Below are 55,784 nucleotides of genomic sequence, written 5' to 3'. Positions count from 1 at the left end.
GAGCGGGAGCTGGGCGACGGTGACGGCAACCATGTGCCCAGTCTCGCCTGCCCGGCCCACGCGCGAAAGGGGCGGCCGGGCAACCGGCCCGGCCGCCCGCCGTCGTGCGTTACTTCCCGGCCGGCACGGCCAGGCCCGGCGTGTGCTCCTCGCTGCCGAACCAGGCGCCGCGGCCGGCCTCGATCGCGGCGGCGACGGAGAAGGCGGTCTGATCGTCGTAGGGGCGCGCGGCGACCTGGACGCCGATCGGCACGCCGACGCCGGAGCGAGCGGCCGGCACCGAGATGACCGGGCAGCGGTTGGCGATGTTGAAGATGACCGTGGGGAACGACTCGATGTGGCTCGAGTAGTCCTCGCCGGCGATGCTGATGCCGTGCTCGTAGTACTCGTCGGCGAGCAGGCCGACCGTGCCGGAGATGGGGGCGACGAGCGAGTCGTAGCGCTCGAAGAGCGTGCCGAGGACGCCCTGCACCTCGGCCTCGCCGAGCAGGCCGCCGAGCTGCCCGAGGTCGGCGACGGCCTCCTGCGCGAGGCGGAGGGCCTGGCGCGTGTACGGCTCGAGGAGATGGAAGTTATCCTCGCCGATCTCGTCCGCGACAAACGGCATCATGATGGAGCCGAGGTGCGTCCAGGCGATCTGCATGATCTGGCGGTGCGTGAAGGGAAGGGCGACCTCCTCGACCGTGGCGCCGGCGGCCTCGAGCCAGGCGCGGGTGCCGCGGACGGCGGCGATGACCTCGTCCTCGAAGCCGTAGTCGCCGATCGCAGTGACGAGGCCGACGGTGCGGCCGCTCAGGCCCGCGTCGGCGCGAACCGGCGCCGGGGCGGGGAGGCTGATCGGGTCGGAGAGCTCCTGGCCGGCCATGACGTTCTGGAGCAGCGCGAGGTCGGCGACGCTGCGGGCCATGGGGCCGTCGGTGCAGTAGGAATCGGCGTTGAACGGGGGAAGCGCCGCGTTGCGGCCGAAGGGCGGCTTGTAGCCCACGACGCCGTTGAAGCAGGCGGGGATGCGCGTGGAGCCGCCGATGTCGGAGCCGGTGGCCAGGGGTGCGTAGCCGGCGGCGAGGGCCGCGCCCGAACCGCCCGAGGAGCCGCCCACGCCGTAGTCCGGGTTCCACAGGTTGCACGTGATGCCCCAGAGCTGGCCGCGCGTGTAGGCGGCGATGCAGAACTCCGGGGTGGTGGTGCGGCGGAACGGGATGCCGCCGGCCTCGATGATGCGCGTGATGAGGGGGTGGGTCTCCTCGGCGATGACGTCCTTGAAGAGCGGGGTGCCCTCGGTGGCGGAGTGGCCCTCGATGGGCTGCTCCTCCTTGAGAACCACGGGCAGGCCCTCGAGCGGGCGCTGCGTGCCCTCGGCCCAGCGGCGTTCCGACTCCGCGAGGGCGGCGTCCACGTCCAGTACCTCCGGGGTGAGGGCGTTGACGGTGCCCTCCGCCTCGGCGATGCGGGCGCGCAGTGCCTCGACGACGGCGGTGGGCGTGGTGCTGCCGTCGGCGTAGGCGGCGAGCAGGTCGGTGGCGGTGGCGTAGTGCAGGGGCGCGGGCACGGAGGGCTCCTTGTGTGACGCGGGACACGGTCTGGTGTTGAGGCTAGCCTCGCGTCAGCACTGTTGTCAACAGTGTTGACTTGCTGGACTGCAGATCTGCGGGGCGGCCGCCCACTCTTGCGCTCGCTCGCACGGCCCGTGCGTCGGCCCGGTCCCACACTGGCCTCGCCTCCGGCGCTGACGCTGGCGGGAGCCTGGCCCGCGGCACTCAGTGCAGGACCGCGCGTGAGTCCGCCCGGAGACCGGCCGCTCCGAGCAGCGCGATGAGGCGCTCGGGGTGAACGATCTCCGCCCAGCCCCACCGTCGCAGCTGGATGCCTTGGGCGAGGAGGCGGTTCTCGCGGCGCTTCTCGTCACGGAGGACGTCCAGGGGTCCGCGCCCGTTGGTCATGGCCGGGTTCGTGTATTTCACCTCGCCGTCCACTTCCCCCACTAGGCGTAGGTGGTCCCACCAGGCATCGACCTGCGCAACGAACCCGAGCTCGTCCTCGAAGCGGTGTTGGAGCTCGGGCTCCGGGAAACCGGCACCGAGGATCACCGCGCGCGAACCGGACTCGGCGGGGGACTGGGCGCCGGCCCGCCCTGCCTCGAGCCGCAGGAGGGCGCGGTTGCGGCGCGGGCCGGGCCTGCTCGTGCGGATCTCGGCCGCCACCGCGGCCTGGGCCCACTCCCCGGACCGGGCGGCACCGTCTGAGACGGTCAGGGCGTGCGTGAGCGGCGCCCGCAGGAGGATCTGCGCGCCAGCGTGAGCGGCGGGAACGGAGCTGGCCCAGGAAGTCGTGAGCTGCGAGATGCCTTCGTGGCGGTGCCGGACATGCGGCACAAAGCCGGGGAGCGAGACGGCAGCCCCGTTGACGAGGTGCTGGGTCTCCGACTGCAGCCCGTGGCGGCCGCCGTGCGCGAGCGTCGTGATGCGTCGCGGCACGCCAAAGGTCGCGATCCCGTGGACCGCTAGCGCGCTCTCACAGCAGAACACGGGGTTCGAGTGGTGGCGCAGCGCTTCGAGCTGGAGCTCATACCTGGCACGGGCGCTCGCCTCGAGCCATGCCGACAACTCGGTGTACTGGCCGGGGTAGAGGCGAACGAGGCTGGTCCGGGCCAGCCTCCGAAGCACGGTGTTCCCCGTGTTGGCGGAGTTGACCAACAGCAAAGGCCCAGGAGGGTGGTGCGCAGCGGTCGCCGGATGCATGGTCATGGGCCCAGTCCACCGCCGCAGCTCTCCGTTCGCGTCCGCGACGGCGCCCCCTGGGGACGGCCGGATGGTCAGCCGCCAGTGTGAGGGGAACGGCCGCGGCAGGCGCACAGCCGGAACCGGTCCGATTTTGTGTTGATTCGGCCCGAAATCGCCCCTTTTCAACAGAGAATCGGACCAGAACCACGTGCTAGCACGGAAGCGGACCAGAATCGCCCCACGAGCACCGCAGATCACCGACCGCACGCGAAAGGGCCCCACCGCCACGCCCCCGCAAGGGGAACGCAGCGACGGGGCCCTCCCGTCATGGACAGCAGCCCAGGTTCAGCGCGAAGCGCCGATCACACCTGGTTGCCGAGCTTGAAGCCCTTCGAGGCCTGGCCGCGGTAGGTTCCGTCCTCGTCACCCGCGCGGGTGAAGGAGAAGCCGTCGGCGCCGATGGTCACGTCCAGCTCGGAGTCGTCCGTGCGCTCGATGACCTCCTGGACGTTGCCGTCCAGGTCCAGGACGAGGGAGGCCTCGGTGTACCAGGACGGAACCACCGGGTTGCCCCACCAGTCGCGGCGCTGGTTGTCGTGCACGTCCCAGGTGATGACCGGGTTGTCCGGGTCGCCCGTGTAGTAGTCCTGGGTGTAGATCTCGATGCGGTGGCCGTCCGGATCCAGGATGTAGAGGTAGAAGGCGTTGGAGACGCCGTGGCGGCCCGGGCCGCGCTCGATGCGGTCCGAGATGCGCAGCGCGCCCATCTTGTCGCAGATCTGGATGATGTTGTGCTTCTCGTGCGTGGAGAAGGCAACGTGGTGCAGGCGGGGGCCGTTGCCGCCGGTCAGGGCGGTGTCGTGCACGGTGCCCTTGCGGTGCATCCAGGCGGCGTAGGTGGTGCCCTCTTCGTCCTTGATGTCCTCGGTGACGCGGAAGCCGAGCTCCTCGAGGTACTTGCGGCCGCGGGGGACGTCCGGGGTCACCTGGTTGAAGTGATCCAGGCGGACCAGCTCGCCGACCGAGTACAGGTCGTAGCGCATGTGCAGGCGCTCAACGTGCTCGGTCTCGAAGAAGAACTCGTAGGGGAAGCCCAGCGGATCCTCGACGCGCACGGCGTCGCCGATGCCCTTGACGAAGCCCTCGGAGCGGCGCTCGGTGCGGCAGCCCATCTCCTTGTAGTACGCCTCGGCGATGTCGACGTCCTCGGGGGTGCGCACGCGGAAGGCCATGGCCTTCAGGGCGGCGACGGGGCCCTTGGTGAGGACGAGGTTGTGGTGGATGAACTCCTCGAAGGAGCGCAGGTAGATCTGGTTCTCGTCCTCTTCGGTGACGTGCAGGCCGAGCACGTCAACGTAGAAGTTGCGCGAGGCCTCCAGGTCGGTGACGACCAGCTCGGCGTAGGCGCAGCGCAGGATGTCCGGGGGCGCGATGGACGGGGTGGGGATCGGGTTCGCGATCTCAGTCATGGTTCTCTCCTTTGAGACAAGAAGGCTCGACGGCGGGCAGGCCGGCTCGGGTGCCTCGGCGGCGGGAGCGGCGCGGGGCGCCGCCGCCGGGGTAGGCGGGGCGAGCGGTGAAGGTGACCGCCCGCCGTCGGGCATTCAAGGGGTAAGTGGGTCAGGCCTGCTTGCCGAAGACGGGATTGTGGACCTCGCCGAGGTTGATGTGGACGGCCTGCTGATCGGTGTAGAAGTCGATCGAGCGGTAGCCACCCTCGTGGCCCAGGCCCGAGGCCTTGACGCCACCGAAGGGGGTGCGCAGGTCGCGGACGTTGTTGGAGTTCAGCCAGACCATGCCGGCCTCGACGTTCTGCGCGAAGTTGTGGGCGCGTTTGAGGTCGTTGGTCCAGATGTAGGCGGCCAGGCCGTACTTGGTGTTGTTGGCCAGCTCCAGCGCCTCCTCGTCCGTGTCGAACGGGGTGATCGCGACGACGGGGCCGAAGATCTCCTCCTGGAAGATGCGGGCATCCGGGGCCACATCGGCGAAGGCCGTGGGGCGAACGAAGTTGCCCTCCGGGAACTCGGCCGGGCGGTCGCCGCCGGCGATGAGGCGGGCCTCGGTCTTGCCGATCTCCACGTAGGACATGACCTTCGCGAAGTGCTCGGGGTGGACGATGGCGCCGACCTCGGTGGTGGGATCGTTCGGCAGGCCAACCTTCACCCGGTCGGTCTGGGCGGCGTAGCGCTCAACGAACTCGTTGTAGATGCCGCGCTGGACCAGGATGCGGGAGCCGGCCGTGCAGCGCTCACCGTTCAGGGAGAAGACGCCGAAGATGGTGGCGTCGATCGCGGCGTCCAGGTCGGCGTCGTCGAAGACGACGGCCGGGGACTTGCCGCCCAGCTCCATGGACAGGCCCTTCAGGTAGGGCGCGGCGTTGCCGAAGATGATCTTGCCCGTGCCGGACTCGCCGGTGAAGGAGATCAGCGGGACGTCGGGGTGCTTGACCAGCGAGTCGCCGGCGAAGCCCTCCTCGCCGTAGCCGTGCACCATGTTGAAGACGCCGGCGGGCAGGCCGGCCTCCTCGAAGATGCCGGGCCACAGGGAGGCGGAGAGCGGGGTGAACTCGGCCGGCTTGAGGACCACGGTGTTGCCGGTGGCGATGGCCGGGGCCAGCTTCCAGGACTCGAGCATGAACGGCGTGTTCCAGGGGGTGATCAGACCGGCGACGCCCTTGGGCTTGCGGTTGACGTAGTTGACCTGGCGGCCGGGGACCTTGAAGGTGTCGTCGTGCTGGGCGACGATCAGGTCGGCGAAGAAGCGGAAGTTCTCGGCGGCGCGGCGGGCCTGACCCAGGGCCTGCTTGATCGGCAGGCCGGTGTCGAAGCACTCCATCTCGGCGAGCTGGTTCTCGCGGGACTCGACGATGTCGGCGATCTTGTGCAGCACGCGGGAGCGCTCGCGGGGGAGCATGGTGGGCCACGGGCCGTTGTCGAAGGCGTCCTTGGCGGCGGCGACGGCGGCGTCGATGTCCGCGACCTTGCCGGAGGAGGCCTTGATGTAGGCGGTGTTGGAGACGGGCTCCAGGACGTCGAAGGTGTCGCCGTCGATGGAATCGACGAACTGGCCACCGATGTAGTGCTGCAGCTTCTCGGGGAGACCCGCGGGGACGGAGATCTGGCTCATGTTCTCTGCCTTCTTCTTCACTGATGTGTGCTTCACGCGGTGCTGACCACAGTGGCCAGCACCGTTGCTGGTGGGAGGGTGTTCCGTGCTCCGGCTGGAGCTGTTCAGATGGCCGAGGGCGGGGCGCCCACGGCGTTCAGGTAGGCGTTCAGCGTGGTCATCCGGTGGGCGCGGGCCTGGGCCTCGATCTCCGGTGCCGGCCGGTGGGCGGCGATGGAGTTGAGGAGGGCCTCGTGCTCCTCGACCGACGCGGCGGCCCTGCCGGGCACCGTGGTGAAGGTCGAGACGCGGATGGCGTTCATGCGGGTCCAGCCCCGGTGCACCAGGTCGAGCAGGTGCGTGTTGGGGCAGCACTCGTAGAGCGCGGCGTGGAACTCGGTGTTGAGGCGCGTGAACGCCTTGGGGTCGAACGCCCCGAGGAGCTCACGCATGCGCTGGTTGATGTCTCGGGCCTTGGCCAGGGCCCGCTCGTCAATGACAGCGGCGGCGAGGGCGGTGGCGGTGCCTTCCAGCACGGCCAGCGTCTGCATGGTGTTCAGGTACAGCGTGGAATCCACGGCGGCCACCGTGGCGCCCACGTTGCGCTCGAAGTGCACCAGGCCCTCGGCCTCGAGGCGACGGATCGCCTCGCGCACCGGGACCACCGAGCAGTCGAGTTCGTCGGCCAGCGTGCCGAGGACCAGGCGGTACCCCGGGGTGTACGTGCCGTCCAGGATGCGCTCCCGGATGGCGTCGTACGCGCGCTGCGACTTGCTCGTCGTGATGGTCATGTCATAAATCGTATACGAAATGCGAGTGATGCGCCACACACGTTTTTCAGCCCACGGCGATGCCTGCGCACAGCGGCGATGGCGCGAGAAACGCTCGCGCCATCCGCACATCGGGCATGCATCGGGGGAGGGGGCGGGAGCCGGTGCCCGACGGCGCGTGGCCGGGTGAGCGCTCGCGTCGGGTTGCGTGGGCGGTGCACGGCGGCGCGTGGGCGCCGGCGCGTGCTCGCCGCCTCCGCGCCAGGGCGACTCATCCCGGCCCGGGGATGCCGCCGTCGGGGCGGGGGCCTATGCTGAGCCGTGCTTGAGTTCCTGGCCACCGTGCTGCCCGTCTTGATCTTCCTGTTGGCCATCGCCCTCGTGGCGGAGATCTGCGACCGGGTGGGCGTGTTCGACGTGGCGGGACACGCGCTCCTGCGGCTCTCCGGCGGCCGCGTGCTGCCGCTCTGGATCGGCCTCGTGCTCCTGTGCCTCGTGACCACGAGCGTCCTGAGCCTCGACACCACGGCGGTCCTCGTCGCCCCCGTCGCGATTGCCATGGCCAAGCGCGCCCGCCTGGACCCCGTGCCGTTTGCCGTGACCGCCGTGTGGCTCGCCAACACGGGCTCCCTGCTTCTCCCGGTCTCCAACCTCACGAACCTGCTTTCCTCGGCCGTGCACGGCTCGCCCCTGCAGGGCCAGTTCACCGCATCCACGTGGCTGCCCGCCCTGACCGCGAGCGTCGTGACCGTGGTGGCCGTCGCCGTCTTCTGGCCCCGCGTGCTCAAGGGGCGCTTCCGCATGCCGGCCGCCCCCAAGCCGCGGGACCCCTTCATGCTCTGGCTCGCCGGCGGCGTGTGCGTCGCGCTCGCGGTGCTGTTCGGGCTGGGCGTGGAACCGGCCTGGCCTACCGTGGCCGCCGCTGCCGTGCTGACCGTGGCCTACGCCAAGCGCGGCCGCTCCTGGCGCAAGCTGCGCGTCCCGTGGGTCATGGCGCTCGTGGTGCTCGCGCTGTTCGTGGTGGTGCGCGTGCTCGGCCCGCTCGGCCTGGACGCGTGGCTCGCCTCGCTGCTCGGCGACGGGCACGGCTTCGGCGAGCAGCTGCGCGTCGCGTTCGTCGGGGCCCTCGGCTCCAACCTGGTCAACAACCTGCCGGCCTTCCTGGCCCTCCAGCCCGGCGTGGACGACGGCACGGGCCGCGCGGTTTCCCTGCTCATCGGCGCGAACGCCGGCTCCATCGTCACGCCGTGGGGCTCGCTCGCGACGCTCCTGTGGCTCTGGCGGTGCAAGGCCTCGGGCGTGAAGATCGCGCTCGGCCCGCACATCCTGCGCAGCGGCGTCCTCGCCGCGGCCGTGCTTCCCGCCTCCGTCGGCGCGCTGCAGCTGCTGCCGCTGAGCTAGCGCAGGCCAACGCGCCGGCAGGTCCGCTGCCGCAGCACCTGCCGACGGCGTACCCCGCCCGGGCCCGCCCAGCGCCGTCGCGTGGCTACGCCCCCGCGGCCCGGAAGGCAGCCGCCACCCCGGCGGCGTCCACGCCCCAGCGCGCCTCGGGATCGCGCCCGCTGAGCACCTGAACCGAAAACTCCCGCCCCAGCAGGTACTCGCTCAGGCAGAAGTTCAGCCCCGAGTCCACGAGCGGATCCAGGCCCCGCTCCGCGCACAAGGCGAGGAACCCCGGGGAAAGCGACCACACGCCGTCGCGCAGGAAGGCCACGCCTGAGGCGACGGCGGCGGACTCCGGGCCCAGCGCGAGGAACACCGACTCGTCCGGCAGGCCCAGCACCAGGGAGCGCAGCCCCTCCGGCACGCCGGAGTACATCCGCAGCTGTGCCTCCGACTCGTCCTCGACGTAGAGAGTCAGCTCGCTCTCGTGGTCAAGGACCAGCACAAGGACCGTCCCGTCGCCCGGGAGCACCCACGCGGCGTTGTCCCCGGCGCCGTTCTCCCAACCCACCACCCGGGCCCCGCCCAGGGCTGCCTCGGGCGTGCGGCTCAGCTCGGCGAGCACGCGGGCGCGACGCTCCAGCTCGGCCACGGGCGTGGCGGTGAGGGCGTCCAGAACGGTGCTCATGCGCCCACGCTAGCGCCACCCCTTGTGAACGCGCTCACACCCGGCGACGATGGGGGAGCGCCCGGCGATGCCGCGCGCCCTGGAGACAGGATCAGCAGGACTCGACCAGCAGCAGGCAAGCCGAGGAGCAGCGTGAGCACCCAGCCGACCACCCCGCGCACCCCCGAGCCGGGTGCCCCGCCCGCCGCGGCGGCGACCGAGGCGAGCGTTCCGCCGCCCGTCCCCGCCGTGCCGGGGGCCGTGCCGCCGCTCGACTTTGGCCTCAAGCGCCCCGCCGTGGATGAGGCCCTCGCCGCGCGCGTGGCGCAGGTGCAGTTCGGCCTCGACGCCACGGCCACCGAGCTCGGATCCAACCAGGACCGCAACTTCCTCCTGGCCGTGGGTGGCGCCAACGCCGGCGTGCTCAAGATCGACAACGCCGTCTTCGAGGAGGAGGAGCTGGACGCGCAGTGCCGCGCCGCCGAGGCCCTCGCCGCCGCCGGCATCCCGGCCGCGCGTTTCCTGCCCGGCGCCGACGGTGAGCGCCTGCAACGCATCGAGGACGCCGACGGCGTGCCGCATTTCGCGCGCCTCATGGAGTACCTGCCGGGCGGCTCCCTCGTGGATGCCGGCTACCTCTCGAAGGCCGCCTTGGCTTCCGTGGGGGACCTCGCCGGGCGCGTGGACGTGGCCCTCGCGCCGCTCGCCGGCCCGGGCCTGCGCCGCGAGCTGCAGTGGGACCTGCGCCGCGGCATCGACGTGGTGCGCCGCCTGGCCGGCGCGGTCCCGGACGACGGCCGCCGCCAGGCGGTCCTCGACGCCGCCGAGGGAGCGTGGAAGGCCATCGAGGCGCAGGCGCCCGGCCTGCCCACCCAGCCCATCCACGGCGATCTGACCGACGACAACGTCATCGGAGCGCCGGGCCCGGACGGGCGCCCGCTCGCCCACGCCGTGATCGACCTGGGCGACCTGGCGATCGGATGGCGCGTCGCCGAGATCGCCGTGAGCGTCTCCTCGCTCCTGCACCACCGCCCGGATGATCCGCTCGCGTGCCTCGAGGCCGTCAGCGCCTACCTCGAGCATCTCCGGCTGGACGAGCCGGAGCTGCGCGCCCTGTGGCCGCTCGTGGTGTTGCGCGCCGCCGTGCTCATCGCGAGCGGCTGGGAGCAGACCCGGCTGGAGGGCGACAACGTCTATGCCGCCGAGCGCATGGACGGCGAATGGGAGATCTTTGCCGCCGCCACCTCGGTCCCGCTGGCCGTGGGAACGGCCGCCGTGCTCGGGCGCGCGGGCGTGGCGCCCAGCGCGCCCGCCGCGGGCGGCGCGCTCTACGCGCACGCGCCGCGCTTCACGGTCCTGGACCTCGGCATTGAGTCGGAGGAACTGCCCGACGGCGCGTGGTTGCGTCCCGGGGCGGCCCAGGGCCTGATCGAGGCCAGGCTGGGCCCCGGCTCGGCCGACGCTGTGTACGTCCACGCGCTCGCCCCGCGCCTGGATCTCACGCCCGTGGACTCAGCGACGGGCGGAGCGAGCGTCCCGCTCGGTGCCACCGTGGTGCATTCGACGCCGCGCGAGCTGCTCGCCCCCGGCCCCGGCATCGTGGCGGCGCCCGCCCGCCCGGCCACCCCGGAGGACCCCACCGCGGAGGGGAAACGCGCGCCCGAGCCCCAAGAGCTCCTGCTCCACCTCGATAGCGGGGACCGCCTGCTCCTGCGCGGTGTGGTCCGCCCCGTCCGCCCCGGCGCGGTGAGCGCCGGCACCGTCCTGGGGCACGCGCCGTCGGGCAGCGCGGTCACCGTGTTCCGGCTGGGCCCGGCCGCGCCGGAGGACCCGGCCCGGATCCCGGATGCCGTGCGGCCGGCGGAGGCCGGTGCCTGGCGCCGGCTCATCCTGGACCCCGCGCCGTGGTGCGGCGTGGAGCCGCTCCCGGAGGGCAGGAGCCCCAGCGAGGAGTACGCGGCACGCCTGGCCGTGCAGTCCTCCGCGCAGGAGAAGTACTACGAGGAACCCATGCAGATGGAGCGCGGCTGGCGCCACCACCTCGTGGACACCGACGGCCGTTCCTATGTGGACCTCGTCAACAACGTCGCCGGCCTGGGGCATTCGCACCCCGGCGTGCGAGACGCCGCCTCGCGTCAGCTCGGCCTGCTCAACACCAACTCGCGCTTCCTCTACCGGGAGCTGGGGGAGTATGCCCAGCGCCTCGCGGACCTCGCGCCGGAGGGCCTGGATACGGTCCTGTTCGTGAACTCGGGCTCGGAGGCCGTTGACCTGGCACTCAAGCTGGCCCGCGCGGCGTCCGGCCGCCCCGAGGTCGCGGCCCTGCGCGAGGCGTATCACGGCTGGACCGCCGGCGCAGATGCCGTCACCACGAGCGCCTACGACTCCCCGCATGCGCTCGAGTCGCTTCCCGGCTGGGTCAAGGTGCTCGACGTTCCGCACCCGTTGCGCGGGGCCTACACGGGCGACGACGCGGGGGCCAGGTACGCGGCGGACGCCGCCGCGGCGCTGGCCGGGTGGGCCGACACCGGGACGCCGGTGGGCGCTTTCATCTGCGAGTCCGTCCTCGGCAACGCCGGCGGCGTGCTCTTGCCGGAGGACTACCTGGCCGGCGTCTACGAGGCGGTGCGAGCCCAGGGCGGCCTGTGCATCGCCGACGAGGTGCAGGTCGGTTTCGGGCGCATGGGCTCCCACTTCTGGGGCTTCGAGCTGCAGGGGGTGACCCCCGACCTCATCACGATCGCCAAGCCCATGGGCAACGGCTTCCCGATCGGCGCGGTCATCACGCGCCGCGAGATCGCCGAGGCGCTGGGCCGCGAGGGCATGTTCTTCTCCTCGGCCGGTGGCTCGCCGCTCTCCTGCGCTGTGGGGCAGGCGGTCCTGGACGCCATGGAGGCCGAGGATCTGCAGGGCAATGCGCAGCGCGTGGGCGAGCGCCTGCGCGCGGGGCTGCAGGGCCTGGTCGCCAAGCATCGGCTGGCCTCGATGGTGCACGGGGCCGGTCTCTACCTGGGGCTCGAGCTCGTCCGGGACGAGCGCACCCTGGAGCCGGCGGCGGCCGAGACCGCGGCGATCTGCGAGCGCCTGCGCGAGCTCGGCGTCATCGTGCAGCCCACCTCGGAGCGCCAGAACGTCCTCAAGATCAAGCCGCCGCTGTGCCTGGACGAGGCCTCCGCCGACTTCGCCGTGGCCCAGATCGACCGCGTGCTCAGCGAGGGCTGGTAGGCGCTCGGCGTCGGGCGCCGGAGGGCCCCTCACCGCACGGTGAGGGGCCTTTAAGTGTCTCCGCGCGACGTCGTGCATAAATAACGCTAGACAAGCGTTGCCTATTTATCTAAGGTTGATCTTGCGCAACCGAGAGGGGGCGGATCGAGAACCTGGAAGCGCCGAGTGCGGGCCTGCGTCTCGCAACGGAAAGCAGCGCGCAGCGCCAGAGCGTGGCTGCACCGTTCGCGAGGAGTCGGCGCGCGGCACGGCCAGGGGGATCCGCGCCCGTGCCCGGCGAGTGCATCGTCGCGGCATCGGTGGGGCGGGCCGAACTGTGGGTGTTCGGCCGGCCCCAGGGAGACCTGCTGCGGCAACGCGGAGTGTCCGTTGCGGAAGGGCTATGAGGGTGGCTCCTTCTGCGAACAACGGCGCTTTACACTCCCCGGGCGGCCCGGCCTGTGCGTGGGCACGGGCCGCCCGGCGGGGGAGCCGTCCCGTCTCCGGCGCAAGAGAAAGCTTGAGCCGATCGCGCTGGTCCGTGATCGGCTCACGTGGTCCGCGGATGGCTCGTCGAGAGGAGCCGCCCGCGGACCATTTTTCGCGGGTCCGCCCGGACGCCCGGGTGGACCCGCGTTCGCGGCCGCGTCCGGCTCGCTTTCCCCGCGGATGTGCGTGGACGTGACCTAAATCATCCGATTTCGTATACGATTGGGGGAAGTCCACACGCCGCTTCGAAGGAGATCGCCCGTGTTCCCCACCGACACCACCGCCACCGTGCCCGTGACGCAGGAGGTGCTGGACGGGATCGGCAAGGTCCTCGCCGTGCACCTCTCCTACAGCTCGCGCGCCGAGCAGCGCGGCCGCACCCCCAAGTTCCCCTCGTACTTCATGAAGGCGACCTCCTCCCTCTCGCTCTCCGGCGACTCCGTGGAGCGCCCGGCCGAGACGGAGCTGCTGCAGTTCGAGGGCGAGATCGCCCTCGTCATCGGCACCACGGCCCGCCGCGTCACGCCGGAGGAGGGCTGGGCCCACGTCGGCTGGATCACCGCCTCCAACGACCTCGGCGTGCAGGACATCAAGTACGCGGACAAGGGCTCCAACATCCGCTCCAAGTCGGGCGACGGCTTCACCCCCTTCGGCCCCGTGCTGCTGCCGGCCGCCGGCCTCGACCCCGAGAACCTGCGGGTCGTCACCAAGCTCAACGGCGCCGTGGTGCAGGACGCCACCACGCAGGAGCTGCTCTTCTCCTTCGGCCAGATCGTGGCCGACCTCTCCCAGCAGATGACCCTGCATCCGGGCGACGTCATCCTGACCGGCACCCCCGCCGGCTCCTCCGTCTTCCAGCCGGGCGACGTCGTCTCCGTCGAGGTCTCCGGCAACGGCGCCACCACGGGCGAGCTGCTGACCACCGCCGTCCAGGGCGCCGAGGGCTTCAAGACCTTCGGCAACCCGACCAAGGTCACCGACGCCGACCGCATCGACGCCTGGGGTGACGAGGAGGCCGCCGGCCTCGCGTCCGCCGCCGAGGCCGACGTCCTCACCCCCGAGGTCCGCGCCCAGCTGGAGGCCGCAGCCATCGCGACGCTGTCGACCTCCATCAAGAAGGCCGGCATCGAAAACTGCACCATCGCCGGCCTCACCGCCACGAAGGGCCGCCGCCGCGTCATCGGCCGCGCCCGCACGCTGCGCTACGTCCCGCTGCGCGAGGACCTCTTCAAGCAGGTCGGCGGCGGCTACAACGCCCAGAAGCGCATCATCGACGACCTCAACGAGGGCGATTTCCTCGTCATGGAGGCCCGCGGCGAGCAGGGCGCGGCCACGATGGGCGACATCCTCGTGACCCGTGCCCAGGTGCTCGGCGCCGCCGGCATCGTCTCCGACGGCGCGGTCCGCGACCTCGCCGCCGTCGAGGACATCGACGTCCCCGTCTTCCACAACGGCGCGCACCCCTCGGTGCTCGGCCGCAAGCACATCCCGTGGGACATCGACACGACCGTCGCCTGCGGCGGCGCCGCCGTGCAGCCCGGCGACATCATCGTGGCCGACTCCGACGGCATCGTCGTGATCCCGCCGGCCCTCGTGGCCCAGGTTGCCGCCGACGCCGCGGCCGCCGAGGCACAGGACGCCTGGGTCCTCGAGCAGGTCGAGGCCGGGCACGCCGTCGACGGCCTCTTCCCGCCCACGGGCGAGTGGAAGGCCAAGTACCAGGCCTTCAAGGAGGGACAGAACTGATGCTGGATCACGCCACCCGCACCGCCATCGCTGACGAGCTCGTCGAGGCCGTTGCGACCCGCACCCCCGTCCCGCTGCTCACGCAGCGCTACCCCGAGATGGAGGTGGCCGACTCCTACGCGGTCCAGAACATCTGGAAGCAGCGCGGCGAGGAGGCAGGCCGCGTCGTCGCCGGTCACAAGATCGGCCTGACCTCCAAGGCCATGCAGTACGCCACGGGCATCACCGAGCCCGACTACGGCGTCATCTTCAAGGACATGATCCGCGAGTCCGGCTGCGTCCTGAACCACGCCGACTACACCAAGCCGCGCGTCGAGATGGAGCTCGCCTTCCTGCTCAAGGAGGACATCGAGGGCCCGGACGCCACGATCTTCGACGTCCTGCGCGCCACCGAGTACGTGGTCCCCGCCCTGGAGATCCTCGACGCCCGCGTCGAGATGGCCGGGCGCACCATCGTCGACACCATCGCCGACAACGCCGCCATGGGCCTCATGGTCGTGGGCGGCTCGCCGGTGAAGCCGGACGCGATCGACCTGCGCTGGGTCGGAGGCATCCTCTCCAACAACCAGGAGATCGAGGAGACCGGCGTCGCCGCCGGCGTCCTCGGCCACCCCGCCAACGGCGTGCACTGGCTCGCCAACCGCCTCTCCGAGCACGGCGACAAGCTGCGCGCGGGTGAGATCATCCTGGCCGGCTCCTTCACCCGCCCCATGTGGGTGCAGCCCGGCTCCACCGTCTCGGCCGACTACGGCCAGTTGGGAGTGGTCACGTGCCAGTTCATCTGAGCGCCCAGCCGTCCTTCAAGGACCTCTTCGGCCCCGGCTCGGTCGGCGAGAAGCGCACCGTCGCCGGCATGTTCATCTGCGACGGCGGCGCCACGAGCGCCGAGATCTGCGCCGGCGCCGGCTTCGACTTCCTGCTCATGGACGGCGAGCACGGCAGCTTCTGGCTCGAGTCGATCCAGGCCCAGCTGCGCGCCATCGCCGCGTACCACACGCTCGCCGTGGTGCGCGTCCCGGAGAACTCCGAGGTCCTCATCAAGCAGGTCCTGGACGCCGGAGCGCAGACGATCATGGTCCCCATGGTCAACGACGCCGCCGAGGCGCAGGAGGCCGTCAAGGCCGTGCGTTACCCGCAGCCGGGCAACCCGGCCGCCGGCGTGCGCGGCGTCGGCTCCGCGCTGGCCCGCTCGGCCCGCTGGGGCCGCATCCCCGACTACCTGACGCGCGCCCACGAGTTCGTCTCGCTGATCGTGCAGATCGAGTCGGCCACGGCCCTGCGCCACGCGAGCGCCATCGCCGGCGTCGAGGGCGTCGACGCCGTCTTCCTCGGCCCCTCCGACCTCGCCGCCTCCATGGGGCTGCTGGGTCAGCAGACGCACCCGACCGTGGTCTCCGCGGTCAAGCAGGTCATCGCCGACGTCAAGGCGCAGGGCAAGGTCGTGGGCGTCAACGCCTTCGACCAGGCCCAGGCCCGCGCCTACATCGAGGCTGGCGCCGACTTCGTCAACGTGGGAGCGGACGTCGCCCTCCTGGCGCGCGGCACGGAGGCCCTCGCGGCCGCCTTCATCCCGCAGGACTGAGACCCGCCCGCCCCTCGCCCGAAGGCGAGGGGCAAGCCAAAGGCCCCGCACGACGTCGTGCGGGGCCTTGTGCGCGTCCGTCACCCGATCGTTGCCTCGCCTCCCTTTCGGCGGCGCGGACGCCGCGCCTACGCTGGGCGCCTCACCCTGCCTGCCGCAGTGCTCCTGTCTCCTTGCGTGTGAAGGGATGAACCCATGAACTGGCGTGTTGTCGGTGGCGCCCTGCTTGCCGCCCTGGCTCTCGTGGTTGGATCGAGCGTCGTGGCGCCGGCGCCCCGCGCCGCCGCCATCATCGACGGGCGCAAGGCGGCGGCAACGGACGCCCCGTACATGGTGGCGATCAACGCCGTGGACGGCGCCGTCTCGCCGGACGGGAGACCCGATCAGTGGTGCGGCGGCGTGCTGCTGGCCCCCACCAAAGTCCTCACGGCGGCCCACTGCGTCGATGGGGGCCGCAAGTCCTCGCTGCGGCTCAGCGTGGGCAGCCTCAACCGCCTCAAGGGCAAGCCGGCGCGGGCGAAGAGCGTGTGGGTGCACCCGGCCTACAACGAGTACACGTACCGCAACGACATCGCGATCATCACGCTCGACCGCAAGATCAAGGGGTCCGTGGCCAAGCTGGCCACCAGCTCCTCGTCCGAGAAGGCGGGTCGAAAGGCGAGCGTCTACGGCTGGGGCATCACCTCCACGTCGGAGGACCCCATCACGCTGCGCCGGGCCGTGACGCCCATCGCCGCGGACGCCACCTGCAAGGCGAGGTACAAGAGCGACTTCATCGCGGCGACCATGCTCTGCACCGGCCGAAAGAGCGGCGGCCCCTCGCCGTGCTTCGGCGATTCCGGCGGGCCACTCGTGGTCGGCGGTCGCGTCGTGGGCGTGGTGTCGTGGGGCAGCGCGTGCGGAGAGCCGGGCGACTACGCCGTCTATACGCAGGTCCGCGCGTTCAGCAAGGCGATGGCCGCGCAGCTCAAACGCTGATCGCGGCGATGGGCGGCGGCGATGGGCCGCGGTGCGATCAGCGCAGCAGGTCGCGGAGGCAGGAGCGCAGCAGGCCGAGCTCCTCGAAGTCGGAGAAGTAGTCCAGCGACTCGTTCCAGGCGGGGCGCGCGGCGTACGCCAGGTAGGTGTGCGGGTCGCCGTCGGCGTCCACGCCCAGGGCCACCATGAAGGTGCGCACGGGGATCATGCCGGGTTCGAGGGCCAGGCACTCGAGGCGCGCGATGCGCTTGGAGAGCGGGCCGTCTCGGCGCGTGGGGTCGTAGTCCGGCTCCTCGCCCTCGAGGGGTTCCTCAAACTCGCCCAGGCGGAAGGGGCTCGGGAAGCCGGGGCGCTCGTCCGGATCGTCCCAGGACGCCACCGAATACTCCTCGAGGTGTGCCACGCGCCAGGCGAGGATGCCGGCGAGCCGGTCGTCCTCGAGGGGCTGCGTGCGCCGCTCCACCCAGTCGACGTTGCCGTCCTGGTACTCGATCTGGGTCACGGCCCACGCGCTCGTGAGGCGCACGCCCGCCTCGAGCGTGGGGAAGGACCAGCCGCCGAACATCTCGCCGAAGGTGCCGCGGGCCGGCGGCGCGGCCGGGACGATGGTCTCCGGCTCGGGGTCGGACCAGGAGAGGGTCTCGGTGAAACGTAGCTGGGCCACGCGCAGCAGCCCCTCGACCTCATAGGCGTTCAGGCCGCGGTCGAAGAGGACGGCGTTGGAGTCGGTGCCGGGCTCGTGGTCCATGAGCAGCAGGAAGAGGTAGCGGCCCGTGAGGCGCAGCCCGGGGTCGAGGTCGATGAAGCGCAGGGCCTCGAAGCGGGCGTCGAGCTCGATCTGCTCCTCCTCCTCGGCGAGCTCGCCCGCGGGGACGGGGGCGAAGTCCTCATCGTCCTCGAGCCACACGTCGTGGCGGGCGAGGTCGCCCAGGTAGCCGCTGAGCTGCGCGAAGACCGACTCGACCTCGGCGCCCTCGGTCATGCGCTCGGCCCAGGTCAGGGCGCCGTCGGCGTCGATGGCCTCGAAGAGCCCCCACGCGTGCACGGGGGCGGCCTCGGCCTCGAAGGGCGGGAACACCTCGCCGCGCAGGAAGGCGGTGAGGGGGACCCGGAGGTAGTCGGACGCGGTGCTCATGCCCTCATCCTCGCACCGCGCGGGCGCCGCGGCGGACGCCCGCGCCACGCCCTGGGCTGAATGGCGGCGCGCGCCCGCTCAGCGGATGGCGTACCGCAGCGCCCCGCGGAGCAGCCCCAGCTCCTCCGCGTCGCTGACGAACGGGTAGGCGACCCAGGCGTCCGGGTTCGCGGCGTAGAGCCGGTGGACCGAGAGGGGGTCGAGCGCGGGGTCGGGGATGCTCAGCAGCATGAGCCGGCGGGCCCTCCAGCCGGGTGGAAGCGCCGGAACGCGCAGCGCCGCGAGGCGCGCGTCGAGCAGGCCGACCGGCGTGGCGGGATCGGGCTCGTCCGCCGCCGGCGTCTCGGGGACGCGCGCCCGCGGCGGCCGGTCCTCCGGTTCGTCCCAGTCGTTGATGAGCGCGTCTTCGACGAGGCGGGCCTGCCGCAGCAGCGTGGCGGCGAGCAGCCGGGGATCCCGCCAGGTGGTGCTGCGCTCCACCCAGCAGCGTTCTCCCCGGGTGGACTCGATCTCGATCGCCGCCCACAGCTCGGCGGGTGCCCACTGCGCGTGGGCGGGAAAGTCCCACCCGGACACGAGCTCGCCGAATGCTGTGTCCCGGGCGCGGGGTTCGTCGTCTTCGTCCTCGGCGCTGTCCTCGTCCTCCCGCTCGCCCGGCGCCGACCACGACAGCGACTCCGTGAAGCGGGCGACGGCGAGGCGCAGGTAGCCCTCGAGCTCGGGGCCGCTCAGGCCGCGGATGCGAATCTGGGCCGGGGCCTCGTGCTCGTCGGGCGGCACCGTTCCCATGATCAGCAGCACCCAGCGGTCCGTGAGGCGGTCCCCCGGGCGCATCTGGATGAACGTGAGCCCGTCGTAGTCGGAGCTGAGCCGGAAGGAGCCCTCGTCACCGGGGAGCGCCTGGTCCGCGAGGGAAGCTGGATCCCCGAGAACCTCCGTCTCCTCCGGCTCGGGGTCGTTGTCCGTGGCGGAGGGCCAGCGCTCCACGTCGCCGAGGAAACCGCTCAGCTGGGCGCAGATGGCCTGGGCGTCGTAGCCGAGGCTGGATCGTTCGATCCAGCCGAACCGCCCGCCCTCGTCCATGATCTCGAAGAGCCCCCAGGCGTGGGCCGCCGGGAACTCGTCCTCGAACGGGTCGCCCGCGTAGCTCCCCAGCCACTGGGGAAGGCTGAGGTAGGGAGACGTCTCGAATTCGGCCGACATGCGGACATCCTCGCATCGGCGCCGCCGTTGAACATCCGAAAAACGACGGAGCATCGTCGAAGAGACGATGTTCCGTCGTTTTTCGGATGTTCGGTGTGGTGTGATGGGGGCGCCGCGGGTCCAGGGAATCAGGGGGGCCAGCGGCCGGGCGCGGTCGGAGCCGCGCGCCGACTCAGCGCCCCCAGCGGCGCAGCCGCAGGGCGTTGGTCACCACGATCACCGAGGATGCGGCCATGGCGGCGCCCGCGATCATGGGGTTGAGCAGGCCCAGCGCCGCGATCGGCAGACCGAGCACGTTGTACGCAAACGCCCAGAACAGGTTCTGCCGGATGATCTTCAGCGTGGCCCTGGAGAGCCCGATCGCCTGCGCCACCTGCTTCACGGACGAGCCCATGAGCTCGATGTCCGCGCTCGCCCGCGCCACGTCCGTGCCGGCACCCATGGCGAGCCCCAGGTCGGCGGCGGCCAGCGCCGGTGCGTCGTTGACGCCGTCGCCCACCATGGCCACGCGGCGCCCGGCGGCCTGCAGCGCGCGCACGCGCTCCACCTTGCCCTCGGGGCGGACCCCGGCCACGACGTGCTCGGGGGAGATCCCCACCTCGGCGGCCACGGCGCCCGCCACGGCGGCGTTGTCGCCCGTCACGAGCCACGGCGTCACGCCGAGCTCGCGCAGCGCGGCCACGCCGGCGGCGGAGCTGGGCTTCACGGTGTCGGTCACCGACAGCACGGCGGCCACGGCCCCGTCCACGCCCAGCAGCACGGCCGTGGCCCCAGCCTCCTCGGCCGTCGCCAGTGCGGCAAGGGCCTCGGGCCCCACCGGCACGCCGGCGGCAACGAGGTGGTCGGCCTTGCCGAGCACCACGGCGTGCCCGTCCACCGTGGCGGCCACGCCGCCCCCGGCGGAGGACACGAAGCCCGTGGCGGGCAGGAGGCTGCCCGACGGCGCGGCGCCGCCCGAGTGGGCGGCCTCGCCGGCCACGGGGGTCGGGAGCGTGCCAGACGGCGCGGCCTCGTCGGACTGGGCGGCCGCACTCGGCCGCGTCCAGCCTGCTCGCGCGGCGTCGGCGATGGCCCGGGCGATGGGGTGCTCGGAGCCGTCCTCGGCGGCGCCGGCCAGGGCCAGGGCACGCTCGGGGGAGAGCCCGGCGGGCAGCGGCTCGCCGGAGGGCGCCGCCACCGTCACGGCGGCCAGCGCCATGCGCCCCTCGGTGAGGGTGCCGGTCTTGTCAAGGATCACGGCGTCGACGCCGCGGGCCTCCTCGAGCACCTGCGGCCCGGAGAGCAGGATGCCCAGCTGCGAGCCGCGCCCGGTTCCGGCCACGAGGGCCACGGGCGTCGCGAGCCCCAGGGCGCAGGGGCAGGCGATGACGAGCACCGTCACGGCGGCCACGAAGCCGCCGCGGAGGTCGCCCACGGCGAGCCACCACACGAGGAAGGTCGCGGCGGCCAAGACCAGCACCACGGGCACGAACACGGAGGAGATCCGGTCGGCGAGGCGCGTGATGGGGGCCTTGGCGGTCTGCGCTTGGGAGATCATGCGGCCCATCGAGGCCAGGGTGGTGTCCTCGCCGACGCGGGTGAGCCGCACGCGCAGGTTCCCCGAGGCGTTGATGGTGGCGCCGGTTACGAGGGACCCCGGACCCACTTCCACGGGCACCGACTCGCCAGTGATGACGGCGGCGTCCACGGCGGAGTGCCCGGAGAGCACCTCGCCGTCCGCCGCAATCTTGTCGCCGGGGCGCACGTCGATGACGTCACCCACGCGCAAGGCATCGACCGGCACCTCGGCGACCGAACCGTCGTCGTGCACCACCCGCGCGGTCCGCGCGCCCAAGGCGAGCAGCGAGCGCAGCGCGTCGGCGGCGGAGCGCCGCGCGCGGTGCTCCAGCCAGCGCCCCAGGAGCAGGAAGGTGGCCACGGTCGCGGCGACCTCGAAGTAGAGCTGGTGATCGCTCATGTCCATGGGGTGCCCCCACATGGCGTGGGCGGTGAGCCCCGGATCCGCGAGCAGCTGGCCCAGCGAGAAGAGGTACGCGGCGGCGATGCCGAGGGAGACGAGCGTGTCCATCGTGGAGGCGCCGTGGCGCGCGTTGACGGCCGCGGCGCGGTGGAAGGGCCAGGCGGCCCAGGTCACCACGGGCGTGGTGAGCGCCGCGACGACCCAGCCCCAGTGCGGGAACTGCGCGCCGGGCACCATGGAGACGATGAGGACGGGCACCGTGAGCGCCGCGGCCACGAGGAAGCGGGCGAAGAGGTGGTCGTTGCGCTCGGGGGCGCTCGTGTCGGCGTCGTCGGCGCCGGCCGAGCCGGAGCCGCCCGGTTGGGGCTTGGGCGTCGCCGTGTAGCCGGCGGCGGCCACGGTCTCGAGGAGTTGTTCATCGCTGATGGACGCGGGCGCCGTGACCTGCGCGGATTCGAGGGCCAGGTTCACGCTGGCCTCGACGCCGGGCAACTTGCCCAGCTTGCGTTCGATCCGGCCCACGCAGGAGGCGCAGGTCATGCCCTGGATGTCCAGGTCGACGACGCGCAGCGCGGTGGCGTCCGGCGCGTCCATCGTGGGGTTCTGCCGTGCAGCCACGGCGATCAACTCCTTGTGGTGGGGGATCAGGCGTTCTCGGCGACGACCGTGTAGCCGGCCTCGGCCACGGCCTCGGAGATCTCGAGGACGGTGATCTCGCGCTCGGCGGTCACGGTGGCCGTGGAGAGGCCGCCGGCCACGAGGTTCACGTCCACGCCGGTCACGCCGGGCAGGGCCTCGATCTCTTCCTTGACGCTCATGACGCAGTGTCCGCAGGTCATGCCGGAGATGGTGACGGTGGTGTTCATGCTGACTCCTTGGGGTGGCGGGCCCTGATCAAGGGCACGACGGCGGGTGGCCGGGTGGGTGCCGGCCCACGTGGGGTGGGAACGGGGCGGCTAGCGCAGCAGGCGGCCGATGGCGACCGCCGTCTCCTCGACCTTGTCGGCCACGATGGTGGCGTCCCCGGTCTCGGCGGAGCGGGCGGCGGCGTCCACGACGCAGTGCCCGATGTGGTCCTGCACGAGGGCGAGCGAGACCTTGTGCAGGGCGGCGTTCACGGCGGAGATCTGGGTGAGGACGTCGATGCAGTAGTTGTCCTCGTCCACCATGCGCGAGACGCCGCGCACCTGGCCTTCGATGCGGCGCAGCCGCTTCAGGAGGGCCTCCTTGTCGGCGGAGTAGCCGTGGGTGGTGTGCTCTTGCTCGCTCATGGCGAGAACTTTATACCCCCTAGGGGTACGGTCGCAAGTACCCCTAGGGGGTATGTGGCGCGGCTCGCGCGCGGCGCTCGGTAGGCTGAAGCCCATGCGCATCGAGGATTCCCAGCCCTTCGTCCCCCTCATCCTGGGCGGCGACATCGGGGCCTACTCGCTGGCCAGGGAGTTCCACGAGGCCTACGGTGTGACCTCCGTGGCGATCCCCTCCGTGATAACCGGCCTGCTGGCGCACTCCCGGATCGTCCAGGCCCGCGTCTTCGCCGACCACGCCGACGAGGCGGGCCTGCTCGCCTTCGTCGAGGCGCAGGCGCGCGAGCTCTCCCTGAACGGCACCCGCAAGGTGCTGCTCCTGGCCTCCAACGACCCGCACACGCGGCTCATCGTGGAGCACCGCGAGCGCCTGGAGCCCTGGGCCGTGGTGCCCTACGCCGACCTCGAGCCGCTCCTGGCCGTGACCACCAAGGAGGGATTCGACGCCCTCTGCGCCGAGCGCGGCGTCCCCACGCCCGCCACCGCCGTGGTTCGCCTGGGCGACGACGCCCCGGCCGCCGCGCTCGCCGCCGGCGTGGGCTACCCCGCCATCGTCAAGGCCTCCGACTCGGTGGCCTGGCACGACGTCGAGTTCCCCGGCCAGAAGAAGGTCCACACCGTCGCCTCGGCCGAGGAACTGGCCCGCCTCGTCGCGGACGCCGAGGCCGCGGGCTACGCCGCAGGCTTTGTGGTCCAGGACCTCATCCCCGGCCCCGACTCCGGCATGCACCTCGTGACCTTCTTTGCCGACAAGGCGGGCAACGTCCGCTTCGGCGCGGCGGGCCGCGTGGTCGTGGAGGAGCACGCCCCCGGCGCGCTCGGCAACTCCGCCGCGATCGTTTCGGGCGCCTACCCGGAGGTCGTGGAGACGGGCCGGCGCATGCTGCAGGACCTGGGCTGGCGCGGCTTTGCCATGTTCGACCTCAAGTACGACCCGCGCGACGGCTCCTACCGCTACTTCGAGCTCAACCCGCGCCTGGGGCGCAACCACTTCTACGTCACGGCGGCGGGCAACAACGTGGCCCGCTTCTACGTCGAGGAGTTCCTCGAGGACGGCCTGCGCCAGGACGAGGCCTTCGTCCACGCCACGCGCGAGCACCTCTACTCCGTGCTGCCCAAGTCGCTCCTGCGCCGCTACGTCCCGGCGGATCTGCAGGCCACGATCAAGCGCCTGCTCAAGCGCGGCGGGCACTCCCACCCGCTCGTCTACATGGCCGAGACGCACCCGCGCCGCTGGTTCTACATCGCCGCCTCGCTCGTGAACCAGCACCGCAAGTTCAAGCGCTGGCACCCGGCCCCGTAGCCGGGCGCGCGAACGGCGGGCGGCCGGGTTCGCGCCCGGCCGCCCGCCGTCGTTCGTTGCCCTCGGTGCGGGCGCGAAGCGCTCAGGCGCCGCCCGCGAGCGCCGGGTCCATCCACATGATTTCCCAGACGTGGCCGTCGGGATCCTTGACCGCCGCGCCGTACATGCCCGGCATCTCCTCGACCGCGGGGCGGTATACGCGGCCGCCGTGCGTCGCGGCGGCGGCCACGAAGGCATCGACCTCCTCGCGCGAGTCGGCGGAAAGCGCGTTGAGCTTCTGCTGCGTGCCGCTGGGGGTGCTCGGCTGGTCGCCCTCGCGCAGGAAGGTTGAGTAGAAGCCGGGGAGCAGAAGCATGACCCAGATGTTCTCGTCGATCCGCCACGCGCTCGCGACGTCGTTAGAGAACGGGCCGATCTTGGTGAAGCCGAGGCCGTCGTAGAAGGCGTCCGCGACGTCCAAATTGCTCACGGGCAGATTGACGAAGATCATGCGGGCCATGGGAATCCTTGCCTCGTGCGGGCGGCCGTTGGGCCGCCGCCGCCGGTGGCGGCGCTGGGGACTCAGCCTAGGGCACGACGGCGGCCGCGTCAGTGGGTGCCGGAGCGGCGCCTCAGGCGGCGCGCACCATGGGCACGTGCGGGATCCCGTCCTCGAGGAACTCGTCGCCGCTGCGCACAAAACCGAAGCGCTCGTACCAGCCCTGCAGGTGCGCCTGGGCCTCGATCTCGATCTCGTGTCCGGCGCAGTCTTCGATCGCCGCGGCGAGCAAGCGCCCCATGACCCCGCGGCCGCGAGCGTCCTCGCGCGTGGCGACGCGGCCGATGCGGCGGGCGGTGCCGCCGTGTTCGTGGAGGATGCGCAGGGTGGCGATGACCGCGCCCGCCTCGTCCTCGATCCACAGGTGGGAGGCGCCGGGCTCGGCGTCGCGCCCGTCCAGGTCCGGGTAGGCGCACTCCTGTTCCACGACAAAGACGTCCTGACGCAGGCGGGCGAGGGCGTGCCAGGTGAGGGCTGGCATCGCCTCGAGCGTTGAACGGTGGAGGGTTGCGTCCTCGGAAGGGGTGCTCATCCTGTCGATCGTAGCCGCGACGCCAAAGTCATTCCTCGATTCATCGGGGCGGAAGAATAGTGATGGTCGAGAATGCTCCATCTTGCCTTTCGCTGTGTCCTTGTGTAAAGTCATTGTCAATCAAGCAAATCCGCGAGGATGCGCCTGATGAGACGACTGACATGGGGACGGTCCGCGTGATCTTGGGGGATACGCGGGGCGTTCTTTTGTCATGCTCTGGCGGCCTCGGTGTCGTGATGCGGCTTGTTCTCGCTGGAAAGGGATCATCGGAAAGATAAGATTCAGCCCACAGTCCTTGCGCCGTTCCCGTTCCGCCGCCCCCAGGAGTAGACCGCCATGTCACACCCCTGCCCTTGCCGGCCGGATCCGCCATGGGGGATCGCACCGGGTTGCGGATCCTCATCAGCGCCTAGCGCCTAGCGCCTCTACGGCCAGCACGGTCTCAGCACCACGGTGGAGCAGATCGCCGATGCCGCCGGGGTCAGCGTCGCGGAGGTGCGTGGTCGCTTTCCCACGGACGTCGCGTTGCTGACCTCCGCGCTCTCGCTGGCGAGCCGCGGGGCCGGCGAAAAGGTGTACGACGCCCGCCCGGATCGCGGCTGGGAGGCCCTGCGCTCGGTCGTGTACGGCATCGAGGCCCTGAACGCGGTGCCCGGGTTCTTCCTGTTCTGCGTCGACATGCTGGTCGGGGGGCTGGACAAGGCGCACCCGGCCCACGATTGAGCCACGCTTCGTTACGAGTTCATCGACGGGTTCACGCGCCACGCGGTGGCGACCGGTATTGAGGACGGTGAGATGCTCCCCACCATCGACGCCGACCTCGTAGTGCGGCAGATGATGGGCGTCTTCCCGGCGGCGCTCGTGGCCCGCGTGCTCGACGACGACCAGGCCCCGTCAAAATCGCGAACGAGCTACTGGGGCTGATTGAGGCCAGGTACCGGGTCTCGCCCGCCGCCGAATGACCGCCCGGCTGCCGCGCGCTGGAGCGTTCGCGGCGCCGAGGAGCATCCGATCGTGAACCTTGTGCATCTCTCGACCCCTCGGGCCCGGCTGATCCGGGCGGCCCTCGAGGAGTTCTCCGACGGGGGGTACGCTGACGCGTCCCTCGTAGCCATTGCCGACCGCGCCGGGCTGGGCGTTGACGTGCTGGCCGAACACTTCGCCGACAAGCGGGCGCTGCTCTCCGCGGCCCTCAGTCGCCGCGATCGCACCGTCAGGGACGAGGTCTGGGCCGGGGCGAAGGGCGAGGGTTGGAACGGGATCCAGGCGTGGGTCGAGCTCATGCGCAACAACCAGAAGAAGCCGGGGACCGTCCGCTTTTTCGCGGAGCTGCGGCTGCTCGCCACCGATCCGCAGCACCCGGCCCACGACTGGCTGCGCGGCCACTTCGAGCTCGTGGACGAGGTCGTGGAGCGCGCCGTCTCCACGGGCATCACGCGCGGGGAGATCCGCCCGGACACTGACGCCGCCGCGCTGGCCAGGGGCCTGCTCGCCATGATCGAGGGCATCGAGACGCGGTGGCTCGCGACGCCGGCCGAGGTGGATCCCGTCGCGATGATCAGCGACTACGTGGATCTCCTGGCCGGCGTCATCACCACCGACGCGTTCCGCGCCCGCCTCCGGCGCTAGCGGGAGGCTCCGGCGAGGGCGCCCTCGTCGCGGCGATCGCCGTCCCCGCCGGAGGGTTCGGCCGCCGCGTGATGCTCGGCGTCCGCGTGGTCCTTGAGCAGCTTCGCGCCCTCCACGTCCACGTCGGGCAGGATCCGGTCCAGCCACGTCGGGATGTACCAGGCGTGCTTGCCCAGCAGGGTCATGACGGCCGGCGTCAGGGTCATGCGCACCACAAACGCGTCGGCGAGCACGCCCACGGCCAGGGCAAAGCCGATGGGCCGGATCATCGCCAGGTGGCTGAAGATGAAGCCCGCGAACACGCTCGTCATGATGAGCGCCGCGGCCGTGACCACGGGGGCCGAGCTGCGGAAACCGGCCTTGACCGCCTCGCGCGGATCGGCGCCGTGGGCGTAGGCCTCGCGCATCGCCGAGACGAGGAAGACCTGATAGTCCATGGCGAGGCCGAAGAGGATGCCCGTGAGCAGGATCGGCAGGAAGCTCATGATCGGGCCCGTCACGTGGATGTCGAACACCGGCCCGAACCAGCCCCATTGGTACACCGCCACGGTGGCGCCGAAGGCCGCCGCGAGCGAGAGGAGGAAACCGGCCGTGGCCAGGAGCGGCACCACGATCGAGCGGAAGACGAGCAGCAGCAGGATGAGCGAGAGGCCAACCACGATGCCGAGATAGAGCGGCAGCGCATCCGCGAGCTTCTCCGAGACGTCGATCTGGGCCGTGACCTGGCCCGTGAGCGCCACGGTCGTGTTTGTGTCCGCACCGATCCCCGGGGTCTGCTCGCGCAGCTCGTGCACCAGCTTCTCGGTGGAGGCGGAGGACGGGCCGTCCGTCGGCACGATCTGGATCGCGCCGTAGCTGCGGTCGTCGTTCGTGGCGGCCGGCATGACCGCCACGACCCCGTCGGCCTGGCGTAGCCGGTCGGCGACGTCGAGCAGCTTGTTCTGCGCCTGGTCCTCGCTCAACCCCTCCGGCAGGTGCACGAGGGCCAGGATGGGGCCGTTGAAGCCGCCGCCGAAGCGCTCGGAGGTCACCTCGTAGGCGCGTTGGGCGGAGGAGCCGTACGCCTCCTGGTTGCCGTCGGGCAGCGCCGTGCGCAGCTGCGCGGTCGGCAGGGCGATGACGGCGAGCAGGATGACCGAGGCGGCGGCGATGAGCCACGGATGGCGCGTCGTGAACGCGCCCCAGCCGCGCTGGGGCTTGGCGGTGCCGGCGGCGGCCGCCGCCGCGCCGGCGGGCAGCTGAGCGCCCGACGCCGCGTGGGCACCCTGGGTGCCCAGGGAGCCGGCCGCCTCGGCCTTGCGCCAGGCCCGCTTCGAGACCATGCGCTTGCCGAGGAAGCCGAGGATGGCCGGGAGCAGCGTGAGCGAGACGAGCACCGAGAGCGCCACGGTGGCGGCGGCCGAGAGGCCGAGGATGGAGAGGAAGGGCAGGCCCGGCACCACGAGCGCCGCCAGCGCGATCACGACCGTGAGGCCCGCGAAGACCACGGCGTTGCCCGAGGTGCCCACTGCCGTGCCGATGGACTCGACGACGGGCATGCCGGCCAGCATCTGCTTGCGGTGCCTGTGCATGATAAAGAGCGAATAGTCGATGCCAACGGCCAGGCCGAGCATGAGCGCCAGGGCCGGGGTGATCGAGGCCATCTCCACGAGCGAGGAGAAGGCCAGCGTTCCGCCCACGCCGGCGCCCACACCGATGATCGCCATGAGCAGCGGCAGACCGGCGGCCACGAGGGTGCCCATCATGAAGAAGAGCACGAGGGCGGCGATGATCATGCCGATCGCCTCGCCGGGGCCGAAGAAGGAGTTGAGGTCGGAGACGATCTCCTTGGAGTAGAGCACCTCCACGCCCTGGGACGTCACGCGGTTCAGGGTGTCCTGGAGCTTCTGACGGTCGGCCGGGCTGATGGCCTCGGCTTGGCCCTCAAACTGCAGGTTCGCGACGGCCGTGGTGCCGTCCTCCGAGACAAAGCGCATGCCGTGGCCTGCGTCCGCATTGCGCTGGCCGAGCGCCAGCTGCGTGCGGGCGCCCGCGAGCTGCTTTTCGCCGTCGGCGAGCTTGGCCTCGTTGGCCGGGAGTTCCTTCTCTCCCTCGGCGATCTGCTTCTTCGCATCGGCGAGCTTGGCGGCGCCGTCCTCGTACTTGGCCTGCCCGTCGGCGAGCTTCTTCTCGTTTGTGGCGATCTCGGCGCGGCCGCTGGCGAGCTGGGCCGCCGCCGCGTCCAGCTTGGACTTGGCCGCCGTGAGCTGCGGGCGCTTCTCGGCGATCTGCGCGCGGCCAGCATCGAGCTGCGCCTTGGCGGCGGTCAGTTCCTTCTCTGCGGCGGTCAGCTTGGCCCGGTTCGTCTCGATCTGCTGGGCACCGGCGGCCAGCTTGGCCTTGGAGTCGGCCAGCGTCTTCTTTGCGGCGGCGAGCTTGGCCTCGCCCTGCTCGAACGCTCCCAGCTGCTTCTGGGCGGCCGCTGCCTGCTGCTGGGCCGCGGCATAGCTGGGCAGGCCCAGCTGGGCCTCGGCCTGCGCATCGCGGCACGCGGCCTGGGCCTGCTCGGGGCCGGCGGCCTTGCATCCCTCGGCGATGGCCTTGAGTCCGGCGTTGAGCTGGGCCAGCTGCTTCTTGCCCTGCTCGTAGGCGGGGCGCTTGGCTTCGAGCTCCTTGAGCCCGGCCGCATACTCCTTGGTGCCCGCGTCGTACTGCTTCTGGCCGGCGGCCAGCTGCTTCTCGGCCGCCTCGAGCTTGGCGCGGCCGTCCCTGAGCTGCTTGGCTCCTGCGTCGTACTGCTTCTGGCCGGCGGCGATCTTGTCCCCGGCGGCGGCGAGCTGGGCCGCGCCGCTTTGGTACTGCGCCAGGCCGGAGTTGTACTCGCGCTGGCCCTCGGCCAGCTTGGTCTTGCCCGCCTCGAGCTGGGCCTTGCCATCCTCCAGCTGGGCCTTGGCCTTGGCGAGCTCGGGCTCGTTCTTCTCGATCTGCTTCTTGCCGTCCTCGAGCTTCTGCTTGCCCTCGGCCAGCGCCTTCTTGCCGTCAGCGAGCTTCTTGGCGTTGGCCGCGATCTCCGCCTCGCCGTCGGCGACCTTGTCGGCCGACTCGTCAAGCGTCTGCTGCGTGCTGAAGGGGGCGATGGCCCCGACCACGAGCTTCTCGTCCTTGAGCTCCTGGAGGCTGTCCTCGATCGTGTCCTTTTGCTCCTGCGTGAACGCGCCGTCCTTGCTCTGGAAGACCACATTGCCCTGGCCGCCGGCCAGTTCGGGGATCTCTTGGCGCATCTTGTCCAGGGTCACCTGGGTCTCGGTGCCCGGAATGGAGAAGGAGTTGCTCAGCTTGCCCATGAAGGCGCCGGCGGAGCCGCCGATGACCAGGAGGACCACGAGCCAGGCGGAGAGGAACCACCAGCGCTTGCGGGCGGCGAGGGTTCCGAGTCGGTACAGGAAGGAAGCCATGGAGGGGTCCTCGAACTAGCGCGCGTCTGACGCGTCGGCGGGGTGGGTGGGGGAGGGCAAGGGGGACGGGCGCCCGACGGCGCTCACCGGCACGGGCGGGCAGGAGGCGAGGTCCGCCTCGCTGAGCCACTCGGGGATGGCAAAGCCGTGGCCGAGGAGGTCGAGTCCCTGCGCCACGAGGGTGCGCAGGCGCATCACCTGGGCCTCGTCAACGGGAGCCTCCGGCAGTTCCTCTGCCCACGTCTCGAAGGCAGCCTGGGCCGCGGCGATGGCGGTGCGGATGAGCGTGGAGAGGAAGAGTCGCAGGGCCGGGGTGCCCTGCCCCGCGGGGGGAACCAGGGCGCGCACGCAGTCGTCCCACGTGCGCAACCCGGCCTCGCGCAGCTGGGGCTGGTCGCGCGTGATGAGCAAGACGCGGGCCGTCGGTTCCAGCAGTTCGAGCGAGAGGATCTCGTCGAGGGTGCGGGAGAGCAGGCCGAGGATGTCGGTCCCCACGGGGTCTTGCTCGTCCATCCTCATCGCAGCCCGCTCGACGAGCGCTCGCAGCGGCTCGTGCAGCGCCTCCTCGAGCGAGCGGAAGTAGTTGAAGAAGGTCCGGCGCGAGACGCCGGCCTCCTCGGCCACGCGATCCACGGTGATCGACGAGAATTCCTGGGCCTCGGCGAGGCGCAGGACGGTGTCGGTGATGGCCCGGCGCGTGGCGAGCCGATTCAGCTCGCGTCGGGAGAGGGGGTCGCTGGCGACGGTGACGAGGGAGGTGGGAAGCACCCCTCAAGCGTGCCAGCAAAGGTGCACAGCGTGCAACTTTGCACGCTGTGAAAAGACTGGGAGGGTTAGGCGCGCTCCCACGCGGCGACGCGGCCGGGCACGGAGGCGAAGAGCGGATGGGGCAGCGCGACGTCGTCCAGGCGCGGCAGGGCCTCCGGGGAGCGCGCCTCGAGCTTGGCGCGCAGGTGCTCCCGCTCCAACGCGAGCTGCCCCTCGCTCACGCTCATCACCCCAAGCCAGCGATCTGGGTTGGTGGGCGGCACGGCGATGCGGGACGCGTCGAAGCGGTAGCCGCGCGCCGTGGCCTCGGCGTGGAGGAAGTGCAGATAGGCGCCGATCGCCTCCACTGGCTCGGCCTGCTCGCGCCAGCGCTGCAGCTGCGGGTGCTTGGTGTAGCCGCGGGTCAGGCCGCGCAACACCTTCTGGGCCAGGAGGGTCTCGCGCCAGCAGGCCACGAGGCCGGAGGCGTCCAGGTATCGGGGGTGCAAGCTCCACACACGCATGGCACCCATCCTTGCATCGGTACGGCGGCTTCGCGGTGTCCGGGCACCGCTAGAAGCGTGATGAGGAGCCCGATCCGGAGAAGCTGCCGCCGCCGCCCGAGTAGCCGGTGGTGGAGCCGCCCGAGGAGGCGGAGGACCGAGACGATTCCACGCTGGAGACACCCGATTGGTAGCCGGTGGAATAGTTCACCGACGACCAGAAGATCGTGGGCGAGGTGATGTCGAGGATGGAACCGCTGCGGCGGCGGGAGCTCGACTGTGCCGCGTCCATCTGTTCGTGCATCTCCTCGCGCTCGCGCTCGGTCTTCGCGAAGGCATCGATCTGGGCGGAGGAATAGTCGCGCAGTCGCTGGGTGAGTTCCGCGCGCAGCGCCACGAGGCGATCCAGCGCGGCGTCTACCTCGATGCTGCCCGCCTCCATCTGCGCGCTGACGTCCTGCAGCTCCTGCCGCGCCGTGGGAAGCCACGCGTCGAGCGCGGCCGAGGCCGCAGACATGGTCCCCTCGCGCTCCGCGGAACCCCAGAAGCCGAAGCTCATGCTTTGCCCCGTCTGGATGATCCCGGGGATGCCGGCCAGATCCTCCTCGAGCGGGGCGATCTGCAGGCGCCAGGCGTCCCTCCAGCCGGCGGTTCGTGCGTACAACGCCGCCGCCGCCGCGATGGCGTCGTCCACCGTGTCGAGGTCCTGGGCCTGCACGGCAAAGAGCTCGGCCCGGTCGCGTACCGCCGAGGTGCTGCGCTGCTTTTTGTCCGTCGCCTCCAGCTCCTGCTGCTCGGTGAGCAAGCCCCTGTACCTCTGCATGAAGGAGGTGAAGCGCGCCTCGAGGTCAGCGGCGTGCTTGGAACCGGTCTTCGGGAGGGCCCGGGCCGAGAGCTCGGTGTTGTCGAGGTCCATCGTGACGCGCGTGAGCGAGTTCTTGCCGGACGCCAGCCCGGCCGCCATGCGGTCACGGTTGTTTGAACGGCTCGCGCTCACGACCACCGCGCCGATGCCGACGACCCCACCGCCGATGCCCACGGGCCACCAGAGGCCGGGGCTCAAGTACCAGGGCTGGTTCATCTTGCGCGCGGCGGCCTGGGCCACGTCGAGCACGCCGGCGGTCCAGTCCGCGGCCCGGAAGTTGGTCTTGCCTGCGTCCTGGATGGCTTTTTCGTTGCCGGTGCCCACCTTGCGGTCCTCGCCGAAGTAGGTGCCGATCTGGCCCCCGCCGCGGCGCTCCACCGAGAGCGTGATGATGAAGAGGCCGTCCGCCCACTTGTCCGAGTCGGAGGAGGAGATCCAGTCAGGGTGTTTCTGCCGCGCCCGTAGCAGCGTCTTGGTGTTGATGTTGTCCTCGTAGAGCCCGTCGCGCGTGTAGATGGCGACCTTGGTTGGCTCGTTGAAGTTGATCTCCTCGAGCCCCGCCCGGATCTTGGCCTCGTTGAGCACGCCAAGCCCGCCGTCGGCGGTGTCGTCGATGACGATGCCGGTGAGGTTCTTGCCCGCCGGTGCCACGGCGGCCGAGCCGACCCCGGCGGAATCGACGAAGCCGAGCGCCGTGGCGGGTGCCGCCGCGCTCAGGCCCCCGATCAGCAACGCGGCGGCGAGGGCCGCCGCCCGTCCCAGCCGCCCGCGAAGGAGCGTCCCGCGCCGAGCCCGTCCGTGCGTCGTCGTGCTGTGCATGTTTCCCCCTGAAAAAGCAAAGCTGATGCCGTGAGGATACCCGTCCGAGCGTGTCATGTGATTGGCAGCGCGGCGGGGCTCACAGCAGACTGGCCCCACGCCCGCCCGCTCGCGCAAAGGACACCATGAACGCCATCGCTCAGCTCCTGACCGGCCTCGCCGACGCCTCGATCCGCGTCGTCGACCTGACCAACCCGCTCTCCTCGGCGACGCCCACGCTGCGCCTGCCCGAGCCGTTCGCGAACCTCATCGACTTCTCGCTCGAGACGGTCTCGGAGTACAACGAGCCCGGCCCGTTCTGGAAGCACGCGAACATCCACACGGGCGAGCACATCGGCACGCACCTGGATGCGCCCGTGCACTGGGTCTCGGGCCGTGAGGGCAAGGACGTGGCCCAGATCGAGCCCGCGCGCCTCGTGGGCCCCGCCGTGGTCCTCGACTTTGCCGCCGAGGCGACGGCGGACCCGGACTTCCTGCTCACGCGCGAGCACGTCCTCGAGTGGGAGGCGCAGCACGGCGGCCTGCCCGAGAACGGCTGGCTGCTCTACCGCACCGGCTGGGACCAGTACTCGCAGGACCAGGAGGCCTTCCTCAACGCCGACGAGACGGGCTCGCACACGCCGGGCATTTCGGCCGAGTGCGCCCTGTGGCTGGCCACCGAGCGCAAGATCAGCGGCATCGGCGTGGAGACCGTGGGCATCGACGCCGGCCGCGGCGCCGAGCTGGACCCGCCCTTCCCCGTGCACTACCACCTGCTCGGCAACGACAAGTACGGCATCACCTCGCTGCAGAACCTCAAGCAGCTCCCCACGACCGGCGCGACGATCGTGGTCTCGCCGCTGCCCATCGTGGGCGGCACTGCCTCGCCCGCGCGCGTCTTCGCGCTGGTGCAGGCGTGAGCGCTGGGCTTCCCGAGGAGGCAGGGCCCGACGCCGCGGCGCCGGGTTCGGGGGCCGGCCCGGCCCCCAGCGTGGCCCAGTTTGTGGGTCGTGCCGTGGCGGCGTGGGGCGCCACGCGCGCCTTCGGCGTGGTGGGCTCCGGCAACTTTGCCGTGACGGGCGCGCTGCGCGCGGCCGGGGTGCCGTTTGTCGCCGCGCGCCATGAGGGCGGCGCCGTGGTCATGGCCGACGCGTATTCCCGGATGGGTGGCGGGGTCGGCGTCGTGACGGTGCACCAGGGCTGCGGGCTCACCAACACCGCCACGGGCCTGGGCGAGGCGGCCAAGTCCCGCACGCCCCTGCTCCTGATCTCCGCCGCGGCGCCCGCGGGGGACCCCCACAACAACTTCGCGATGGATCAGCCGGGGCTCGCGGCCGCCGTGGGGGCCGAGTCCCTGACGATCGACGCGCCCGAGCGGGCCGGTGCTGTGCTCTTCGCGGCGTGGGAGCTGGCGCTCTCCGGGCGCGCGGTGCTGCTGAACCTGCCGATCGACGTGCAGGGCCACCCGGTGTCGGCGTCCGACGCCGCGGCGCTGGCCGGCTGGGAGTCGGCCGCCGCCGGTGAGCCGGGCGGCACCACCTCGCCCGCGGCACCGGCCGCCGTCGTGCCCTCGGGTGAGGACGTGAGTGCGCTGGTGCGCGCTTTGGGCGCGGCCGAGCGACCCGTCATCATCGCCGGGCGCGGCGCGCGCGAGGCCGGGCCCGCGCTGCGCGCGCTCGGCGCCGAGGCGGGTGCCCTGCTCGCCACGAGTGCCGTGGCCAAGGGGCTCTTCGCCCGCGATCCCTTCGATCTGGGGATCTCCGGCGGCTTCGCCACCGATCTGGCCGCCGAGCTGATCCGCGGTGCTGACGTGGTGGTGGCCTTTGGCTGCGCCCTGAACGACTGGACCACGCGCCGCGGCACGCTGCTCGCGCCGGACGCCACGCTCGTCCAGGTGGACCGCGACGCCGCGGCGATCGGCAAGCACCGGCCCGTGGGTGTCCGCGTGGTGGGCGATGCGGGGCTCGTCGCCGTGGCCGCGCTCGAGGAGCTCGCCTACCTGCGCTCGGGGCTCGACGCCGAGCCGGGCGGGCGGTACCGCTCCGAGGCCGTCGGTGCGCGGATCGCCGCCGAGGGCACGTGGAACCGCACGCCCACCCCCGATCTGGGCGGGGACGGGCGGATCGACCCGCGCGTGCTCAGCGATGTGCTGGGCGATGTGCTGCCGGCCGCGCGCGTGGTCTCCACCGATTCGGGCAACTTCATGGGCTACCCGGCGCAGTACCTCAGCGTCCCCGACGAGCGAGGCTTCTGCTTCACGCAGGCCTTCCAGTCGATCGGGCTGGGGCTCGGCACCGCGATCGGCGCCGCACTGGCCCAACCCGAGCGCCTGCCCGTGCTCGGCACGGGCGACGGCGGCTTCCTCATGGGGATCGCGGACCTCGAGACGGCCGTGCGACTCGCCCTGCCGCTGCTCGTGGTGGTGTACGACGACGCGGCGTACGGCGCCGAGGTGCATCACTTCGGTCCCGCCGACTCCGGTGTCGACCTGAGCGACGTGGTCTTCCCCGAACGGGATCTCGCGGCGCTCGCGGCCGGCTTTGGGGCGCGCTCGGCCGTGGTGCGGTCCGTGGCCGACCTGGAGGTGGTGGAGGACTGGCTCGCCGGCGTGCGGGCCGGGGAACGCGTGCCGCTCGTGCTGGACGCCAAGATCGCCTCCGATGGTGGCGCGTGGTGGCTGCAGGAGGCCTTCGCCCGGCACTGAGGCAGGGGACACGCACTGGCATCGGCCCGGCCCCAGTGACACAGTGGAGACCGAATAGCAGGAGGAGCTACCCGTGTACGTCAAGGTCTGCGGAGTGACCACGGCCCAGATGGCGCGCGAGGTGTGCGCAGAGGGAGTGGACGCGATCGGCGTCAACATGAGCGCCAAGAGCCCGCGCTACGTCGACCCCGAGCGGGCGCGCGAGGTCATCGCGGCGGTCGACTGCTCCGTGGAGACCGTCCTGGTCATCAACGACAAGCCGGCCGAGGAAGCCGCCCGCCTCGCCCTGGAGGTGGGTGCCTCCGTGCTCCAGCTGCACGGCCCTTCCTACGGACCGGAGGACTTCGCCGCCGCGGCCGCGATCTTCCCCCGCCTCTGGCGCGCCACCTCGTTGGAGCACGACCCTTACCCCGTGGCCGGCTCTCACGGCGAGGAGCTGTTGCTCATCGACGCGCCCAAGCCGGGCAGCGGCGAGAGCTGGGACCTCTCGGCGCTGGAGGACGCGCGACCAGAGGGCCGCTGGCTCCTGGCCGGCGGCCTCAAGCCGGGCAACGTCGAGGACGCGGTGCGCCGCGCGCGGCCCTGGGGTGTCGACGTCGCGAGCGGCGTCGAATCGGCGCCCGGGGTGAAGGACCCTGCGCTCGTGCGGGCCTTCATCAAGAACGCCGCTACCGGCGCGTCCTGAGCTGTACGCTCGCACCCAAGCCGGGGCACCCGAACCCGGCCCGCCGCACACAGCCCCTGGGGGAGACCATGCCGTACATCTCGTTTGAGCCCACCCTCGATCTGAGCCTCGAGCGCCTCATCAAGGTCAATCCCGCGAAGGTCTGGGAGGCCTGGACCTAGCCGCGGCTCCTGGAGCGCTGGTGGCTTCCGGCGCCGCTACACGCGCGCGTCGACGAGCTGGACCTGCGCCCCGGCGGCGGCTTCGTGACCTCGATGAGCGAGGACGGCGCTGAGTGGTCGCAGCACACCAACAACGCCTACCTCGCCGTGGAGCCGAGGGAGCTGCTGATCTTCACCAACGCGGTGCACGCCTCCCTGCGCCCGGCCGAGCCGACGCCCGTGGCGATCACGGCGCACGTCATGCTGGGCGAACACCCAGAGGGGACCGACTACAAGGTGGTCGTCCGCCACCGCTCGGAGGCGGACCGCGCCAAGCACGAGGAGCTCCGCTTCCACGAGGGCTGGGGTGCCGTCACGGCCACCCTCGCCGCGCTCGCCGAGGGCGGGAACACCTAGCCTCCGTGCCGCGGCTGGGTTGCGCGTCTGCGCCCTAGCCTGTCTTGCTCAGAATTCCTCGTAGACGGCCGGGTCCTGATTCTTCATGCGCCCGTCGGGTCGGCCCAGGGCCGTGATCGCCGCGACCTCCTCGGGCGTGAGCTCGAGGTCCTGCGCGCGCAGGTTCGCCAGCTGGCGGTCCGGGTGGGCCGACTTCGGGATCGGCAGCGAGCCGATCGCCACGTGCCACGCCACCACGACCTCGGCCGGGGAGACCCCCAGCCGCGCGGCCGGCGCGGTGATCGCCCGCTCCTCGAAGAGCTCACCGCCGCGGCGCAGCGGGCTCCACGCCTGCGTGATGATGCCGCGCTCGCGGTGGAAGGCCAGCGCCTCGGTCTGCGGGAAGTAGGGGTGCAGCTCGATCTGGTTGACCTCGGGGTACTCGCCCGTGGCGTCCTTGAGCGCCTCGAGGTGCTCGGGCAGGAAATTGCACACGCCCACATGGGAGATCAGCCCCGCCTCGCGGGCCTCGAGCAGCGCCTCGAAGGCCTCGACGTACAGGCCCTGGGCCGGGTTGGGCCAGTGGATCAGGTACAGGTCGATGTTCGAGAGCCCCGTGCGGTACAGGCTCTCCTGCACCGTGACCAGCGCGTCGTCGTGGCGCTGGTAGCGCCCCGGGAGCTTGGACGTGACGATGAGCCCACCGCGCGGCTCCCCGCACGCGCGGATGCCCTCGCCGACCGTCCCCTCGTTCTCGTAGTTGTAGGCCGAATCCAGCAGCGTGTAGCCGAGCTGCACGCCGCGCGCGATGGCCTCGGCGCCCACGGCGCCCTTGAGCTTGTAGGTGCCAAGCCCCACGGCGGGCAGGGTGAGTCCGCGGTGCGAAACGTGGGTGACGGGCATGCCTCAGGCCTCCGGCTTGTGGTTGGGGCGGTCGAGATCGGCGTCGGTGATGACCCCGTTGTCGAGGGGGTCGTCGTCACTGCCCGACGGCGCGGGGTTGGCCCAGGCGTTCGCCTCGCCCGGGGCGGGGGTAGCGGTGCCGCCCCAAGCGGGGCGGTCGGCGGCGATGGCCTCGGTGGGGTTCGTCGAGCCCGCCGGTGCCTCGGCGTCGAAGAAGGAATCGTTGGTGCGCGGCGCGGCCTCCGGCGCTTCTAGCGCGCCGGCGTCGCCGCCCGCGGCCGGCGCGGAGGCGACGGCGCCGCCCGTGGTGAGCGGGGCGTCGTCGTGCCCTACGCCCTCACGCGGGGCCGCACCCAGGCCGCCGAGGCGGCGCAGCAGGAGCGCTCCGGAGACGAGGAGGAGGGCCACGCCGATCAGGCCGAACCAGGGAAGCAGCGGCTGGGCCGCGAACCACGCCACCACGGGGAGCATCGTGAAGACAGCGGCCAGGACCAGGTACAGCTTGCGGCCGTAGAGGCTCGAGGAGGGAAGGAAGGCGGCGGCCAGGCCGAGCATGGCGCCGGCGAAGAAGGCGTCGGGGCGGGCGTCGGCCAGGCCCATGGCGCTGAGCGTCACGACGAGCGGGACGGCGCTGACCTGGTAGAAGAGCGGCGAGAGCGGGTTGCTGCGCGGAACCATGGCCGGGCCGCCCGCGAGCTTGAGCACCAGCCAGGCGACGGGGTGCGCGGCGGCGCTGCCGATGAGCAGGGCGATCTGCCCCGCGAGCGGCGAACCCCATTGGTAGAGGGCCGCTGCGATGCCCCAGAACGCGGCGAGCGAAATGAGCGTCATGGCACCTGAACGGTGCAGTCGGTCGGCTTCGGTCTGCGCCTGCTCGAAGGACTGCGTGGGCACCAGGTCCATCTCTGTCTTGGTCATGGCCGCAATCTACCCGCGCGCGGCACCGTCGGGGAGGGCACCGCGCGGCGGGGCGGCGCGGTCAGATCCAGTCGGGGGCGGCGGGCAACGGAGCGGGACCCGAGGCGCTCACGGCGGTGACGCCCTCGCGCGTGCGGCCCGTGGCCCAGCCGGCGACCGCGGCGAGCGATCCGGTCACGAGGGTGACGCCAGGGGCCTCGGCCGCGCCCAGGGTGAGTGGCGCGCCGTCGGCCGCCTGCGTCGCGATCGCCAGCCCGGCGTCGGCGCCGCGGGTGGTCCAGGAGGCCCAGACCTCGCGGAGCACGGCGTCCGCGATGTCGGCGGGGACGTCGGCGAAGGTGTGCCCGGCGTCCAGGTCCACGAGGTGCACCCACACCTCGCGGGTGCGGCCCTTGACGGTTCCGGCGAGCGGCATGGGATTGCCCTGGCCGTTCGTGAAGGCGAGCGACCACTGCTCGGGGGTGAGGCCGTCCCACGCCTCGACGAGCGAGGCGGCGGAGGCGTCGCTCAGGGCACGCAGATCGGCGGGGTGCAGCCGGGCGTATTCCTCGATCTGGGCGTTGCGCTGCTCGCGGGAGTCGTACATGCGGGTGTCGCCGCCCGAGGTGGCGCCGGCGATGGCGCGGGCGAAGGCCTGCGCGTTGCCGCTGACGTGCGCGATGAGCGTGGCGCGGCTCCAGCCGGGGAGCAGGCTGGGGCCCGCGACGTCGTCGTCGCTGAGGGCGTGGATCGCCTGGCTGAAGGCCAGCTCGGCCGCCGCGTCCTGCGAGCGGTCAGGTCCATGGGTTGCGGCGGTCATGGCGTGCTCCTTCGCTGAGGGTGGGCGGCGTTGCCAGCCCCATTGTGCCCCGCGCCGTTGCGCGCGGGTCCCGGCCACGCGCCGTCGTGCCTTGCCCGCTCGCCCGAAGCGGGCCTCAAGCGGGCGTCGCGCACTTCAGGTGGGCCGTCAGGCGAGCGAGAGGAAGAGCTTCTCCATGGCCTCGCGGTCGGCCTCGCGGTCCGCGGGGTCGGCGTCGGCCGTGAGGCACTGCTGCATGCCGGAGGAAATGATCGCGAAGCCAGCGCGGTCCACGGCCTTGGAGGCGGCGGAGAGCTGGTGGACGACCTGCTGGCAGTCCTGCCCCTCCTCGAGCATGCGGACCACGGCGGCGAGCTGGCCTTGGGCGCGCTTCAAGCGGTTGATGACCGGCTTCATGTCCTGGGGGTCGAGCTGCACCATGGGGTCCTCCTGGGCGGGCTGGGTGTTGAACCGGCCTCCAGCGTATACCCCCAGGGGTAATTTGCATACCCCGGGGGGTATCTGGCACTGTGGAGTGTGACCCCCGGTGACTTCGGCCGCCGACCCGCAACAGACAAGGGCCAGGAACGTGATTCTCAAGCAGTACTACCTCGGCTGCCTCTCGCACGCCTCGTACCTCGTGGCCGATGAGGCCACGGGCCGCGCCGTGATCGTCGACCCCCGCCGCGACGTGGACGAGTACCTCGCCGACGCCATGGAGCTCGGCCTCACGATCGAGGGCGTCTTCAACACCCACTTCCACGCCGACTTCCTGGCCGGGCACCTCGAGCTGCAGGCCGCCACCGGCGCGTGGATCGGCTACGGCCCGCAGGCCGACCCGCAGTACGCCCACCGCGCCTTCGCCGACGGCGAGCGCCTGGCCCTCGGCGATCCCGCCACGGGCCTGGTCATCGAGGCAGCGCACACGCCGGGCCACACGTGGGAGTCCACCTCCCTGCTGCTGCGCCCCGCGGGCGTCGAGTCCGCCGTCGAGGCCGTGCTCACGGGCGACACCCTCTTCATCGGCGACGTGGGTCGCCCCGACCTCGCCGCCGCCGTCGGCGCGGATCCGCTCGAGCTGGCCCACGCCCAGCACGCCTCCGTGGCGCGCCTCATGGCCCTGCCCCACGCCGTGCGCGTCCTGCCCGCCCACGGCGCCGGCTCCGCGTGCGGCAAGAACCTCTCGACCGAGCTGGAGTCCACGATCGGCGCGCAGCGCCTCGTGAACCCGTTGGCCCGCGAGCTGCCGGTCGAGGAATTCGTGCGGATCCTGACGAGCGGCCAGCCCGCCATCCCCGCGTACTTCGGCGAGGACGCCGTCCTCAATCGCGCCGAGCGCGCGCTCTTCGACGTGGACGGACTGCCCTCCGGGCTCTCGGTGGCCGAGGCCCTCGCCGCGCGCTCCGCCGGGTCCGTGCTCATCGACACCCGCTCGCCCGAGGACTTCGGCGCTGGCCACGTGCTCGGTTCGCTCAACGTTGACCTGGGCGGCCGCTTCGCCGAGACGCTCGGCATGGTCGCGCCGCTCGGCGCCTCCGTGGTGTTCGTTGCCGCGTCCGCCGCCGACGCGGAGGAGGCGCGCGTCCGCGCCGCCCGCATCGGCCTGGACGGCGGCAACGGCTTCCTGATGCTCGACGACGCGGCGCGCCTTGCGCTGCAGGCCGAGGGTGAGTGGGGCGTGGCGCAGCGCCTCGAGCCGCTCGCGGCGGAGGCCGCCGTGGCCTCCGGCGCCCTGTACCTCGACGTGCGCAACCCGGGCGAGATCGAGGCCGGCGCCATGCCCGGCTCGCTGCGCATCCCGCTCGCCGAGCTGCCGCGCCGCCTGTCCGAGGTGCCGTCCGATCTGGATCTGGTGGTGCACTGCGCCGGCGGCTGGCGCTCCTCCGTGGCCGCCTCCGTGCTGCGCGCGGCGGGCTACGAGCGCGTGAGCGATGTGCTCGGCGGCTTCGGCGCCCTGTCGGTGGCCGTGCCCGGCCGCGTCGAGAGCCCGGTGGCCGCGGCGTGAGCTGGCTGATCCTGGTCCTCGTGGGCGCCGTGGTCGGCGCGCTGCTGGGCGTCGTGGGGGCGGGCGGCGGCATCGTTGCCGTCCCGGCGCTCATGCTGCTCGGCGGGGCCTCGGCCGCGCAGGCGTCGGCGTTGTCCCTCGCCGCCGTGCTGGCCGGCGCCCTCGTGGGGCTGCTGGGCCGGCGCGGCGGGGGAGCGGACCAGGCCGTTGACTGGCGCTCCGTGGTGGGCTTCCTGGCCGCCGGCATCCCGGCGGCCGCGTGGGGCGCGTCCACCGCGCCCCTGCTGCCCGACGCAGTGCTCACCTGGATGCTCCTCGCGATCCTGCTCGTGGCGCTCTGGCGCCAGCTGGCCGGGATCCGCGCCAAGCAGGCCACGGCCCGCGAGCGCGCCGCGGCGCGCAGTGGAGCGCAGGCCGCGGGGGTGGGCGCCGCGCTCGTTCCCGGGGTGGGCGCCGGGCTCGTTCCCGGGGTGGGCGCCGGGCTCGTTCCCGGGGCTGGCGCCCCGCTCGTTCACGAGGCTGGCGCCGGGGACGGCGCCGCCTCGGCGAGCCCTTCCGAAGGCGACGCCGGCACCGAAGGCGACCGTGCGCCGTCGTGCCCTCAGGACGAGGACCCGGAGGCGTTCCCCGTCTCCTGCTGGATCAACCGCCTCGCGGTGGGCGGCGTGGTCGGGTACCTCACCGGGCTGCTCGGCGTGGGCGGCGGCTTCCTCGTTGTGCCGGCGCTGACCGTGCTGCTCGGCCTGAGCATGCGGCGCGCGGCGAGCACCTCGCTCGCGATCATCGCCGGCACCTCGGTGTCCGGCGTGGCGACCCACCTGCTCGCCGGCCACGACGCGCTCGGCGCGGACTACCCAGTGCAGGCGCTGATCCTGGCCGGGGCCACCGCCGCGGTGGCGCTGCTCGGCGCGCGGCTCTCGACGCGCCTGTCCGAATCCCTCACCAAGACCGTGTTCCTCGCGGCGTTGTCCGTGGCGATCCTGGCGCTCGGCGCCAAGGCCGCGCTCGGGCTCTAAACCTTTCTCGCTTCAACCTCACCCCAACCAAAGGAGAACCATCATGTGCCGTCCCGTTTCCTGCAAGAACTGCGGCAAGACCACCTGGGCCGGCTGAGGCCAGCACGTCGCCGCCGTCAAGGCCGGCGTGCCCGCGGGCCAGTGGTGCAAGTGCACCGACGAGGAGAAGGCCTCGGCCAAGTCCTCGGGCGGCTTCCTGGGCAAGATCTTCGGTCGCTGAGCCACTGAGCCGCTGAGCCGCTGCGGGGCAAAACTGATCCACAAAACGACGGCGCATCGTCCAAACGACGATGCGCCGTCGTTTTCTGGATGCAAAGGGGCTGCGGCTCAAGCCGCCCGAAGCCTCCGCCCGCGATCTCGAGGAACCCCAGCGAGTTCGAGCTTGTGGGCGAACAGCTCGGAGTGGCGTAACTCGTCCCAGGTCCAGCGCACGACCGCGCGCACCTCGGAGCGCGACCGCAACCGTGCCTCGCGCTGGCGTTCGGCGTTGAGCACCTGCCACTGCTCCGCGCGGCTGGAGCCGCCCAGGCTCAGGTACTTGTCTTTGCCGTCGAATTCCCCGATGACCCCGCAGGACGGCCACCAGCAATCCACCCTGTCTCGCGCGCCGTCGGTGACGAACTCCTGCTGGAGGACGGGCGGCTCAAGGCCTTGGAGCGCCATGATCGCGCGGCTCCATGACTCGCCGGGGGACTCGCTCAGGGCACTCGCAAACTCCAGGACTTCCGTGACTCTTCTCAACGCACTCAACGATCCGAGGAGCGAGAGAGCTCGATCGTGGGGCTCGCTACCCACGAAGCCTGGTCGTCTGCGCAACGTCGCGTCGGCGAGAACAACGGCTTCAGTGAACGGCAGGCGCGCGATCGACAGGACCAGGGACTCGGACAGTGGCGCGAGGCGGAACCCAAGCGACGTGAGCACAGGTGCAGAGTCTCCCTCCGGGCGGACGTGATAGCGGCGGCGCGGCACGGCAAAAGCGGCACCGCCCATGGCAACGCCCGCGATCTGCGACTGCAAGCCTGCATGGGTGGTGTGCGGCCAAGCCAGGTGTAGCTCTCGTGGCAGGGACAGGAGCGGCAGCCCCCAGAGGTGCAGTGCGGTCGTGTGGCTGAACGTGGCGGAAGGAAGCCATAACTGAATGGCCGCTGCAGCCAACGTATAGCGATCCCAGGGCAACCGAGATCGCCAGTCCTCTTGAGGGACGTAGATTCCGGGGGCGAGCCTGAGAAGGTGCCCTGTCCGTGCACGCCGGTGGAGAAGTGGGTCCACGCTGTGCATGAGGAGGCCTTCGGGGAAAGGGCGGGGGTTGAGTCGTGTCATCGTCTGAGCCTGCGGCCCACGCGAGCGCCCGAGCCAGGGGTCTCCGCCCCGTTGTGGATGCGGGGGAGCTGTGAGGGAGTGACTTTGCCTCCACGAAACGACGAAGCATCGTCGTTTCGACGATGCTTCGTCGTTTTTCGGATGCTCGGCCCCGGCGGGGCACGGCACGACGGCGGGTGAGCCCTGGGCCGAGGGCGGGGTGCGGGGCGGGAACGTGCGGCGGTGTGTGGCCCCCGGCCCGTGACATGCGAGCTCCGCGGTGCGACGCTGGAGGGGTACGCAGCATCGCGACGAGAGGGGTAGCCATGGGTGAGGAAACGGACTTCAGCATCGAGCCGGATGTGGTCTCGGATCCGGAACAGGGCGTCGAGGAGGGCCAGGACTGGACCGACGAGGGCGGCGCCACCGAGAGCGGCCCCGCCGAGGGCTACGAGATCTGACACCAGGGCGGCACACCGCCCGACGACGCCCCGGCGGGTCGGCGCTCATCGCGCCCGTCGCCGGGGTTCGTCATGTGCCCGACGGCGCCCGGTTCCGTCTGGCGCTCATCGCCCCGCGCGCCCGACGCGCCGGCCGCCGGGGCACCGCGCGGAGGGCACCGCATGGATTCCGTGAGGATCGCCGTGAGGATGCAAGCGTCTGGCCGCACCCTCCCTACGCTGGCTCGCATGTCAGCTCGTCTTGTCCTCCTTGCAGCGGCCCTCTTCGTCGCCGCCGGTTACCTCGCGCAGATCGACGTGTGGGCCACGTGGCTCTTCGTCGCGGGCGGGATCGTCAGCCTGGTGTTCGCCGCCGTCGACGGCGTGCGCTCCGTGAAGCGCCGCCGCCCCGCGCGGTCCTGAGCGCCAGCGTCTGCGCACCCCGGCCCCGCGCCCCGGGCACGCCTTCACAGCGCGCCCCCACCACCCGCCGTCGGGCACCGCGAAAGCGTGGCCCGCACCACGGCAACGCCAAGCAAAACGTGAGACGATGGACCGTTATGACTGAGCGCGCTTCCGAACCCCAGCACCACCGTTCCGGGACCTCCCGCGCCGTCGCCGCGCGGGCAGACCGCAAGGACCGCTTCACCGGTCGTCCGCAGGTCCGCCCCACCGCCGAGGGCTGGAAGCAGCCTATGGGCACCGACGGCCGACCCACCCTGCAGTTCGCGCAGAAGCCGCGCGTCAAGCAGCCCCCCATGCACCTCGCGGACATGACCATGGCCGAGCGCCAGGAGAAGATGAAGGAGCTGGGTCTCCCGGCCTTCCGCGCCAAGCAGATCTCGGTGCACTACTTCACGCACCACACCACGGACCCCGAGAAGATGTCCGATCTTCCCAAGGACCGCAAGCAGGAGATCGTCGAGACGTTCTTCCCGCCGCTGCTGACCGAGGTCAAGCGCCTCGTCACCGACGACGGTCGCACCATCAAGTTCCTGTGGCGCCTCTTTGACGGCGCGCTCGTGGAGTCGGTGCTCATGCGCTACCCCAAGCGCATCACCCTGTGCATCTCCAGCCAGTGCGGCTGCGGCATGAACTGCCCCTTCTGCGCCACGGGCCAGAACGGCCTCACGCGCAACATGTCCACGGCGGAGATCCTGGATCAGATCGTCCAGGCCAACCGCATCATCACGGAGGGCGCCCTGGGCGGCACCCGCCACGAGGGCCCCGACGCCGAGCGCGTGAACAACATCGTGTTCATGGGCATGGGCGAGCCGCTTGCAAACTACAAGCGCGTCATGAACGCCGTGCACCGCATGGTCGCCGATCAGCCCGAGGGTCTGGGCATGTCCGCCCGCGGCATCACCGTCTCCACGGTGGGCCTGGTGCCGGCCATCCGCAAGCTCGCCGACGAGGGCGTGCCGTTCACCTTTGCGCTGTCCCTGCACGCGCCGGACGACGAGCTGCGCGACGACCTGATCCCCGTGAACTCGCGCTGGAAGGTCGACGAGGCGCTGGACGCCGCCCGCGAGTACTACGACAAGACGGGCCGCCGCGTCTCCATCGAGTACGCGCTCATCAAGGACATGAACGACCACCCGTGGCGCGCGGATCTGCTCGCCGACAAGCTCAACGCGCGCGGCCGCGGCTGGGTCCACGTGAACCCGATCCCGCTCAACCCCACGCCGGGCTCTATCTGGACGTCCTCCACGCGTCAGGCCACGAACGAGTTCATCGATCGCCTCGAGGCCAAGGGCATCCCCACCACGCTGCGCGACACGCGCGGCAAGGAGATCGACGGCGCGTGCGGCCAGCTGGCCGCCGCCAACGACTGATCGTTGCCAGTGCCCGACGGCGCCCGCTCACCTTTGGCGAGCGGGCGCCGTTCGTGTCACGGGGCCGGGAATAGATACCCCCAGGGGTATCGTTGTTATGAGTAGTTAGCCCGCACACCAGCAGCGAGGAGGGCCGTCCGTGGCCACCATCAACCTGAACCAGTCAAACTTCGATTCCGTGGTCGACCGCGACGGCATCGTGCTCGTCGACTTCTGGGCCGCGTGGTGCGGCCCGTGCCAGATGTTCGGCCCCATCTTCGAGAAGGCCTCCGAGTCCCACCAGGACATCGTGTTCGCCAAGATCGACACCGAGGCCGAGCAGGCGCTCGCCGGTGCCGCCGGCATCACCTCCATCCCCACGCTCATGGCCTTCCGCGACGGCGTCCTGGTCTTCAACCAGGCCGGCGCGCTGCCCGGCCCGGCGCTCGACGACCTCATCGGCCAGGTGCGGGCCCTCGACATGGTGGACATCAAGCGCCAGATCGCCGAGGCCAAGGCCGCCGATCAGGCCGAGGCCGCGCAGGCCTGAGCCTCGAGCCCGCACCCGGGCGCCGCGACGCCGCACCCAGGACCGGCCCAGCGGCCTGCGCCATGATGGATGCATGAGCCGCCAGCCCTTCGGAAGCCCCGGACCCCGCGATCCCCGCGAGGCCCGGGGCTTTCGCGATGTCGCCCCCGAGGCGGTGCTGCTCGGCGGCGCCGGGGCGGCGATCCTGCTCCAGCTCGCCGATCCCCGGGTGGGCCGGGGCGTGGCCGAGCACTCCGACTTCGCGCGGCAGCCGCTCAAACGTCTGTGGGCCACGCTCGACTACGTCTACGCCGTGGCGCTTGGCGGGCCGCAACTGCGCGGCGCGCAGGTGGCCCACGTGAGCGCCGCCCACGATCCGGTGCACGGGAAGGCTGTGGGCGGCCGCCCGGCCTACGACGCGCACGACGACGACGACGCCCGGCTGTGGGTCGCGATGACCCTCGCCTGGGCGGGGACCCGGACGTGGGAGGCGGTGCTCGGTCCCCTGCCGCGCGAGGCGCAGGACCGCGTGGTGGTCGGCTACGGCGCGCTGGCCTCGTCGCTCGGGGTGCCCGCGGAGCGCTGGTTCGGGGACCGGGCGGCCTTCGACGCCGAGTTTGAGCGCCGCGTGGCAGGCCTGCGGGTCGGCGACGACGCCCTCGCCGTGTCCCGCGAGCTGCTTGCCGCCAAGGCGGCCCCGCTGTGGTTGCGCGCCCTCATGCCCGCCGCGCGGCTCGCGACGGCGGCCCTGCTCCCCGCGCCCGTGCGCGCGCAGTTCGGCCTCGCCTACGGGCCGGGCCGGGACCGGCTGTTCCGCGCGATCGTGGGCGGGCTGGGCGCGGTGTACCCGCGGCTCCCAGCCGGCCTGCGCCAGGCCCCGGCCTGGTGGCGGCTCGAGATGCAGGCCCGCTCGCTGGGCCTGACCCGCTGACCCTCCACCCGCCGTCGGGCATCCCCTGCGCCGGCACCACACGTTTCCTTCACGTCCACGCGGGGATTGCAGTGGAAGTGAAGGAAACGTGTGGAGTCAGCGAGCGGAAGCCAGCAGCCCCCGTTCGAGGTGCCTCAACGCCTCGCGGAAGGCTTCGGTGCCGGTGCGGCTCGCCGCGGTGGTGTTGGTGAAGGCGTGGATGTGCCCCGTCACGACCTGCAGCGTGGTGGGCACGCCCGCGTCCTGGAGGCGCCGGGCGTAGGCGATCCCCTCGTCGCGCAGTACGTCGAAGCCGGCCACAGCCACGTGGGCCGGCGCGAGCCCACTCACGTCCTCGGCGAGGAGCGGGGAAACGCGAGGGTCGGTGCGCTGGCCGCGGTCCGGGACGTAGCGCTCGCTGTACCAGTCCATCTGTTGTTCCGTGAGGAAGAAGCCCTCGGCAAACTTCGCGTAGGACGCGCTCTTGTGGGCCAGGTCGGTGACGGGGAAGAAGAGCAACTGGAAGTCGGGCGGGGTGTCGTCCTTGGTGAGCTGGGCGATCACCGCCGCGAAGTTGCCGCCGGCGCTGTCCCCTGCGACCGCCACGGTGCGGCCCAGCGAGGGCTGCTCCCGGATCCACCGGTACGCTGCGAGGGCGTCCTCGATCCCGGCGGGGAAGGGATGCTCGGGTGCCAGGCGGTAGTCCACCGAGACGACCGTGACGGGCAGGTGGTGCGCAATGAAGCGGCAGACGGCGTCCGTCGAGTCGAGTCCGCCGAGCACCCAGCCGCCCCCGTGGAAGTAGGCCACGGTGCCGATCGAGTTCTCGGCGTGGGAGTGCCGGTAGCTGCGCGCCGGGATCGGGCCGGCGGGGCCCGGGATGCCGAGCTCTTCGACGCGGTCGACGGGCAGCCGCTTGCCGAAGACGTAGGCCTCGCTGTCGATCGTCCGTCGGGCCGCCTCCAGGGGCTGTTCGGAGAAGTCGCTCGAAGGCATCGCGTTGAGCAGGCGCAGCGCCATCTGCACCTCGGGGTAGAGCACGTGGCCATCGATCGTGATGGGCTTGCCGCCCAAGCGTCGCTGCAGCCCGGCGGGCAGGGCTCCGAGCCCTCCCAGGACCAGCTTGGCCAGACGGTCGCTCGCGGTGGGGCGCATGCAGGATCTCCTCGCAGGGGGGTGAGTCGGCGCGAACTGGCCCGTCCACCAGCACAACGAGCGGTTGGCCAACGATAGCCGCGAAGCACCCCACGGTGCACCGATTCCTGGGCCCGTGACAGCATGGGCACCATGCAGCTCTCCCGCCGCGGCTCCGTCCCGCCGTTCCAGGTCATGTCCATCCTGCGGCGCGTGGGTGAGCTGCGCGCCGAGGGGAGGGACGTCATCTCCCTGTGCGCCGGCGAGCCCTCCGGCGGGGCGGCCCCGGCCGTCAACGCCGCGGCCGCCGCCGTGCACGCGGGCGGGGAGAGCCTGAACTACACCCCGGCCGCCGGGCTCCCCGAGCTGCGCGCGGCCATCGCCGGGCACTACGCCCGCTGGTACAGCACCGCCGTCGATCCCCGGGAGGTCGTCGTCACGACGGGCGCCTCCGGAGCGTTCATGCTCGCCTTCCTCGCGGCCTTCGAGGCCGGCGACGCCGTCGCGATCGCCCGCCCGGGCTACCCTGCCTACCGCAACATCCTCACGGCCCTCGGCCTGCGCGTCGTGGAGATCCCGTGCGGCCCCGAGACCCGCTATCAGCCCACTCCTGAACTGCTCGACGCCGCCAAGAAGGAACATGGCCGGCTCGCCGGCCTGATCCTCGCCTCCCCGGCCAACCCCACGGGCACCATGGCCACGCGCCCGGAGCTTGAGGCCCTCAGCGCCTGGTGCGCCGCCAACGACGCCCGGCTCATCAGCGACGAGATCTACCACGGCATCACCTACCCGGAACCGGGTGCTGCCGACCCGCTCGGCGTGAGCGCGCGCGAGTTTGGCACCGACGCCGTGGTGATCTCGTCCTTCTCCAAGTTCTGGGGGATGCCCGGCTGGCGCGTGGGCTGGCTCCTGGCCCCGTCCGAGCTCGCGGAGGGCATCGAGGCGCTCGCCGGCAACGTGGCGCTGTGCCCGCCGGCCGCGGCCCAGCGCGCCGCCGTGCACGCCTTCGACGAGGAGGCCTACGCGTTCGGCGCGGCCCAGCTCGAGGAGTTCGCGCGCACCCGCGCAGCGCTGCTGGAGCGCCTGCCGGAGCTCGGCTGGGGCGAGGCGGCCCCCGCCGACGGCGCGTTCTACCTCTACGCGCAGCTGGGGCCGGCGCTGGGGGCCTTCCCGGACGCCTCGGCCTGGTGCTCGGCCCTGCTGGAGGAGGAGGGCGTGGCGCTCACGCCCGGCTCCGACTTCGACGGCGTGCACGGCGGCGGCGCCGTCCGGCTGAGCTTCGCGGCGGGCCCGGAGGCCGTGCGCCGCGCGGTGGAGCGGATCCTGGTCTTCCAGGAGCGCCACGCGCGCTAGACGCGGTGCGTCTCCGGCTCGTCGCTATACAGATCCTCGTCCGTGGGGGCCTTCCAGCCCGGGCCGTGCTTGAACTGCTCCTCGTTGTTCTTGCCGAGCGCCGATCCGGAGAAGCGCGTGCCGTCGTTCATCTGAATGACGCACGTGAGCGAGCGGTAACCGTCCTTGAACTCCTGCTCCGTGGGTACCCAGTAGTACATGGAGAGCCGTGAGTCGTCCCAGGACGTCCCAGTGAATTCCGCGAAGGCTGGGGTGCACTGGCGGTCGTACAGCCGCTGCCAGGCAGCGTCGTCATCGTCGTCCGGCAGGCTCGTGCCGCCGATGACGCCCTGCGCCACGACCTGCCCGTCGTGCATCTGTTCGCAATCGACCACCTGGAAGGTGGAGAAGCGCAGGCCGTTGCTCGTGTCGACGCACGCTCCCACCCGCACCTCGCCCGGGCGCACCCAGCCGGGTGCAGGGGCGTCGCTCGAGGACGGGACAGGGCTGCTCGCCGGGGCGCTGGAGCTCGGGGCGGTGCTCGAAGGCGCCGTGCCCGACGGCGCGGGCAGGGACCAGGGCAGGAGGCCACAACCGCCGAGGGCCAGTGAGGCGGCCGCCACGGCGGCGCCGGCCGCCGTGCGCCGACGGCGCAGCATGCCCGCACGCTGGGCGGGCGCCGGGGCCTGAGCCCCGGCCCCGCGCCCGGCGTGAGGAGCGCGCCGTGCCGGCGCCGCGTCGTCGTGCATGGAGGGCCCGTCTTACTTGGCCGTGAGTGCCTTGAGCGTCTTCACGCCCTTGGCGGAGCGGTGCAGCGGCCCGCCGTCCTCGAGCCCCACGGCGCAAATGAGGGTCTTGTTCGTCGCGTAGCTGATGTTGTCCATCGCGGCGTAGGAGGCGTAGAGGATGTCCGTCTCGGGGTTGCCGACGTACTCGAGGAACGCGTCGTCGCAGATCTTCATGGCCTGCTCGGACATGTCGTCGCCCGCGGGCAGCGTGGTGCCGGTGAGTGTGCCCTTCGCGAACACCTCGTCGGTGTGCTCCTGCGTGCACGGAACCACGGTGACCGACTGCTTCACCTCGGTGGTCTCCCCGGTCATCGCCTGCCCGGACGCCGAGGTACTGAAGCAATCGCCAATCTGCAGATCGGTGATCCCGAGCGAGGCCTTCTCCGTCACCTTGCCCTCCTCGTCGCGCTGCGGGCCGCCGCCGAAGAGCGAGCAGCCGGTGACGGACAGGGTGGCGATGAGGGCCGAGGCGGCGGAACGAAGCGCGGCGCGCGTGCGGGGCATGGTTTCTCCTGACAGGGTGACGCGTGACATCCGCATCGTTGCATGCGTCGATGCGGGCGGTCTAGTTGGCCGGTGGGCGGATCCCGGGGCCGCTCACCGGCCCGGCCCATGACGGATGTCATGCCGAGGTCGTGACAGCCCCCGGATCCACCCGGGCCGCCGCGGCGGCAGGCTGGAGCCATGAGCACGAACACAGCACCCGCCGTCGAACTGAGCGGCCTGGTCAAGACCTTCAACCGCGGCACCGTCCGTGCCGTGCAGGGCGTGGATCTCACGGTGCAGCGCGGCGAGATCGTGGCGTTCCTGGGCCCCAACGGTGCAGGCAAGACCACCACGATCGACATGCTCCTGGGCCTCACGGCCCCGAGCGCCGGCACCGCACGGGTGCTGGGGGAGCAACCCCGCAAGGCCGCCGCAACCGGCCGGCTCTCCGCCGTGCTGCAGACGGGCGGCCTGCTCACGGATGTCACCGTCCAGGAGATCATCGACCTCACGGCCGGCCTGCACTCGCTCTCCCGCGAGCGCGTGGCCCAGGTGATGGACGCCGCCGACCTCAACGAGCTGGCCCGCCGCAAGGTCGGCAAGTGCTCCGGCGGCGAGCAGCAACGCGTCAAGTTCGCCATGGCGATCCTGTCCGACCCCGATGTGCTGGTCCTCGACGAGCCCACCGCCGGCATGGACGTGAACGCCCGTCGCCGCTTTTGGGACGTCATGCGCGCCGAGGCCGACGCCGGGCGCACCATCCTCTTCGCCACGCACTACCTGGAGGAGGCCGAGCAGTTCGCCCGCCGCACCGTGGTCATGGCGCGCGGCGAGGTCGTCGCCGATGCCCCCACCCAGGAGCTGCGCGCCTCGCTCGGCGGGCGTGTGCTCCACGCGAGCCTCCCGGAGGCGGCCGCCGACCAGGCCTGGGCCGCGCTGCAAAGCCTCCCGGGCGTCGTCGAGCCCTCCCGCGACGGGAACCGCGTCTCGGTGCGCAGCACCGACTCCGACGACCTCGCGCTGACCCTCCTGACCACCCTGGCGTGCACCGATCTGGAGATCGTTGCCCCCACCCTCGAGACCGCCTTCGCGGCCCTGACCCAGGACTGAGCCATGAACTTCTCCCCGACCTTCTTCCGCGTGGAGCTGGTGCGCCAGGCGCGCAACCCCTTCACCCTCATCTTCACGCTCGCCATGCCCGTGGTGATGTACGTCATCTTCGGTGCCACGCCCGAGTACTCCGATGTGATGGCGGGGCGCGGCAACGTCGCCTTCACGGTCATGACGTCCATGGCGGCGTTTGGCACGGCCACGGCCATGACCTCGCTGACCTCGCTCGCCGCCTCCGAGTTCGCCCGTGGCTGGGGCAGGCAGCTGGCGCTCACGCCCCTCACGGTGGCCGGGTACGCGCTCACCAAGGTGCTCGTTGCCCTGGCCTACTCCACGCTCTCCGTGGTGGTGGTGTTCCTCGTGGGTGCCGCGACGGGGGCGCGGCCCACCGAGGGGTGGGTGTGGCTCGCCGCCGGCGCGATCATCCTGGCCGGCGGCTGCATGTTCGGGCTGTTTGGCCTCGGCATGGGGATGCTCTTCTCCTCCGAGGGGGCCTCCGGCCTGGCGTCGATCATGATCACCTTCTTCTCCTTCTTCGGCAACGTCTTCATGCCGCTCTCCGGCGTGATGCTGGACATCGCCAAGTTCACGCCGATGTACGGCTACAACGCGCTGGCCCGCTGGCCCCAGCTCGAGGGCGGGATCGACGCGGTGCACTCCGATCCGCTCTGGGCGATCCTGCTCAACGTCGCCGCCTGGACCGTGGTGTTTGCCGGGCTCGTGGTGATCGGCACCCGCCGCGTGCGGGCCCGCCAGTAGGGACCCGGATACCCTCATGGGCATGGACACAGAGGATCGGCAGATCTGCGGCTCGGCGTTCCTCGTCGTGGGGCCCAGCGCGCCGCCAAGCAGCGGGCCAAGGGGAATCCAAACCCCTGGGCCCGCTTCGGGTGGGTCATGGCCGCGGTGTGGCTGATCTTCCTGTACTACCCGATCGCCGCGATCCTGGAATCCCGGGCGGGGCTGGGCACCCAAGTCCTCGCGTGGGTTGGCCTCGGCGTCTTTGTGGCCGTGTACCTGCTGATGTTCAAGTGGGGCACGGTGCAGGGCGTGTCCGGCCAAGGAGGCGTGGCGCCGCGGCAATACGCGCTGCTCGGGGTGCTGCTCCTGGCCGTCGTGGCGACGGTCCCGGCGATCGGCTTCAACGCCACCGGCTTTTTCCCGTTTGTGGTTTCAACGCTGGCGTATCAGTTCAAGCGCCCCCTGTACTGGGCCGCGAGCGGCGTGGCCGTGGCCGTGGTGGTGCTCGCGATCGTGACGCAGCCCGAAGGGCGGGAGTACTTCGGTCTGCTCGGCATCCTGGTGATCCTCGTGCTCGTCAACGCGGTGTCCACGTGGCTGATCGCCCGCTCCATCGATGCCGACCAGCTCAGCCTGGAACTGGCCACGAGCGAGGAACGCGAGGCGGTGGCCAGGGACGTCCACGACCTCATTGGGCACTCCCTCACCGTGGTCAAGCTCAAGGCCCAGTTGGCCCGCCGACTCATGGACGTTGACCCGGAGCGGGCCAGGGCCGAGCTCGAGGAGATCGAGAAGATCACGGGTGAGGCCATCCAGGGCGTGCGGGCCACCGTGACGGGGCTGCGGTCCGAAGGGCTCGCGGCGCAGCTGGAGTCCGCGCGGGCGGCGCTTGAGTCCGGGGGTGTGCGGCTCGAGGTGAGCGGCGACGCCGGCGCGCTCTCGCCGGCGCAGGCGCTGCCCGCCGGTTGGATCCTGCGGGAGTCCGTCACCAATGTGCTGCGCCACGCGCGGGCCACGCGGGTGCTGGTCACCCTGCGCCCCGGCGAGCTTTTTGTGGAGGACGACGGCGTGGGGCTGGGCGGGAAGCCCGGCAACGGACTGCGGGGCATGTCCGAGCGCGCCGCGCTTTCCGGCGGCTCCTGCGCCGTGGGTGCCTCGGAGCTGGGCGGGGCCAAGGTGGCGGTGACGTGGTGAGGGATTCGGAGGAGCGCGCGGTGAGCCGCGCGGGCCGGCGCCGCCCGGCGTCGTCGTTCATGCAGGGAAGGGAAACCACGTGAGCATCAGGCTGGTCTTGGCCGACGATCAGGCCCTCGTGCGCGGGGCGCTCGGGGCGTTGCTGGAGTTGGAGAGCGACCTCACCGTGCTGGGGGAGGCGTCCGACGGTGCCGAGGTCGTGGAGCGCGTGCGCGAGCTGCGCCCCGACGTCTGCCTCATGGACATCCAGATGCCCGGGATGGACGGGCTCGAGGCCACGCGTCTGGTGAAGGAGGCCTCGCCCGAGACCAAGGTGCTCATCGTGACGACGTTCGCGCGGCCCGGCTATCTGCGCACGGCGCTGGAGGCCGGGGCCAGCGGTTTTGTGGTCAAGGATGCCCCGGCCGAGCAGCTCGCCGACGCCGTGCGCCGCGTGCACGCCGGACTGCGCGTCGTGGACCCGGCGCTCGCCGAGGCGACCCTGTTTGAGGGCTCCAATCCGCTGACCGAGCGCGAGGCACAGGTGCTCAAGCTGGCGCTGGACGGGCGCTCCGTGGCGGACATCGCGGCGGAGGTCTTCCTCTCCGCGGGGACGGTGCGCAACCACCTCTCCAGCGCGATCGGCAAGACGGGAGCGCAGAACCGGGCCCAGGCCGCGCTCGCCGCGCGCGAGAAGGGCTGGATCTGACCCCGGCCCGGGGCGCACGGCAGCGCGGCGGCACCCTGGCGACGATAGGCACGGGCGGTTAGCTTGAGTGCATGCTTCCGGAGCGTGAACCCACCCTGCGCGGGCAAGGCCTGGTGTTGCGTCGGCCAACGCACGACGACGCGGCGCTGGTCCGCGCCGCCGGCACCGACGCCTACATCACCTCCGTGACGACGGTGCCCCCGGCGCCGGCCACGGACGCCGAGGTCGTGGCGTACATCGCCAGGCAGCACTCGCGCCTGCGCTCGGGCCAGGGCGTGCAACTCGTCATCGAGGACGAGTCCTCCGGAGGCGCAGTAGGGCAGATCGGGCTCATGGTCAAGGACGCGCACCGGGCCGCGATCGGCTATTGGGTAGATCCCGGCGCGAGGCGGCGGGGTTACGCGGGGCGGGCCGTGAGGGTCCTGAGCGACTGGGCGCTCGACCTGCCGGGGCTGCACCGGCGCGAGGCGAGCGTGGAGCCGTGGAACGACGCTTCGATGCGGGCCGTCGGGGGTGCCGGCTTCGTCCGCGAGGGCGTGGCCGCGAACTGGGAGATGGTGTCCGGGCAGCCGCGTGACATGGTGATCTACGCCCGGGTTCCGGGCGTGCGTGGAGACCTGGGCACTCGCGGCTGATGTCCTACACCGGGCGGTGCGAAGGCCTGGCCGGCACGCGCGGATGTCACGCTCCGCTCTTCTCATTCTGACCCACTGGTCGCCAGCTGGCCGTGCGGTCATGTCGGGGGGAGTGATACCGCGATGCGTGATCAACGCCACAACGCAACTCCCTTTATGAAAAGTTTAATTTTCTTTGATGCCCAGCCAAATGCGGCTCTTCGGACATCCGGTGGGGGTCATGGGGTGAGGCCGCCGGCGGCGAGGAGCATGCGGAGCCGGTAGTTGCCGCGGTTGCGGTAGCCGCGGGCGAGGCGGCGGTGAAGCTCGATGATCCCGTTCACGGCCTCAGTTCCGCCGTTCGATGATCGTCGGGTCGTGAAGTAGGCCAGGAACGCAGCCGGCAGCGGCGGAGGGTGCGGCCAAGGCGGGCGATCTCGGGGGTCGGGCAGGTGTGGAATGTGTCGACGACCTTCTCGGCGATCCGCCGCCCCTCGGCGAGGTCCTTCTGGTGGTAGGCGGAACGCAGTTGCTGGGCGCACTGCCACGCGACGAACACCTC

53 protein-coding genes and 1 pseudogene (1 of these 54 running past the window's edge) are annotated in these 55,784 nt (G+C 71.7%); 27 read left to right on the top strand and 27 right to left on the bottom strand.

Annotated elements, in window-relative coordinates:
* The 6 genes from DWB68_RS12680 to DWB68_RS12655 form a co-directional block, all read right to left on the bottom strand.
* Positions 1-33: the start of a nitrilase-related carbon-nitrogen hydrolase gene (locus tag DWB68_RS12680; protein WP_119425492.1), read on the bottom strand. The gene continues 831 nt to the left of window position 1, outside the view; 33 of the gene's 864 nt are visible here — the first part of the coding sequence; it begins with the start codon at positions 31-33; the stop codon falls past the left edge of the window.
* Between the two features lie 76 nt (positions 34-109).
* Positions 110-1,549, bottom strand: coding sequence for an amidase (locus tag DWB68_RS12675; RefSeq protein WP_119425491.1), 1,440 nt, complete (start codon positions 1,547-1,549; stop codon positions 110-112).
* A gap of 208 nt (positions 1,550-1,757) precedes the next feature.
* Positions 1,758-2,744, bottom strand: coding sequence for a hypothetical protein (locus DWB68_RS12670; RefSeq protein ID WP_119425490.1), 987 nt, complete (start codon positions 2,742-2,744; stop codon positions 1,758-1,760).
* A 338-nt stretch (positions 2,745-3,082) separates the two neighbouring features.
* Entirely contained in the window at positions 3,083-4,180 is a 1,098-nt protein-coding gene (gene hpaD, locus DWB68_RS12665) for a 3,4-dihydroxyphenylacetate 2,3-dioxygenase (protein WP_119425498.1), read from the bottom strand.
* A 160-nt stretch (positions 4,181-4,340) separates the two neighbouring features.
* Positions 4,341-5,846, bottom strand: coding sequence for a 5-carboxymethyl-2-hydroxymuconate semialdehyde dehydrogenase (gene hpaE, locus DWB68_RS12660; protein WP_119425497.1), 1,506 nt, complete (start codon positions 5,844-5,846; stop codon positions 4,341-4,343).
* A gap of 104 nt (positions 5,847-5,950) precedes the next feature.
* Complete coding sequence (locus DWB68_RS12655; RefSeq protein WP_119425489.1) at positions 5,951-6,616, bottom strand: GntR family transcriptional regulator; 666 nt, start codon at positions 6,614-6,616, stop codon at positions 5,951-5,953.
* A 300-nt stretch (positions 6,617-6,916) separates the two neighbouring features.
* Between DWB68_RS12655 and DWB68_RS12650 the strand changes: the two genes are divergently transcribed.
* On the top strand, positions 6,917-7,996 hold the full coding sequence (locus DWB68_RS12650; RefSeq protein ID WP_119425488.1) for an SLC13 family permease: 1,080 nt from the start codon (positions 6,917-6,919) through the stop codon (positions 7,994-7,996).
* A gap of 85 nt (positions 7,997-8,081) precedes the next feature.
* Here the strand turns inward: DWB68_RS12650 and DWB68_RS12645 are convergent, their stop codons facing one another.
* Positions 8,082-8,666, bottom strand: coding sequence for a hypothetical protein (locus DWB68_RS12645; RefSeq protein WP_119425487.1), 585 nt, complete (start codon positions 8,664-8,666; stop codon positions 8,082-8,084).
* A gap of 132 nt (positions 8,667-8,798) precedes the next feature.
* On the opposite strand from DWB68_RS12645, the gene DWB68_RS12640 reads away from it, so the two are divergent.
* The 5 genes from DWB68_RS12640 (at position 8,799) to DWB68_RS12620 (ending at position 16,644) form a co-directional block, all read left to right on the top strand.
* Positions 8,799-11,870 carry an aminotransferase gene (locus DWB68_RS12640; RefSeq protein WP_233548803.1) on the top strand — a complete coding sequence of 1,024 codons (3,072 nt, stop codon included), beginning with the start codon at positions 8,799-8,801 and terminating at the stop codon, positions 11,868-11,870.
* A gap of 729 nt (positions 11,871-12,599) precedes the next feature.
* Positions 12,600-14,084, top strand: coding sequence for a fumarylacetoacetate hydrolase family protein (locus DWB68_RS12635; RefSeq protein WP_119425486.1), 1,485 nt, complete (start codon positions 12,600-12,602; stop codon positions 14,082-14,084).
* The gene (locus DWB68_RS12630; protein ID WP_119425485.1) at positions 14,084-14,869 is read left to right on the top strand and encodes a fumarylacetoacetate hydrolase family protein; all 786 of its coding nucleotides are present in this window, start codon (positions 14,084-14,086) and stop codon (positions 14,867-14,869) included. The genes DWB68_RS12635 and DWB68_RS12630 overlap by 1 nt, the downstream gene beginning before the upstream one ends.
* Positions 14,854-15,666, top strand: a complete 813-nt coding sequence (locus DWB68_RS12625; protein WP_119425484.1) for an HpcH/HpaI aldolase family protein — start codon at positions 14,854-14,856, stop codon at positions 15,664-15,666. Before DWB68_RS12630 ends, DWB68_RS12625 begins: the two co-directional genes overlap by 16 nt.
* Positions 15,667-15,861: 195 nt before the next feature.
* Positions 15,862-16,644, top strand: coding sequence for a S1 family peptidase (locus DWB68_RS12620; RefSeq protein ID WP_119425483.1), 783 nt, complete (start codon positions 15,862-15,864; stop codon positions 16,642-16,644).
* Between the two features lie 37 nt (positions 16,645-16,681).
* Here the strand turns inward: DWB68_RS12620 and DWB68_RS12615 are convergent, their stop codons facing one another.
* The 5 genes from DWB68_RS12615 to DWB68_RS12595 form a co-directional block, all read right to left on the bottom strand.
* On the bottom strand, positions 16,682-17,779 hold the full coding sequence (locus DWB68_RS12615) for a hypothetical protein (protein ID WP_119425482.1): 1,098 nt from the start codon (positions 17,777-17,779) through the stop codon (positions 16,682-16,684).
* Between the two features lie 78 nt (positions 17,780-17,857).
* Positions 17,858-18,982 carry a hypothetical protein gene (locus DWB68_RS12610; protein ID WP_119425481.1) on the bottom strand — a complete coding sequence of 375 codons (1,125 nt, stop codon included), beginning with the start codon at positions 18,980-18,982 and terminating at the stop codon, positions 17,858-17,860.
* A 172-nt stretch (positions 18,983-19,154) separates the two neighbouring features.
* Positions 19,155-21,536 carry a heavy metal translocating P-type ATPase gene (locus DWB68_RS12605; RefSeq protein WP_119425480.1) on the bottom strand — a complete coding sequence of 794 codons (2,382 nt, stop codon included), beginning with the start codon at positions 21,534-21,536 and terminating at the stop codon, positions 19,155-19,157.
* Between the two features lie 50 nt (positions 21,537-21,586).
* Positions 21,587-21,808: a heavy-metal-associated domain-containing protein gene (locus DWB68_RS12600; protein WP_119425479.1), complete on the bottom strand. Its 222-nt coding sequence runs from the start codon at positions 21,806-21,808 to the stop codon at positions 21,587-21,589.
* 90 nt (positions 21,809-21,898) lie between these two features.
* Positions 21,899-22,213 carry a metal-sensitive transcriptional regulator gene (locus tag DWB68_RS12595; protein WP_199700448.1) on the bottom strand — a complete coding sequence of 105 codons (315 nt, stop codon included), beginning with the start codon at positions 22,211-22,213 and terminating at the stop codon, positions 21,899-21,901.
* A gap of 94 nt (positions 22,214-22,307) precedes the next feature.
* Here DWB68_RS12595 and DWB68_RS12590 point away from each other — a divergent pair, with 94 nt between their 5' ends.
* Positions 22,308-23,552, top strand: coding sequence for a carboxylate--amine ligase (locus DWB68_RS12590; RefSeq protein ID WP_119425477.1), 1,245 nt, complete (start codon positions 22,308-22,310; stop codon positions 23,550-23,552).
* Positions 23,553-23,634: 82 nt separating this feature from the next.
* On the opposite strand, the gene DWB68_RS12585 is transcribed toward DWB68_RS12590, so the two are convergent.
* Together DWB68_RS12585 and DWB68_RS12580 are read right to left on the bottom strand one after the other, a co-directional pair.
* The gene (locus tag DWB68_RS12585) at positions 23,635-24,051 is read right to left on the bottom strand and encodes a VOC family protein (protein WP_119425476.1); all 417 of its coding nucleotides are present in this window, start codon (positions 24,049-24,051) and stop codon (positions 23,635-23,637) included.
* A 112-nt stretch (positions 24,052-24,163) separates the two neighbouring features.
* Complete coding sequence (locus tag DWB68_RS12580) at positions 24,164-24,622, bottom strand: GNAT family N-acetyltransferase (RefSeq protein ID WP_119425475.1); 459 nt, start codon at positions 24,620-24,622, stop codon at positions 24,164-24,166.
* A gap of 453 nt (positions 24,623-25,075) precedes the next feature.
* Here DWB68_RS12580 and DWB68_RS12575 point away from each other — a divergent pair, with 453 nt between their 5' ends.
* From DWB68_RS12575 to DWB68_RS12570, 3 genes are all read left to right on the top strand, one after another.
* On the top strand, positions 25,076-25,345 hold the full coding sequence (locus DWB68_RS12575; protein ID WP_119425474.1) for a hypothetical protein: 270 nt from the start codon (positions 25,076-25,078) through the stop codon (positions 25,343-25,345).
* 72 nt (positions 25,346-25,417) lie between these two features.
* Positions 25,418-25,546 (top strand): hypothetical protein, encoded by a 129-nt coding sequence (locus DWB68_RS17040; protein WP_267896971.1) that lies wholly within the window; start codon positions 25,418-25,420, stop codon positions 25,544-25,546.
* Between the two features lie 90 nt (positions 25,547-25,636).
* Positions 25,637-26,251: a TetR/AcrR family transcriptional regulator gene (locus tag DWB68_RS12570; RefSeq protein WP_158588310.1), complete on the top strand. Its 615-nt coding sequence runs from the start codon at positions 25,637-25,639 to the stop codon at positions 26,249-26,251.
* Here the strand turns inward: DWB68_RS12570 and DWB68_RS12565 are convergent.
* The 4 genes from DWB68_RS12565 to DWB68_RS12550 all read right to left on the bottom strand — a co-directional run bounded on the left by DWB68_RS12565 (position 26,248) and on the right by DWB68_RS12550 (position 32,619).
* Positions 26,248-29,685 carry an MMPL family transporter gene (locus DWB68_RS12565; protein ID WP_119425472.1) on the bottom strand — a complete coding sequence of 1,146 codons (3,438 nt, stop codon included), beginning with the start codon at positions 29,683-29,685 and terminating at the stop codon, positions 26,248-26,250. The genes DWB68_RS12570 and DWB68_RS12565 overlap by 4 nt on opposite strands.
* Positions 29,686-29,700: 15 nt before the next feature.
* The gene (locus DWB68_RS12560; RefSeq protein ID WP_119425471.1) at positions 29,701-30,453 is read right to left on the bottom strand and encodes a TetR/AcrR family transcriptional regulator; all 753 of its coding nucleotides are present in this window, start codon (positions 30,451-30,453) and stop codon (positions 29,701-29,703) included.
* A gap of 65 nt (positions 30,454-30,518) precedes the next feature.
* The gene (locus DWB68_RS12555; protein WP_119425470.1) at positions 30,519-30,956 is read right to left on the bottom strand and encodes a pyrimidine dimer DNA glycosylase/endonuclease V; all 438 of its coding nucleotides are present in this window, start codon (positions 30,954-30,956) and stop codon (positions 30,519-30,521) included.
* 49 nt (positions 30,957-31,005) lie between these two features.
* Positions 31,006-32,619 carry a DUF5129 domain-containing protein gene (locus DWB68_RS12550; RefSeq protein ID WP_158588309.1) on the bottom strand — a complete coding sequence of 538 codons (1,614 nt, stop codon included), beginning with the start codon at positions 32,617-32,619 and terminating at the stop codon, positions 31,006-31,008.
* A gap of 125 nt (positions 32,620-32,744) precedes the next feature.
* Between DWB68_RS12550 and DWB68_RS12545 the strand changes: the two genes are divergently transcribed.
* The 4 genes from DWB68_RS12545 (at position 32,745) to DWB68_RS12530 (ending at position 36,544) form a co-directional block, all read left to right on the top strand.
* On the top strand, positions 32,745-33,518 hold the full coding sequence (locus DWB68_RS12545) for a cyclase family protein (RefSeq protein WP_119425468.1): 774 nt from the start codon (positions 32,745-32,747) through the stop codon (positions 33,516-33,518).
* Between the two features lie 71 nt (positions 33,519-33,589).
* On the top strand, positions 33,590-35,302 hold the full coding sequence (locus tag DWB68_RS12540; protein ID WP_407645704.1) for a thiamine pyrophosphate-binding protein: 1,713 nt from the start codon (positions 33,590-33,592) through the stop codon (positions 35,300-35,302).
* A 73-nt stretch (positions 35,303-35,375) separates the two neighbouring features.
* A complete protein-coding gene (locus DWB68_RS12535; RefSeq protein ID WP_119425466.1) occupies positions 35,376-35,987 on the top strand; it encodes a phosphoribosylanthranilate isomerase in 612 nt (203 codons plus the stop codon).
* A gap of 170 nt (positions 35,988-36,157) precedes the next feature.
* Positions 36,158-36,544 (top strand): SRPBCC domain-containing protein, encoded by a 387-nt coding sequence (locus DWB68_RS12530; protein ID WP_267896972.1) that lies wholly within the window; start codon positions 36,158-36,160, stop codon positions 36,542-36,544.
* Positions 36,545-36,592: 48 nt separating this feature from the next.
* Here DWB68_RS12530 and DWB68_RS12525 read toward each other — a convergent pair whose 3' ends face one another.
* The 4 genes from DWB68_RS12525 to DWB68_RS12510 all read right to left on the bottom strand — a co-directional run bounded on the left by DWB68_RS12525 (position 36,593) and on the right by DWB68_RS12510 (position 39,560).
* Positions 36,593-37,426 carry an aldo/keto reductase gene (locus DWB68_RS12525; protein ID WP_119425465.1) on the bottom strand — a complete coding sequence of 278 codons (834 nt, stop codon included), beginning with the start codon at positions 37,424-37,426 and terminating at the stop codon, positions 36,593-36,595.
* A 3-nt stretch (positions 37,427-37,429) separates the two neighbouring features.
* Positions 37,430-38,344, bottom strand: a complete 915-nt coding sequence (locus DWB68_RS12520; protein ID WP_119425464.1) for a DUF7010 family protein — start codon at positions 38,342-38,344, stop codon at positions 37,430-37,432.
* Between the two features lie 61 nt (positions 38,345-38,405).
* Complete coding sequence (locus DWB68_RS12515; RefSeq protein ID WP_119425463.1) at positions 38,406-39,143, bottom strand: maleylpyruvate isomerase family mycothiol-dependent enzyme; 738 nt, start codon at positions 39,141-39,143, stop codon at positions 38,406-38,408.
* Between the two features lie 147 nt (positions 39,144-39,290).
* A complete protein-coding gene (locus DWB68_RS12510; RefSeq protein ID WP_119425495.1) occupies positions 39,291-39,560 on the bottom strand; it encodes a metal-sensitive transcriptional regulator in 270 nt (89 codons plus the stop codon).
* 151 nt (positions 39,561-39,711) lie between these two features.
* Between DWB68_RS12510 and DWB68_RS12505 the strand changes: the two genes are divergently transcribed.
* The gene (locus DWB68_RS12505) at positions 39,712-41,127 is read left to right on the top strand and encodes an MBL fold metallo-hydrolase (RefSeq protein ID WP_119425462.1); all 1,416 of its coding nucleotides are present in this window, start codon (positions 39,712-39,714) and stop codon (positions 41,125-41,127) included.
* Positions 41,124-42,143, top strand: coding sequence for a TSUP family transporter (locus DWB68_RS16815; protein WP_158588308.1), 1,020 nt, complete (start codon positions 41,124-41,126; stop codon positions 42,141-42,143). Before DWB68_RS12505 ends, DWB68_RS16815 begins: the two co-directional genes overlap by 4 nt.
* A 327-nt stretch (positions 42,144-42,470) precedes the next feature.
* On the opposite strand, the gene DWB68_RS12495 is transcribed toward DWB68_RS16815, so the two are convergent.
* Positions 42,471-43,160 (bottom strand): hypothetical protein, encoded by a 690-nt coding sequence (locus DWB68_RS12495; protein WP_147391675.1) that lies wholly within the window; start codon positions 43,158-43,160, stop codon positions 42,471-42,473.
* A 608-nt stretch (positions 43,161-43,768) separates the two neighbouring features.
* Between DWB68_RS12495 and DWB68_RS17035 the strand changes: the two genes are divergently transcribed.
* The 5 genes from DWB68_RS17035 (at position 43,769) to DWB68_RS12480 (ending at position 47,156) form a co-directional block, all read left to right on the top strand.
* On the top strand, positions 43,769-43,903 hold the full coding sequence (locus DWB68_RS17035; RefSeq protein WP_267896970.1) for a hypothetical protein: 135 nt from the start codon (positions 43,769-43,771) through the stop codon (positions 43,901-43,903).
* Between the two features lie 228 nt (positions 43,904-44,131).
* Positions 44,132-44,305 (top strand): hypothetical protein, encoded by a 174-nt coding sequence (locus tag DWB68_RS16295; RefSeq protein WP_158588307.1) that lies wholly within the window; start codon positions 44,132-44,134, stop codon positions 44,303-44,305.
* 137 nt (positions 44,306-44,442) lie between these two features.
* A complete protein-coding gene (gene rlmN, locus DWB68_RS12490) occupies positions 44,443-45,717 on the top strand; it encodes a 23S rRNA (adenine(2503)-C(2))-methyltransferase RlmN (protein WP_119425459.1) in 1,275 nt (424 codons plus the stop codon).
* 139 nt (positions 45,718-45,856) lie between these two features.
* Positions 45,857-46,246, top strand: coding sequence for a thioredoxin (gene trxA, locus DWB68_RS12485; RefSeq protein ID WP_119425458.1), 390 nt, complete (start codon positions 45,857-45,859; stop codon positions 46,244-46,246).
* 73 nt (positions 46,247-46,319) lie between these two features.
* Complete coding sequence (locus DWB68_RS12480) at positions 46,320-47,156, top strand: oxygenase MpaB family protein (RefSeq protein ID WP_119425457.1); 837 nt, start codon at positions 46,320-46,322, stop codon at positions 47,154-47,156.
* A 96-nt stretch (positions 47,157-47,252) separates the two neighbouring features.
* Here the strand turns inward: DWB68_RS12480 and DWB68_RS12475 are convergent, their stop codons facing one another.
* Positions 47,253-48,290, bottom strand: coding sequence for an alpha/beta hydrolase (locus DWB68_RS12475; protein ID WP_119425456.1), 1,038 nt, complete (start codon positions 48,288-48,290; stop codon positions 47,253-47,255).
* 132 nt (positions 48,291-48,422) lie between these two features.
* On the opposite strand from DWB68_RS12475, the gene DWB68_RS12470 reads away from it, so the two are divergent.
* Positions 48,423-49,622 (top strand): pyridoxal phosphate-dependent aminotransferase, encoded by a 1,200-nt coding sequence (locus DWB68_RS12470; protein ID WP_233548802.1) that lies wholly within the window; start codon positions 48,423-48,425, stop codon positions 49,620-49,622.
* On the opposite strand, the gene DWB68_RS12465 is transcribed toward DWB68_RS12470, so the two are convergent.
* Both DWB68_RS12465 and DWB68_RS12460 read right to left on the bottom strand, forming a co-directional pair.
* The gene (locus DWB68_RS12465; RefSeq protein WP_119425454.1) at positions 49,619-50,260 is read right to left on the bottom strand and encodes a septum formation family protein; all 642 of its coding nucleotides are present in this window, start codon (positions 50,258-50,260) and stop codon (positions 49,619-49,621) included. The two genes, DWB68_RS12470 and DWB68_RS12465, sit on opposite strands and share 4 nt — an antisense overlap.
* Positions 50,261-50,362: 102 nt before the next feature.
* Positions 50,363-50,893 (bottom strand): septum formation family protein, encoded by a 531-nt coding sequence (locus tag DWB68_RS12460; RefSeq protein ID WP_119425453.1) that lies wholly within the window; start codon positions 50,891-50,893, stop codon positions 50,363-50,365.
* Positions 50,894-51,073: 180 nt separating this feature from the next.
* On the opposite strand from DWB68_RS12460, the gene DWB68_RS12455 reads away from it, so the two are divergent.
* The 5 genes from DWB68_RS12455 (at position 51,074) to DWB68_RS12435 (ending at position 55,243) form a co-directional block, all read left to right on the top strand.
* The gene (locus DWB68_RS12455; protein WP_119425452.1) at positions 51,074-51,985 is read left to right on the top strand and encodes an ABC transporter ATP-binding protein; all 912 of its coding nucleotides are present in this window, start codon (positions 51,074-51,076) and stop codon (positions 51,983-51,985) included.
* 3 nt (positions 51,986-51,988) lie between these two features.
* Complete coding sequence (locus tag DWB68_RS12450) at positions 51,989-52,744, top strand: ABC transporter permease (RefSeq protein WP_119425451.1); 756 nt, start codon at positions 51,989-51,991, stop codon at positions 52,742-52,744.
* Positions 52,745-52,882: 138 nt separating this feature from the next.
* Positions 52,883-53,920, top strand: a complete 1,038-nt coding sequence (locus tag DWB68_RS12445) for a sensor histidine kinase (RefSeq protein WP_119425450.1) — start codon at positions 52,883-52,885, stop codon at positions 53,918-53,920.
* A gap of 79 nt (positions 53,921-53,999) precedes the next feature.
* Positions 54,000-54,608 (top strand): response regulator transcription factor, encoded by a 609-nt coding sequence (locus tag DWB68_RS12440; protein ID WP_119425449.1) that lies wholly within the window; start codon positions 54,000-54,002, stop codon positions 54,606-54,608.
* A 71-nt stretch (positions 54,609-54,679) separates the two neighbouring features.
* Positions 54,680-55,243: a GNAT family N-acetyltransferase gene (locus DWB68_RS12435; RefSeq protein ID WP_119425448.1), complete on the top strand. Its 564-nt coding sequence runs from the start codon at positions 54,680-54,682 to the stop codon at positions 55,241-55,243.
* Positions 55,244-55,461: 218 nt separating this feature from the next.
* On the opposite strand, the pseudogene DWB68_RS12430 reads toward DWB68_RS12435, so the two are convergent.
* Positions 55,462-55,784: pseudogene (locus DWB68_RS12430) on the bottom strand (ISL3 family transposase); the annotation flags it as partial.

Source organism: Galactobacter valiniphilus (assembly GCF_003575975.1).
Classification (GTDB): domain Bacteria; phylum Actinomycetota; class Actinomycetes; order Actinomycetales; family Micrococcaceae; genus Galactobacter; species Galactobacter valiniphilus.
Note: the sequence above shows the minus strand (reverse complement) of the source record. Positions and strands in the feature narration are given on the sequence as shown.

Bases quoted from the DNA above. Each gene is read 5' to 3' on its own strand.
- DWB68_RS12670 (WP_119425490.1), bottom strand. From the start codon at position 2,744: ATGACCATGCATCCGGCGACCGCTGCGCACCACCCTCCTGGGCCTTTG.
- hpaE (WP_119425497.1), bottom strand. From the start codon at position 5,846: ATGAGCCAGATCTCCGTCCCCGCGGGTCTCCCCGAGAAGCTGCAGCAC.
- DWB68_RS12655 (WP_119425489.1), bottom strand. From the start codon at position 6,616: ATGACCATCACGACGAGCAAGTCGCAGCGCGCGTACGACGCCATCCGG.
- DWB68_RS12645 (WP_119425487.1), bottom strand. From the start codon at position 8,666: ATGAGCACCGTTCTGGACGCCCTCACCGCCACGCCCGTGGCCGAGCTG.
- DWB68_RS12630 (WP_119425485.1), top strand. From the start codon at position 14,084: ATGCTGGATCACGCCACCCGCACCGCCATCGCTGACGAGCTCGTCGAG.
- DWB68_RS12620 (WP_119425483.1), top strand. From the start codon at position 15,862: ATGAACTGGCGTGTTGTCGGTGGCGCCCTGCTTGCCGCCCTGGCTCTC.
- DWB68_RS12615 (WP_119425482.1), bottom strand. From the start codon at position 17,779: ATGAGCACCGCGTCCGACTACCTCCGGGTCCCCCTCACCGCCTTCCTG.
- DWB68_RS12610 (WP_119425481.1), bottom strand. From the start codon at position 18,982: ATGTCGGCCGAATTCGAGACGTCTCCCTACCTCAGCCTTCCCCAGTGG.
- DWB68_RS12605 (WP_119425480.1), bottom strand. From the start codon at position 21,536: ATGGACGCGCCGGACGCCACCGCGCTGCGCGTCGTCGACCTGGACATC.
- DWB68_RS12600 (WP_119425479.1), bottom strand. From the start codon at position 21,808: ATGAACACCACCGTCACCATCTCCGGCATGACCTGCGGACACTGCGTC.
- DWB68_RS12595 (WP_199700448.1), bottom strand. From the start codon at position 22,213: ATGAGCGAGCAAGAGCACACCACCCACGGCTACTCCGCCGACAAGGAG.
- DWB68_RS12590 (WP_119425477.1), top strand. From the start codon at position 22,308: ATGCGCATCGAGGATTCCCAGCCCTTCGTCCCCCTCATCCTGGGCGGC.
- DWB68_RS12585 (WP_119425476.1), bottom strand. From the start codon at position 24,051: ATGGCCCGCATGATCTTCGTCAATCTGCCCGTGAGCAATTTGGACGTC.
- DWB68_RS12580 (WP_119425475.1), bottom strand. From the start codon at position 24,622: ATGAGCACCCCTTCCGAGGACGCAACCCTCCACCGTTCAACGCTCGAG.
- DWB68_RS17040 (WP_267896971.1), top strand. From the start codon at position 25,418: ATGCTCCCCACCATCGACGCCGACCTCGTAGTGCGGCAGATGATGGGC.
- DWB68_RS12565 (WP_119425472.1), bottom strand. From the start codon at position 29,685: ATGGCTTCCTTCCTGTACCGACTCGGAACCCTCGCCGCCCGCAAGCGC.
- DWB68_RS12555 (WP_119425470.1), bottom strand. From the start codon at position 30,956: ATGCGTGTGTGGAGCTTGCACCCCCGATACCTGGACGCCTCCGGCCTC.
- DWB68_RS12550 (WP_158588309.1), bottom strand. From the start codon at position 32,619: ATGCACAGCACGACGACGCACGGACGGGCTCGGCGCGGGACGCTCCTT.
- DWB68_RS12545 (WP_119425468.1), top strand. From the start codon at position 32,745: ATGAACGCCATCGCTCAGCTCCTGACCGGCCTCGCCGACGCCTCGATC.
- DWB68_RS12525 (WP_119425465.1), bottom strand. From the start codon at position 37,426: ATGCCCGTCACCCACGTTTCGCACCGCGGACTCACCCTGCCCGCCGTG.
- DWB68_RS12520 (WP_119425464.1), bottom strand. From the start codon at position 38,344: ATGACCAAGACAGAGATGGACCTGGTGCCCACGCAGTCCTTCGAGCAG.
- DWB68_RS12515 (WP_119425463.1), bottom strand. From the start codon at position 39,143: ATGACCGCCGCAACCCATGGACCTGACCGCTCGCAGGACGCGGCGGCC.
- DWB68_RS17035 (WP_267896970.1), top strand. From the start codon at position 43,769: ATGGGTGAGGAAACGGACTTCAGCATCGAGCCGGATGTGGTCTCGGAT.
- DWB68_RS16295 (WP_158588307.1), top strand. From the start codon at position 44,132: ATGTCAGCTCGTCTTGTCCTCCTTGCAGCGGCCCTCTTCGTCGCCGCC.
- rlmN (WP_119425459.1), top strand. From the start codon at position 44,443: ATGACTGAGCGCGCTTCCGAACCCCAGCACCACCGTTCCGGGACCTCC.
- DWB68_RS12480 (WP_119425457.1), top strand. From the start codon at position 46,320: ATGAGCCGCCAGCCCTTCGGAAGCCCCGGACCCCGCGATCCCCGCGAG.
- DWB68_RS12475 (WP_119425456.1), bottom strand. From the start codon at position 48,290: ATGCGCCCCACCGCGAGCGACCGTCTGGCCAAGCTGGTCCTGGGAGGG.
- DWB68_RS12470 (WP_233548802.1), top strand. From the start codon at position 48,423: ATGCAGCTCTCCCGCCGCGGCTCCGTCCCGCCGTTCCAGGTCATGTCC.
- DWB68_RS12465 (WP_119425454.1), bottom strand. From the start codon at position 50,260: ATGCTGCGCCGTCGGCGCACGGCGGCCGGCGCCGCCGTGGCGGCCGCC.
- DWB68_RS12460 (WP_119425453.1), bottom strand. From the start codon at position 50,893: ATGCCCCGCACGCGCGCCGCGCTTCGTTCCGCCGCCTCGGCCCTCATC.
- DWB68_RS12455 (WP_119425452.1), top strand. From the start codon at position 51,074: ATGAGCACGAACACAGCACCCGCCGTCGAACTGAGCGGCCTGGTCAAG.
- DWB68_RS12450 (WP_119425451.1), top strand. From the start codon at position 51,989: ATGAACTTCTCCCCGACCTTCTTCCGCGTGGAGCTGGTGCGCCAGGCG.
- DWB68_RS12445 (WP_119425450.1), top strand. From the start codon at position 52,883: ATGGCCGCGGTGTGGCTGATCTTCCTGTACTACCCGATCGCCGCGATC.
- DWB68_RS12435 (WP_119425448.1), top strand. From the start codon at position 54,680: ATGCTTCCGGAGCGTGAACCCACCCTGCGCGGGCAAGGCCTGGTGTTG.